The sequence below is a fragment of the Glutamicibacter sp. NPDC087344 genome, from assembly GCF_044744225.1.
Taxonomy (GTDB): Bacteria; Actinomycetota; Actinomycetes; order Actinomycetales; family Micrococcaceae; genus Glutamicibacter.
Map to the genome: position 1 here is coordinate 325,338 of NZ_JBIUXY010000003.1, position 57,671 is coordinate 383,008.

Annotated in this window: 54 protein-coding genes (2 of these 54 cut by a window edge); 35 read left to right on the forward strand and 19 right to left on the reverse strand. The window is 59.0% G+C overall.

Annotated elements, in window-relative coordinates:
- From ACIOWL_RS06820 to ACIOWL_RS06885, 14 genes are all read left to right on the forward strand, one after another.
- Nucleotides 1-679: the 3' portion of an acyl-CoA dehydrogenase family protein gene (locus ACIOWL_RS06820; protein ID WP_400382960.1), read on the forward strand. The gene continues 476 nt to the left of window position 1, outside the view; only the last 679 of its 1,155 coding nucleotides appear in the window; the start codon falls outside the window, past its left edge; its stop codon occupies nt 677-679.
- A gap of 65 nt (nt 680-744) precedes the next feature.
- The gene (gene dxr / locus ACIOWL_RS06825; RefSeq protein ID WP_400382962.1) at nt 745-1,959 is read left to right on the forward strand and encodes a 1-deoxy-D-xylulose-5-phosphate reductoisomerase; all 1,215 of its coding nucleotides are present in this window, start codon (nt 745-747) and stop codon (nt 1,957-1,959) included.
- The gene (locus tag ACIOWL_RS06830) at nt 1,956-3,311 is read left to right on the forward strand and encodes a M50 family metallopeptidase (protein WP_400382964.1); all 1,356 of its coding nucleotides are present in this window, start codon (nt 1,956-1,958) and stop codon (nt 3,309-3,311) included. The genes dxr and ACIOWL_RS06830 overlap by 4 nt, the downstream gene beginning before the upstream one ends.
- A 23-nt stretch (nt 3,312-3,334) precedes the next feature.
- Nucleotides 3,335-3,634, forward strand: a complete 300-nt coding sequence (locus ACIOWL_RS06835) for a YciI family protein (RefSeq protein WP_400382966.1) — start codon at nt 3,335-3,337, stop codon at nt 3,632-3,634.
- An 86-nt stretch (nt 3,635-3,720) separates the two neighbouring features.
- A complete protein-coding gene (arfB, locus tag ACIOWL_RS06840; protein ID WP_400382968.1) occupies nt 3,721-4,143 on the forward strand; it encodes an alternative ribosome rescue aminoacyl-tRNA hydrolase ArfB in 423 nt (140 codons plus the stop codon).
- A 125-nt stretch (nt 4,144-4,268) separates the two neighbouring features.
- A complete protein-coding gene (locus tag ACIOWL_RS06845; protein ID WP_400382969.1) occupies nt 4,269-4,823 on the forward strand; it encodes an NAD(P)H-dependent oxidoreductase in 555 nt (184 codons plus the stop codon).
- Nucleotides 4,824-4,968: 145 nt separating this feature from the next.
- Nucleotides 4,969-6,135, forward strand: a complete 1,167-nt coding sequence (ispG, locus tag ACIOWL_RS06850) for a flavodoxin-dependent (E)-4-hydroxy-3-methylbut-2-enyl-diphosphate synthase (protein WP_400382971.1) — start codon at nt 4,969-4,971, stop codon at nt 6,133-6,135.
- A 115-nt stretch (nt 6,136-6,250) separates the two neighbouring features.
- The gene (locus ACIOWL_RS06855) at nt 6,251-6,985 is read left to right on the forward strand and encodes a GNAT family N-acetyltransferase (RefSeq protein ID WP_400382973.1); all 735 of its coding nucleotides are present in this window, start codon (nt 6,251-6,253) and stop codon (nt 6,983-6,985) included.
- A 135-nt stretch (nt 6,986-7,120) separates the two neighbouring features.
- Nucleotides 7,121-7,768, forward strand: coding sequence for a hypothetical protein (locus tag ACIOWL_RS06860; RefSeq protein ID WP_400382975.1), 648 nt, complete (start codon nt 7,121-7,123; stop codon nt 7,766-7,768).
- A gap of 48 nt (nt 7,769-7,816) precedes the next feature.
- The gene (locus tag ACIOWL_RS06865) at nt 7,817-8,530 is read left to right on the forward strand and encodes a hypothetical protein (protein WP_400382977.1); all 714 of its coding nucleotides are present in this window, start codon (nt 7,817-7,819) and stop codon (nt 8,528-8,530) included.
- A 76-nt stretch (nt 8,531-8,606) separates the two neighbouring features.
- The gene (locus tag ACIOWL_RS06870) at nt 8,607-9,374 is read left to right on the forward strand and encodes a hypothetical protein (protein WP_400382979.1); all 768 of its coding nucleotides are present in this window, start codon (nt 8,607-8,609) and stop codon (nt 9,372-9,374) included.
- A gap of 167 nt (nt 9,375-9,541) precedes the next feature.
- Nucleotides 9,542-11,491 carry an amino acid transporter gene (locus ACIOWL_RS06875; protein WP_400383263.1) on the forward strand — a complete coding sequence of 650 codons (1,950 nt, stop codon included), beginning with the start codon at nt 9,542-9,544 and terminating at the stop codon, nt 11,489-11,491.
- A gap of 171 nt (nt 11,492-11,662) precedes the next feature.
- Nucleotides 11,663-13,450, forward strand: coding sequence for a proline--tRNA ligase (locus ACIOWL_RS06880; RefSeq protein ID WP_400382981.1), 1,788 nt, complete (start codon nt 11,663-11,665; stop codon nt 13,448-13,450).
- A gap of 46 nt (nt 13,451-13,496) precedes the next feature.
- A complete protein-coding gene (locus tag ACIOWL_RS06885) occupies nt 13,497-14,306 on the forward strand; it encodes a TSUP family transporter (RefSeq protein ID WP_400382983.1) in 810 nt (269 codons plus the stop codon).
- 313 nt (nt 14,307-14,619) lie between these two features.
- On the opposite strand, the gene ACIOWL_RS06890 is transcribed toward ACIOWL_RS06885, so the two are convergent.
- Genes ACIOWL_RS06890 through ACIOWL_RS06900 form a run of 3 tightly spaced genes read right to left on the reverse strand, consistent with a single transcriptional unit; the run spans nt 14,620 to nt 16,864 of the window.
- Nucleotides 14,620-15,294, reverse strand: a complete 675-nt coding sequence (locus ACIOWL_RS06890) for a response regulator (RefSeq protein ID WP_400382984.1) — start codon at nt 15,292-15,294, stop codon at nt 14,620-14,622.
- Entirely contained in the window at nt 15,291-16,523 is a 1,233-nt protein-coding gene (locus tag ACIOWL_RS06895) for a sensor histidine kinase (RefSeq protein ID WP_400382986.1), read from the reverse strand. The genes ACIOWL_RS06890 and ACIOWL_RS06895 overlap by 4 nt, the downstream gene beginning before the upstream one ends.
- Nucleotides 16,487-16,864 (reverse strand): hypothetical protein, encoded by a 378-nt coding sequence (locus ACIOWL_RS06900; protein WP_400382988.1) that lies wholly within the window; start codon nt 16,862-16,864, stop codon nt 16,487-16,489. The genes ACIOWL_RS06895 and ACIOWL_RS06900 overlap by 37 nt, the downstream gene beginning before the upstream one ends.
- Nucleotides 16,865-17,122: 258 nt before the next feature.
- Between ACIOWL_RS06900 and ACIOWL_RS06905 the strand changes: the two genes are divergently transcribed.
- The gene (locus ACIOWL_RS06905) at nt 17,123-18,292 is read left to right on the forward strand and encodes a YihY/virulence factor BrkB family protein (RefSeq protein WP_400382990.1); all 1,170 of its coding nucleotides are present in this window, start codon (nt 17,123-17,125) and stop codon (nt 18,290-18,292) included.
- 54 nt (nt 18,293-18,346) lie between these two features.
- Here ACIOWL_RS06905 and ACIOWL_RS06910 read toward each other — a convergent pair whose 3' ends face one another.
- Together ACIOWL_RS06910 and ACIOWL_RS06915 are read right to left on the reverse strand one after the other, a co-directional pair.
- Nucleotides 18,347-18,691 (reverse strand): hypothetical protein, encoded by a 345-nt coding sequence (locus tag ACIOWL_RS06910; protein WP_400382992.1) that lies wholly within the window; start codon nt 18,689-18,691, stop codon nt 18,347-18,349.
- A gap of 583 nt (nt 18,692-19,274) precedes the next feature.
- Nucleotides 19,275-20,354 (reverse strand): hypothetical protein, encoded by a 1,080-nt coding sequence (locus tag ACIOWL_RS06915; protein ID WP_400382993.1) that lies wholly within the window; start codon nt 20,352-20,354, stop codon nt 19,275-19,277.
- A 174-nt stretch (nt 20,355-20,528) separates the two neighbouring features.
- On the opposite strand from ACIOWL_RS06915, the gene rimP reads away from it, so the two are divergent.
- The 6 genes from rimP to ACIOWL_RS06945 all read left to right on the forward strand — a co-directional run bounded on the left by rimP (nt 20,529) and on the right by ACIOWL_RS06945 (nt 26,841).
- Nucleotides 20,529-21,095, forward strand: coding sequence for a ribosome maturation factor RimP (rimP, locus tag ACIOWL_RS06920; RefSeq protein WP_400382995.1), 567 nt, complete (start codon nt 20,529-20,531; stop codon nt 21,093-21,095).
- Between the two features lie 2 nt (nt 21,096-21,097).
- A complete protein-coding gene (gene nusA / locus ACIOWL_RS06925; protein ID WP_400382997.1) occupies nt 21,098-22,081 on the forward strand; it encodes a transcription termination factor NusA in 984 nt (327 codons plus the stop codon).
- 139 nt (nt 22,082-22,220) lie between these two features.
- Nucleotides 22,221-22,541, forward strand: coding sequence for a YlxR family protein (locus tag ACIOWL_RS06930; RefSeq protein ID WP_400382999.1), 321 nt, complete (start codon nt 22,221-22,223; stop codon nt 22,539-22,541).
- A gap of 167 nt (nt 22,542-22,708) precedes the next feature.
- Nucleotides 22,709-25,678 carry a translation initiation factor IF-2 gene (gene infB, locus ACIOWL_RS06935; RefSeq protein ID WP_400383001.1) on the forward strand — a complete coding sequence of 990 codons (2,970 nt, stop codon included), beginning with the start codon at nt 22,709-22,711 and terminating at the stop codon, nt 25,676-25,678.
- Nucleotides 25,679-25,778: 100 nt separating this feature from the next.
- Nucleotides 25,779-26,216: a 30S ribosome-binding factor RbfA gene (gene rbfA, locus ACIOWL_RS06940; protein ID WP_400383003.1), complete on the forward strand. Its 438-nt coding sequence runs from the start codon at nt 25,779-25,781 to the stop codon at nt 26,214-26,216.
- A gap of 178 nt (nt 26,217-26,394) precedes the next feature.
- Nucleotides 26,395-26,841 carry a YdeI/OmpD-associated family protein gene (locus tag ACIOWL_RS06945; RefSeq protein ID WP_400383005.1) on the forward strand — a complete coding sequence of 149 codons (447 nt, stop codon included), beginning with the start codon at nt 26,395-26,397 and terminating at the stop codon, nt 26,839-26,841.
- Nucleotides 26,842-26,861: 20 nt separating this feature from the next.
- Here ACIOWL_RS06945 and ACIOWL_RS06950 read toward each other — a convergent pair whose 3' ends face one another.
- The 5 genes from ACIOWL_RS06950 to ACIOWL_RS06970 all read right to left on the reverse strand — a co-directional run bounded on the left by ACIOWL_RS06950 (nt 26,862) and on the right by ACIOWL_RS06970 (nt 32,223).
- Nucleotides 26,862-28,433 (reverse strand): molybdopterin-dependent oxidoreductase, encoded by a 1,572-nt coding sequence (locus ACIOWL_RS06950; protein ID WP_400383007.1) that lies wholly within the window; start codon nt 28,431-28,433, stop codon nt 26,862-26,864.
- A gap of 122 nt (nt 28,434-28,555) precedes the next feature.
- On the reverse strand, nt 28,556-29,362 hold the full coding sequence (locus tag ACIOWL_RS06955; protein WP_400383009.1) for an anti-sigma factor domain-containing protein: 807 nt from the start codon (nt 29,360-29,362) through the stop codon (nt 28,556-28,558).
- Entirely contained in the window at nt 29,362-29,943 is a 582-nt protein-coding gene (gene sigK, locus ACIOWL_RS06960) for an ECF RNA polymerase sigma factor SigK (RefSeq protein WP_400383011.1), read from the reverse strand. Before sigK ends, ACIOWL_RS06955 begins: the two co-directional genes overlap by 1 nt.
- Nucleotides 29,944-30,119: 176 nt before the next feature.
- The gene (locus ACIOWL_RS06965) at nt 30,120-30,809 is read right to left on the reverse strand and encodes a fasciclin domain-containing protein (RefSeq protein ID WP_400383013.1); all 690 of its coding nucleotides are present in this window, start codon (nt 30,807-30,809) and stop codon (nt 30,120-30,122) included.
- Nucleotides 30,810-31,110: 301 nt separating this feature from the next.
- Complete coding sequence (locus ACIOWL_RS06970) at nt 31,111-32,223, reverse strand: ScyD/ScyE family protein (RefSeq protein ID WP_400383015.1); 1,113 nt, start codon at nt 32,221-32,223, stop codon at nt 31,111-31,113.
- A 444-nt stretch (nt 32,224-32,667) separates the two neighbouring features.
- Between ACIOWL_RS06970 and truB the strand changes: the two genes are divergently transcribed.
- From truB to ACIOWL_RS07005, 7 genes are all read left to right on the forward strand, one after another.
- On the forward strand, nt 32,668-33,591 hold the full coding sequence (gene truB, locus ACIOWL_RS06975; protein ID WP_400383017.1) for a tRNA pseudouridine(55) synthase TruB: 924 nt from the start codon (nt 32,668-32,670) through the stop codon (nt 33,589-33,591).
- Between the two features lie 49 nt (nt 33,592-33,640).
- Complete coding sequence (locus ACIOWL_RS06980; protein WP_400383264.1) at nt 33,641-33,994, forward strand: hypothetical protein; 354 nt, start codon at nt 33,641-33,643, stop codon at nt 33,992-33,994.
- A gap of 10 nt (nt 33,995-34,004) precedes the next feature.
- Nucleotides 34,005-34,472 carry a hypothetical protein gene (locus ACIOWL_RS06985; RefSeq protein ID WP_400383019.1) on the forward strand — a complete coding sequence of 156 codons (468 nt, stop codon included), beginning with the start codon at nt 34,005-34,007 and terminating at the stop codon, nt 34,470-34,472.
- A gap of 66 nt (nt 34,473-34,538) precedes the next feature.
- On the forward strand, nt 34,539-35,492 hold the full coding sequence (locus ACIOWL_RS06990; RefSeq protein WP_400383021.1) for a bifunctional riboflavin kinase/FAD synthetase: 954 nt from the start codon (nt 34,539-34,541) through the stop codon (nt 35,490-35,492).
- A gap of 5 nt (nt 35,493-35,497) precedes the next feature.
- Nucleotides 35,498-36,283: a class I SAM-dependent methyltransferase gene (locus ACIOWL_RS06995; RefSeq protein WP_400383023.1), complete on the forward strand. Its 786-nt coding sequence runs from the start codon at nt 35,498-35,500 to the stop codon at nt 36,281-36,283.
- Between the two features lie 104 nt (nt 36,284-36,387).
- Nucleotides 36,388-36,657 carry a 30S ribosomal protein S15 gene (gene rpsO / locus ACIOWL_RS07000; protein ID WP_400383025.1) on the forward strand — a complete coding sequence of 90 codons (270 nt, stop codon included), beginning with the start codon at nt 36,388-36,390 and terminating at the stop codon, nt 36,655-36,657.
- 983 nt (nt 36,658-37,640) lie between these two features.
- On the forward strand, nt 37,641-38,738 hold the full coding sequence (locus ACIOWL_RS07005; RefSeq protein ID WP_400383027.1) for a pyridoxal-phosphate-dependent aminotransferase family protein: 1,098 nt from the start codon (nt 37,641-37,643) through the stop codon (nt 38,736-38,738).
- 112 nt (nt 38,739-38,850) lie between these two features.
- Here the strand turns inward: ACIOWL_RS07005 and ACIOWL_RS07010 are convergent, their stop codons facing one another.
- A complete protein-coding gene (locus ACIOWL_RS07010) occupies nt 38,851-39,861 on the reverse strand; it encodes a S66 peptidase family protein (protein ID WP_400383029.1) in 1,011 nt (336 codons plus the stop codon).
- A 378-nt stretch (nt 39,862-40,239) separates the two neighbouring features.
- Between ACIOWL_RS07010 and ACIOWL_RS07015 the strand changes: the two genes are divergently transcribed.
- The 6 genes from ACIOWL_RS07015 to ACIOWL_RS07040 all read left to right on the forward strand — a co-directional run bounded on the left by ACIOWL_RS07015 (nt 40,240) and on the right by ACIOWL_RS07040 (nt 45,609).
- Nucleotides 40,240-41,289, forward strand: a complete 1,050-nt coding sequence (locus tag ACIOWL_RS07015) for an ABC transporter substrate-binding protein (RefSeq protein WP_400383031.1) — start codon at nt 40,240-40,242, stop codon at nt 41,287-41,289.
- 5 nt (nt 41,290-41,294) lie between these two features.
- On the forward strand, nt 41,295-42,140 hold the full coding sequence (locus ACIOWL_RS07020; protein ID WP_400383033.1) for an ABC transporter ATP-binding protein: 846 nt from the start codon (nt 41,295-41,297) through the stop codon (nt 42,138-42,140).
- Nucleotides 42,137-43,006, forward strand: a complete 870-nt coding sequence (locus tag ACIOWL_RS07025; RefSeq protein WP_400383035.1) for an ABC transporter permease — start codon at nt 42,137-42,139, stop codon at nt 43,004-43,006. The genes ACIOWL_RS07020 and ACIOWL_RS07025 overlap by 4 nt, the downstream gene beginning before the upstream one ends.
- A 39-nt stretch (nt 43,007-43,045) precedes the next feature.
- Nucleotides 43,046-44,389 (forward strand): LLM class flavin-dependent oxidoreductase, encoded by a 1,344-nt coding sequence (locus ACIOWL_RS07030; protein ID WP_400383037.1) that lies wholly within the window; start codon nt 43,046-43,048, stop codon nt 44,387-44,389.
- 196 nt (nt 44,390-44,585) lie between these two features.
- On the forward strand, nt 44,586-45,008 hold the full coding sequence (locus ACIOWL_RS07035) for a DUF4282 domain-containing protein (protein ID WP_400383038.1): 423 nt from the start codon (nt 44,586-44,588) through the stop codon (nt 45,006-45,008).
- 106 nt (nt 45,009-45,114) lie between these two features.
- Nucleotides 45,115-45,609, forward strand: a complete 495-nt coding sequence (locus ACIOWL_RS07040; protein ID WP_400383040.1) for a hypothetical protein — start codon at nt 45,115-45,117, stop codon at nt 45,607-45,609.
- A 318-nt stretch (nt 45,610-45,927) separates the two neighbouring features.
- Here ACIOWL_RS07040 and ACIOWL_RS07045 read toward each other — a convergent pair whose 3' ends face one another.
- The 8 genes from ACIOWL_RS07045 to ACIOWL_RS07080 form a co-directional block, all read right to left on the reverse strand.
- Nucleotides 45,928-46,953, reverse strand: a complete 1,026-nt coding sequence (locus ACIOWL_RS07045) for an NAD-dependent epimerase/dehydratase family protein (protein ID WP_400383042.1) — start codon at nt 46,951-46,953, stop codon at nt 45,928-45,930.
- Nucleotides 46,950-49,544 (reverse strand): alpha/beta fold hydrolase, encoded by a 2,595-nt coding sequence (locus tag ACIOWL_RS07050; RefSeq protein ID WP_400383265.1) that lies wholly within the window; start codon nt 49,542-49,544, stop codon nt 46,950-46,952. Before ACIOWL_RS07050 ends, ACIOWL_RS07045 begins: the two co-directional genes overlap by 4 nt.
- The gene (locus ACIOWL_RS07055) at nt 49,538-50,563 is read right to left on the reverse strand and encodes a 3-oxoacyl-ACP synthase III (protein WP_400383044.1); all 1,026 of its coding nucleotides are present in this window, start codon (nt 50,561-50,563) and stop codon (nt 49,538-49,540) included. The genes ACIOWL_RS07050 and ACIOWL_RS07055 overlap by 7 nt, the downstream gene beginning before the upstream one ends.
- Before the next feature lie 310 nt (nt 50,564-50,873).
- A complete protein-coding gene (locus ACIOWL_RS07060; protein ID WP_400383046.1) occupies nt 50,874-52,985 on the reverse strand; it encodes an LPXTG cell wall anchor domain-containing protein in 2,112 nt (703 codons plus the stop codon).
- A gap of 570 nt (nt 52,986-53,555) precedes the next feature.
- On the reverse strand, nt 53,556-53,960 hold the full coding sequence (locus ACIOWL_RS07065) for a universal stress protein (protein WP_400383048.1): 405 nt from the start codon (nt 53,958-53,960) through the stop codon (nt 53,556-53,558).
- A complete protein-coding gene (locus ACIOWL_RS07070) occupies nt 53,957-55,612 on the reverse strand; it encodes a tripartite tricarboxylate transporter permease (RefSeq protein WP_400383050.1) in 1,656 nt (551 codons plus the stop codon). Before ACIOWL_RS07070 ends, ACIOWL_RS07065 begins: the two co-directional genes overlap by 4 nt.
- The gene (locus ACIOWL_RS07075) at nt 55,613-56,116 is read right to left on the reverse strand and encodes a tripartite tricarboxylate transporter TctB family protein (RefSeq protein ID WP_400383052.1); all 504 of its coding nucleotides are present in this window, start codon (nt 56,114-56,116) and stop codon (nt 55,613-55,615) included.
- Nucleotides 56,113-57,120 carry a Bug family tripartite tricarboxylate transporter substrate binding protein gene (locus ACIOWL_RS07080; protein ID WP_400383054.1) on the reverse strand — a complete coding sequence of 336 codons (1,008 nt, stop codon included), beginning with the start codon at nt 57,118-57,120 and terminating at the stop codon, nt 56,113-56,115. The genes ACIOWL_RS07075 and ACIOWL_RS07080 overlap by 4 nt, the downstream gene beginning before the upstream one ends.
- Before the next feature lie 231 nt (nt 57,121-57,351).
- Between ACIOWL_RS07080 and ACIOWL_RS07085 the strand changes: the two genes are divergently transcribed.
- Nucleotides 57,352-57,671, forward strand: partial view of an ATP-binding protein gene (locus ACIOWL_RS07085; protein WP_400383056.1) — the 5' end (the start) only. It continues 1,285 nt past the right edge of the window; 320 of the gene's 1,605 nt are visible here — the first part of the coding sequence; its start codon is at nt 57,352-57,354; the stop codon falls past the right edge of the window.

Here is a 57,671-nt window from a genome sequence, read left to right on the forward strand (position 1 = left end):
CAACTCGGGAACCGACATCACCTCACTGGTGACGGTCACCGCGGTGACCGGACTGGATGAAACGACCGGAGAGAAACAAATCTCGGCCATCATCGTTCCCTCCGGAACACCGGGATTTTCCGTCGCGCCGGCCTATGACAAGGTCGGGTGGCGGGCCAGCGATACCCATCCGCTGCACTTTGACGGGGCGCGGGTCCCGCAGGAGAACTTGTTGGGTGAACCGGGGCGGGGTTATTCGTATTTCCTTGAAATCCTTGATGAAGGACGTATCGCCATCGCGGCCCTGGCCACCGGAGCGGCTCAGGGGTGCCTGGATGAAGCGGTCGCCTACGCCAAAACACGAACAACCTTCGGCACGGCCATCGCGGCGAATCAAGCAATTTCCTTTATGTTGGCCCGTATGGCCACCCGGGTTCACCTTGCCCGCCTCGCCTATTACGCCGCCGCGGCAAAAATGCTTGCCGGTAAAAACTTCAAGGTAGAAGCAGCGCACGCAAAACTCGTGGGAAGCGAGGCCGCCATGGACAATGCGCGCGATGCCACACAGATTTTTGGCGGTTACGGATTCATGAACGATTCCCTGGTCGCACGGCACTATCGCGATTCCAAGATCCTGGAAATCGGCGAGGGGACTTCACAGGTGCAGCAGCTGCTGATTGCCCGCAGCCTGGGGTTGTGAGTACTACAGAGGAAGTAGGTGGTGCTCTTTGGGAGCTCACAGTTAGACAAACCATAATGGGTTAGGTGAGCACCAAAGATTTTTCTCCCGAGCTAGGACATCCGCGTCGCGTCACGTTGATCGGATCCACCGGTTCCATTGGCACCCAAGGTCTAGACGTCATCGACAATGCGCCGGGGCAGTTCAGTGTCGCAGCCCTCAGCGGAGGCTACAACCTTGAACTGTTGGCGCGGCAGGCGGTGAAGTATCGTCCGGCCGTGGTGGGCAGCGCCGTCGATTCCGCCGATCTCCTTGCCGACGCGATCTCAATCGCCGCAGAAGAGGCGGGGGTGCGAGATTATGCACCTGAGCTTCTGGCAGGCCCCCAGGCGGCGACGCAGATCGCTGGATACTCCGAAGCTGACGTAGTGCTTAACGGGATCACCGGGGCCATTGGCCTGGAACCGACTATCGCCGCGCTCAAGGCAGGTCACCTGCTGGCACTGGCCAATAAGGAATCGTTGATCATCGGTGGGCAGGTAGTTAAGCAGTTCGCCGCGCCCGGGCAAATCGCTCCGGTGGACTCCGAACATTCGGCGTTGGCTCAGGCCCTGCGCTCGGGTACCCCTGACGAAGTGGCCAAATTGATCGTGACCGCCTCGGGCGGCCCGTTCTTCGGCTACAGCTATGAGCAACTGCGCGACGTCACACCGCAACAGGCCATGGCGCACCCCACGTGGGATATGGGACGTATGGTCACCACCAACTCGGCAACGATGGTCAATAAGGCGCTGGAGGTCATCGAGGCGCATCTGCTTTTTGATGTCCCGTTGGACCGGATCGAACCAGTGGTCCACCGCCAGTCGATTGTTCATTCTATGGTGCAATTCATTGACGGTTCGGTCATTGCCCAGGCATCGCCACCTGACATGCGTCTGCCCATTGCGTTGGGGATCAACTGGCCCCATCGTGTGCCTGGTGCCGCCGTTGCCTGTGATTTCTCCACGGCTTCCACCTGGACTTTCGACCCGCTGGATGAATCGGTGTTTAAGGCAGTGAAACTCGCCAAACTAGCCGCCGCGGCTTCCGGTACCCACATGGCCGTCTACAACGCGGTCAACGAGGTTGCGGTTGAAGCATTCCATGAAGGAAAAATTCAATTCACCGACATCGTAGAAACCATCGAACGGGTGTTGGATGAATATACCCCGGTCAACGCGGAACTCAGCGTGGAAGTAGTGCTGGAAACGGACAAGTGGGCGCGCGCCCACACGGCGCAAATTTTGGGGGTCAGCGCGTGAGCGTCGTGCTTTTTATCCTCGGTGTGATCTTCATGGTGGTGGCCATCGGGGCATCCATTGCCCTGCATGAGATCGGCCACCTGGTTCCCGCAAAACTTTTCGGTTTGCGAGTGCCGCAATACATGATCGGATTCGGCAAGACCCTTCTCTCGTTTAGGCGAGGAGAAACCCAATACGGCATCAAGATGCTGCCGCTAGGCGGCTACATCTCCATGATCGGAATGTATCCTCCACGCCCTGCCGGGCAGGGAGAAACCGGGGCCTCGCAGAAGAAGCCGAATCTTTTTCAGCGGGTATTCGGGCAAATGGTTGATGACGCGCGCTCGCAGGCCAACGAGAACGTCAAACCCGAAGATGAAGGGCGGATGTTCTATCAGCTGCCGATCTATAAACGGATCATCATCATGCTCGGCGGCCCATTCATGAACCTGATTCTCGGTTTTGTGCTGATCGGCATCGTGCTCACCAGCTTCGGTGTCGCCACCACCACAACGACGGTTTCCGAAGTGTACAAGTGCATCTCCACGGCGCAGAACAGCGATCAAACAGAATGTTCTGCCACCGACCCGGTCGCGCCGGCCTATGAAGCAGGCTTGCTGCCCGGAGATACCATCACCACCATCAACGGTGTGTCCGTGGCGCAGGGTGAATGGAATAAACTCACCGACGTGATCCGGGAAAATCCGGGACAATCGGTATCCCTTGACTACACACGGGATGGTGCAAGCTACAGCACTACCTTGACCCCCTACCTGACCGATCGTCCGGTGACGGACGAGAACGGTTATCCGATTAAGGATGCCAACGGCGACTACGAAATGGCCAAGGTCGGGTTTGTCGGGATGAGTTCCACCGTGGAGAACTTGGCGATGCCATTGAGTGAAGTACCTCGTGTTGTCGGAAATCAGTTGGCCACGATCGGCAACGTGATCCTGCATTTGCCGCAACGCATGGGTGATGTTGCTCGGGCCGCCTTTGGCAACGAGGAACGTGACCCTAACGGTCCGGTGTCGATTGTTGGTGTTGGCCGGATTGCCGGTGAAATCAGTGCCGAAGAGTCAATGGCGGTGGGGGACAAGTTCGCGACCCTGCTTTCATTGGCTGGCGGTCTGAACCTGGCGTTGTTCGCCTTCAACCTGATCCCGTTGCTGCCCCTGGACGGCGGGCACGTGGTGGGTGCCCTCTACGACGGATTGAAGCGCACCGTGGCCAAGATCTTCAACATCAAAAACGTGAAACCGGTGGACACCATCAAGATGCTGCCGCTGACCTATGTTGTGGTGGTGGCCATGCTCGCGATGGGAGGCCTCTTAATATATGCAGACATCTTCAAACCAATTCAGCTGTTTTAGTCTCAAAGATCTAGGCTGAAACCATGACTGTTTTTGCTGTTGAATACGTGTACGCGCAGAACTCCACCGAGTTGCGCAACGAAAACCGCCCGGCCCACCGAGAATTCCTCGGCGGGTACATCGGTGAGGGTTCGGTACAGCTGCTGGCTTCCGGCCCAACCCCGGTCAACGACGGGGCGTTGCTGATTCTGGCCGCAGAATCCGAAGCTGCCCTTGTGCAGGTGCTGAATCAGGATCCGTTTAATACTTCCGGCGCCCTGGCTCGCACCATCATCACCGAATGGAATCCGGTGACCGGACTGCTTAAGGAATTTTCCTCCTAAAGCCCACCTCTTTTCTTGGCAGGCACCGCCTTTCGTTGTTTCGAAGGGAGGGTACCTGCCGTGTTTTCACGTGGGAAACTTGGTTTATGGATCTACAGATTTCCCGCTCGCTGGTAATCCCCGCGGCCGAGCTTGTGTGGCATTTCACCCGGTCCTCCGGACCGGGTGGGCAGCATGTGAACACCTCGGACAGCAGGGTTGAGCTCTCGTGGTCTATTGCCGGTTCAAGGGTGCTCTCACCCTGGCAGCGCCAACGGCTGCTGGCTAAACTCTCCACCCGGCTCACCGGCGGCCAAGTGGTTGTCACCTCGGCCCAGGAGCGCTCCCAGTGGCGCAATCGGCAAGACGCTGCGCAAAAGTTGACCGAGTTGGTCCAGGCCACGTTATTGCCTGACCCGCCCCAACGCAGGGCGACCAAACCGACCCAGGGCTCACAGCGTCGCAGGCTGAGCGCCAAGTCCAACCGGGCGGCCACCAAACAGCTGCGACGGCGGCCTGCGCAGGATTAGTGCCCGCGACAAATATCATGGTGAGCCAAATCACCATGTGGCGGGGAATTGATTGGGCCGCGTGGAGGGTTGAATCTAGATGAAGCGTCAGCTTATTGATTTCCCCCGATTTAGGAGTTTCGCCCATGGCAACCAAAGTCCTCACCCTTGTAGGTTCACTGCGTAACGGTTCGACCAACCAGCAGCTGGCCGAGGCCACCGTCATCAACGCCCCTGAAGGTGTTGAAGTTGAACTGTTCGCAGGCCTGGAGACCATCCCGTTCTACAACGAAGACAATGACGTAGCCGGCAGTGTTCCCGCCGCGGCTCAGGCACTTCGCGATGCGGCAGCCGAGGCCGACGCACTGATGCTGGTGACCCCGGAATACAACGGCACCATGCCAGCAGTTCTCAAGAACGCCATTGACTGGCTGTCGCGCCCGTTCGGTGCCGGCGCTGTGGCCGATATGCCATCGGTTGTTGTTGGCACCGCCTTCGGCCAGTACGGTGGCGTTTGGGCTCAGGACGAAGCTCGCAAGGCCCTGAACATTGCTGGCGCCAAGGTGCTGGAAGACGTCAAGCTGGCCATTCCAAACTCGGTGGTGCGCTTCGCAGAGCTGAACCCGAAGGATGACGCCGAGGTTGTTGAGCAGGTTGCCACCGTGCTGAACAGCATCAAGGCAGTTGCAGAAGCCAACTAGGTTTCGCGTTGCGCGCAGAATCCCGCATTAACTAGCAGAAAGGCCACGGTAACCCGTGGCCTTTCTCGCATAGATCACCGCTTTGATCGAGTCGGTGACATACTTGGGTAGAGAGTATTACCCACAATCTATTCGGAGGCATCCATTGACTTCGGTCAGCCTAGGCATGCCGGCAGCCCCACCGCCGGTTCTCGCACCACGTCGTAAGACCCGCCAGATTCAAGTCGGGTCGCTTGGCGTGGGGTCTGACTCGCCAATTTCGGTTCAGTCGATGACAACCACCAAAACCCATGACATCAATGCAACCCTGCAGCAGATAGCTGAGTTGACCGCTTCGGGGTGCGACATTGTTCGTGTTGCCTGTCCCACGGACAAGGACGCGGAAGCGCTGAAGATCATTGCGATGAAGTCGCAGATCCCGGTGATTGCCGATATTCACTTCCAGCCAAAATACGTTTACGCCGCCATTGAAGCAGGGTGTGGCGCCGTGCGTGTGAACCCCGGCAACATTCGCCAGTTCGATGACCAGGTGAAGGAAATTGCTCAGGCGGCCAAGGACCACGGCACCTCGATCCGTATTGGTGTAAATGCCGGTTCGTTGGATCGACGTTTGCTGGCCAAATACGGCAAGGCGACCCCCGAAGCCTTGGTTGAATCGGCCATCTGGGAAGCCTCGTTGTTCGAGGAACATGGATTCCACGACTTCAAGATTTCGGTGAAACACAACGACCCGGTAATTATGGTTCGCGCCTATGAATTGCTGGCCGAAAGCGGCGACTGGCCGCTGCATCTGGGCGTCACCGAAGCCGGTCCTGCGTTCCAGGGAACCATCAAGTCCGCGACGGCATTTGGGGCGTTGCTCTCCAAGGGCATCGGTGACACTATTCGTGTTTCGCTTTCCGCTCCGCCGGTGGAAGAAGTGAAGGTCGGAAACCAAATTCTGGAATCCCTGAACCTGCGCCCACGCAAACTTGAAATTGTTTCTTGCCCTTCGTGCGGACGAGCCCAGGTCGACGTGTACACCTTGGCTGACGAGGTGACCGCGGGTCTGGAAGGCATGACCGTTCCGCTGCGTGTTGCAGTGATGGGCTGTGTGGTTAACGGACCTGGCGAAGCCCGGGACGCTGATCTTGGTGTTGCCTCGGGCAACGGCAAGGGACAGATTTTCGTTAAGGGCGAGATCATCAAGACGGTCCCCGAAAGTCAGATCGTGGAAACTTTGATCGAAGAAGCCAATCGTTTGGCCGAGGAAATGGATTTGGGCGATGACGAGAATCCTGCCGCGGGTTCTCCAGTGGTCTCCGTCAGCTAAACCAGGCCGACGGGTTGACGAGGGACAACCGCGCATCTTAGGCCGCAGGGACACTGCGGCCCTTATTGAGTTGCTCGACCGTGACCCCGTTGCCAATATTTTCACCAGATCTCAGGTGGATCTTCACCGTTCGGCCGTGCCGGATGGCTTCGCCCACGTGTTGGGTGTGGATGGAGAAGAAGGCCTGCTTTCAGCGTGCTGGGTGGGTGCCAACATGGCACCCACCGCCATGCCTGAGGAGCAGGCCCACGAGTATGCGTTGATGGCGCTGGCCACTCGGCAACGCTTCGCTTCCATCTTTGGTCCTGCGGCGACTGTGCTCGCCATGCATGAGGTTCTGGCCGACGGGCCGCAATCAATTTTTGATGTGCGCGAAAATCAGCCACTGATGGAAATGCGCGGCAATCCCGTGGATATCCCGCGCCGTCGGCTGCGTACGGCACAACCTTCCGAGTTCGATAAGGTGCTTCCCGCCAGCGCTGCCATGTTTGAAGAAGAACTTGGCTATTCGCCGCTGGAAAATGGCGGTAGTTTCTACCGCGGGAGGGTGCGGCAGCTGATCCGGCAAGGACACACCCTCATCGACACCGACGACCTGGGTAATATCGTTTTCAAGGCTGATTTGGGCACCGTCACCGAACAAGTCGCCCAGATCCAGGGGGTCTGGATCAACCCCATGTACCGTGGCCATTCCTTGGCCGCTGGTTATATGGCATCCACCGTTGACTATGCACTTGCGCATGCGCCGATCGTCAGCCTCTACGTCAACGACTTCAACGAGGCTGCAATCCGAACCTACAACAAGGTCGGATTCACCCAAGTCGGGACGTTCGCAACGGTCTTGTTCTAAGCGCAGCTCCAAACCATGCGGAAACTTCACATCCCGCAACAGATTAGGTCTATCCCATAGAATCGATTGCAGTCTCTGTAAACGACGGGAAGTAACGTGCGGGCGAAACGAGCAAAAATTTTGATAGCGGCCGGGATGGGCAGCCTGACACTGTTGCTGGCTGCCTGCAGCTCGCCCACGCCGGGCACGACGGACGATTCTTTAGGGCCAGCTATTTCGCGCAATGCCCAAGAACTTGAAGACGCGCTTAACACATTTGCCGGTTCCCACAGCGGTGCGAGCGTTATCAATGATGGGCAGCTCCGTTCAACCATTCCTCAAGCCCAGCAATGGCTTGAAGATGTCGAAGTTAATCCGAGCAAATGCGGGATCACCTTTGCCGCTCCGATCTCCGAGCAGTTGCAGAACTCCGTAATGGGTGCGGTTCAACTGGGAGACCAGCTCATAACGGTAGCGGTATATCCGGATTCGGCGACACTCAAATCCCATTGGGACACCCAGGCCTCGGCAAGCACCGACTGTTCTCGGTACTCGGTGAAAGTTGACGGTGAATCGCGCGCCTACCATCTAGCGAAACAACCCGTGCAAAGCAACGCCAAACTGACCGAGGGGTACGTTGTCACCGAAAGCGATGGGAACAAAACCTCTCAACAGCTGATCGTTCGTGCTGCGACAGCGAATATTCTGTTGGGCATCCAGCAAGAGACCAGCGGTTCCACCACCGCAACACAACTGGCTTCCGCTACGGAAACCGTCAATCAACTAATCGACCAGCTCGATTGAGCTGTCGATTCTCTGCAACTCAGCGAATCGAGCCAAAGGAATTTCTGCATGTCTCATCGGTATTTCTGGACCTTTCCACTTGCCGCCGCACTTATCTTGACAGGGTGCTCTTCTGCCGCGGAACCCGAGTCGGCACCCGTGGCCAGTGAAACCCAAACACCGGATGGAAATCTAGATGCCACACAGGTGGAAACCGTGGTGAAGAACCTGTTAGGAGACGACCCTTCGCTGGCCGTGGTGGGTAACACAACCATGCAACAGCAGCTCGAACTGGCCAAGGGCATGAATTCGGCTTCCGGTATTACTCCGGAAAAATGCGCCGAGCAGATGGAGAAGTACACCGTCAACGACCTGACCGGATCGGTCGCGGCCACCGGGACGGTGGGCGACGAAAACTTGGGCAAGGTGCTCCAAGTTTTCTCAATCACCGATGAGGCAACACAAAAAAAGATTTCTGATGCACTCACCTTGGATAATATCGACGGTTGCGAAACGGTCACCGTGGAACAGAGTGGCGAAAAACTAAGCGCAGACCGGCAAATCCTGCCATTAAAGGTCAACGCAGATCAGTCCCTCACCATGTCCACCCAGATGGACGCAGGGGGAGGTCAGAAGCTGAGTTCGGTGGTAGTCCAGGCCTTGAAGGGCAAGGACTTTGTGATCGTTACGTTCCAGACAGGTTTGAACGAACCGGCAACGCTGGCAACCGAGGCAGTTGAACTGGTCAACAAGGCATTCGATGAAATCTCGTCGCTGAACTAACTCGCACGGGTTTTATTTCTAGTCGGTTGTGAAATAGAGTTGTGTCCATCATCATCAAATGTGAGGACTAAGTATCGTGAAAAAACGTTCACTTCTCTTGTTGCCACTGGCCGCCGCCCTGGCGTTGTCAGGTTGCAGCGGCTCGGACACCGAGCCAAGCACCGAATCCACCGAAACCTCCGCGGGCTCTAGCGACACCGGTGCGTCCCAGGAAGCTGCGGCTCCCCAGGCCAGCGCAGCACTGAGCACCGAACAAGCAAAGAGCATCGTCACCAAGCTGGCTGGCGATTCAAGCACCGTCCAGATCCTAGATGGCGATTCGATCGCAGCCTCGCTGCCGCAAGCCAAAGCGATGATCGAACAGATGGAGATCAAGCCGGAGAAATGCGCTGAATTTGTCACTCAGCAAGACTCGTGGGACATCGACGGCATCAACATGGCCGTAGCCGTGCTGATGGATGAAACCACCATGGCATCCACCAGCTACAGCGTGGCCGGGTACGAAGACAGCTCGAAGCTGGAGCAAATCACCGAGCAGGCCAAGAGCAAAGACCTGCAGGGATGCGATACGTTCAGCATGTCGGTAGCCGGCCAGGAAGTTGAAGCCAGCGCCAAGATTCTCGATGTTACCTCGGACGCTGATGTCACCTACGGCACCGTCAGCACCATGAAGATGAACGGCATGGATGTGCCTGGCACCTATCAAATTCAGGGGTTGGTAGGGAACAATGCCGTCGCAGTTTCCATCAGTGCCAGCGAGGAAGAATCCGAAGCTGACATGCTAAAGGAACTCACTGATGAGCTGAACGCAGCGGTGGCAGAGGTCAAGGCTGCAGCCAAGTAGGCCTCGTCGACACCGCCAAGAACGGGTGCAGGGAACTTAGGGGAAACCCGGTTCCGGCACCCGTTTTTGCATCTGCCAGTGGTGTGAAAAATCTATCTATAATTCTTGCCGAGAAACGGTGACGCGAGAGCAATCTAGGCGTACAGTTCACATCCGTGAATACGAATATTGGGACGCTGAGCGTCCCGCCGGCCTCGGAATCGAGACCGGCTCACCGCCGTTTCCATCGGTGGCTGACCGACCAATCTGTAGGTCATGAAAACTCCGGCGCTGAGAAAAAACACGCTGGAAAATGGTGGCAGGTGATGTGCCTGTCGGGCCTGGACTACTTCTCCACCTTGGGATATCAGCCAGCCATTGCGGCACTGGCCGCCGGAGCACTCGCGCCCTTTGCCACGCTGATCCTCATCGCCGTCACCCTGGGAGCTGCACTGCCCGTCTATCGTCGTGTTGCAACCGAATCCCCGCATGGGCAGGGATCCATCGCCATGCTTGAACGACTGCTGCCGCACTGGAAGGGAAAACTGCTGGTGCTGGTGCTTCTGGGGTTCGCGGCAACGGACTTCATGATCACCGCGACCCTGTCGGCCGCGGATGCTTCGGCGCATTTGATCGAGAACCCGGTGACACCGGCCTGGTTTACCGGCAAAGAAATTCCCCTGACAATAATTCTGTTGCTTCTGCTCGGGGCCTTGTTCATGCGCGGTTTCAACGAAGTCACGTGGATTGCCGTCGTCTTGGTTGGCACCTTTTTGACGTTGAACCTTGTGGTGATCGGTGTGTCGCTAAGCAGCATTGCCGCGAACCCCGTCACGATCAGCAACTGGATGGATTCATTGTTTGCCGCTCATGGGAATCCCGTGATGATCTTATTGGTGTGCCTGATCGTTTTCCCCAAGCTGGCCTTGGGACTATCGGGTTTTGAAACCGGTGTCGCGGTGATGCCTCAGATCAGCATGAAAGCGGGAGAGTCACCGCAGAATCCAGCTAGCCGTATTCGCGGGGCCCATAAACTGCTCACGACCGCGGCACTGATCATGAGCGGTTTTCTGATGCTGTCTTCGATTGTCACCACCCTGTTGATCCCCGCCGCGGAATTCCAAGAAGGTGGTGCCGCCAACGGGCGAGCCCTCTCATGGCTGGCCCACCACCTGATGGGGGACGGATTTGGAAGTATTTACGATGTATCGACGATCCTGATTTTATGGTTCGCTGGCGCTTCAGCGATTGCCGGCCTGCTGAATCTGATTCCGCGTTATCTTCCGCGTTTCGGGATGGCCCCGGAATGGGCCAGGGCCGTTCGACCGCTGGTTGTTGTGGTGATTCTGGTGGCCCTGGGCATCACGTGGCATTTTGAAGCGGATGTTAATGCGCAGGGTGCCGCCTACGCTACCGGTGTCCTGGTGCTGATGAGCTCCGCTGCGATTGCGGTGACCATCTCGGCGCTGCGCCGTCATGAACGCCGTAAAAGCATCATGTATATGGTGGTTTCGTTGGTGTTTTTGTATACGACGGTACTCAACTGCTTTGAACGACCCGAAGGCCTGAAGATTGCGGCATTTTTCATCACCGCGGTGCTGGCAGTTTCCCTGTTTTCCCGCTTCCGTCGCTCGACCGAACTACGTGCAACCTCCGTGCGTTTTGATGCAGCAGCGGAACATCTGATTGCTGAGTCCGCACGACGCGGAACACTCCAACTCATAGCCCACGAACCTGCCAACACTACCAAGTCGAGGTACCGCCGCAAACTGCACCATGCGGCGTTGGCCAGCCATATTTCGCAGAATGCTCCGGTGATTTTCCTTGAGGTGAAAGTTTCCGACTATTCGGATTTTGCCGAAGATATTCAGGTGCACGGCATCGTCCGGCACGGGTTCTGGATTCTGGAAGCCACCGCACCATCGGTCCCCACGTCTATCGCCGCGATTAGCCTGGCCATCAGGGACCAGTACGGGGTGATGCCGCATATCTACTTCCGCTGGACGGAAGGCAATCCGCTGAGCAACCTCGCCCGGTTCCTTTTGCTAGGCCAGGGGGAGATTGCACCATTGACCCGCGAGGTCTTGCGTGAGGCCGAACCGGATTTACAACGCCGGCCCTGGGTTCACGTAGGTTAACCACATAATTCATAAACGGTGTTGGCTCTGAGCCCGGATTTTCCGGGCTCAGAGCCGAACCCGGTAGGATTGGACTTGGCTGTCAGCACGGCAGCCTACTTTAGATTTTGCCTAACACGTCGGCAGCCGCGTCTCTGCGCGCCCGCCGTCATACGGAAAAGGACACCACGCGTGGTTTTGAAGCTTTCCACAACGTTCCTGCGTACCTTGCGCGAAGATCCGGTCGATGCCGAAGTCGCCAGCCATAAGCTGCTGGTTCGCGCTGGCTACATTCGCCGTGCCGCGCCCGGCATCTACACCTGGCTACCGTTGGGTCTACGGGTCTTGGCACGTGTGGAAGCCATCGTTCGTGAAGAGATGAATGCCATTGGCGCTCAGGAAGTTCACTTCCCGGCCTTGCTGCCGCGCGAACCGTACGAACAGACCGGACGCTGGACCGAATACGGTGAAGGCCTGTTCCGGCTTCAGGACCGCAAGGAAGCCGACTACCTCCTGGCCCCAACCCATGAGGAAATGTTCACCTTGCTGGTTAAAGACCTGTACAACTCGTACAAGGATCTGCCGGTCTACCTGTACCAGATCCAGAACAAGTACCGTGATGAAGCTCGCCCACGCGCGGGCCTGCTCCGCGGCCGCGAATTTATCATGAAGGACTCCTACTCCTTCAACATCGATGACGAGGGACTCGACGAGGCCTACATGGCCCACCGCGCGGCCTACCTGAAAATTTTTGAGCGTCTGGGTTTGGAAGTTGTTCCCGTTTTCGCTCAGGCGGGTGCGATGGGTGGTTCGAAGTCCGAGGAGTTCTTGCACCCGACAGCCATTGGTGAAGACACCTTTGTGCGTTCGGCCGGCGGCTACGCCGCCAACGTGGAGGCAGTGACCACCGTGGTTCCTGACTCCATTGATTTCACCGATGCACCAGCTTTTGAAGTCGTCGACACGCCGGATACCCCGACCATCGATTCCCTGGTGGCGGCCGCCAACGAACTTCGCCCCCGCACCGACCGTGCCTGGGAGGCTAAGGACACCTTGAAGAACGTGGTCCTTGCGGTGATCGATCCGGAGGGGACCCGCCACCTGGTGGTCTTGGGTGTTCCAGGCGATCGTCAGGTCGATGAGAAGCGTATGGAAGCGACCATCGGTTCCGCGCTGGGAATCAACGGCGAGGTTCAGGTTGAACAGGCAACCGCCGAAGACCTCAAGAGCCACCCGGAGATCGTAACCGGCTACCTGGGGCCTGCATTGGGCCTTGACCGGCAGCTGCTGGGCAGCGAGACCGAGCACGGTGTCACCTTCTTGGTGGATCCCCGGGTTGTGTCGGGCAGTACCTGGATTACCGGGGCCAACGAAAAGGGCAAACACGTTTTCGGCCTGGTGGCCGGTCGTGACTTCAGCTTTGACGGAACCATCGAAGCGGTCAACGTCTTGGACGGCGATCCAGCTCCGGATGGTTCTGGCCCGCTGCATACCGAACGCGGCATCGAGATGGGTCATATTTTCCAGCTCGGCCGCAAGTACGCCCAGGCGCTGGATCTGAAGGTCCTAGACCAAAACGGCAAGCTTCAGGTTGTCACGATGGGCTCCTACGGTATTGGTGTCACCCGTGCGGTAGCAGCCCTGGCCGAGGCCTACCACGACGAAAACGGTTTGACGTGGCCAAAGCAGATTGCCCCGGCAGACATTCACATTGTGGTCACCGGCAAGGGCGCCGAACTGTTGGAGGCCGGAGATCAGTTGGCCAAGGACTTGGAAGCCGCCGGCAAGGAAGTCATTTTCGATGACCGTCCCAAGGTTTCTGCCGGAGTGAAGTTCTCCGACGCCGAACTGATCGGTGTGCCAACCATTGTTGTGGTGGGCCGAGGGTTGGCCGATGGCGTAGTTGAAGTTAAGGATCGTGCCACCGGCGAACGCCGAGATGTGCAGCTGAGCGACGTGGTGGCTGAACTGACTGTCTAAGTCAGGCATCGGTGAAATCGAAATAACTGAATAGGAAGGTAGCGCGGTGCAAGAAGTTCTAGATTTCCTGTCCGTCAACGGCGAGCCAATTTCATGGTGGCCCCTGCTCCTGCTGCTACTGGCAGGATTCGGGGCAGGATGGATTGACGCGGTAGTTGGCGGTGGGGGACTGATCCAACTGCCCGCGCTACTGCTTTTTCCAGGCATCACCCCGGTCCAGGCACTGGCAACCAACAAGCTCGGGTCCATCTTTGGGACAACCACCAGCGCGGTCACCTACTATCGGCGTACAAGCCCTGATCTGAAAACGGCTATCCCCATGGCGCTGACCGCCATGGTCGGCGCCTTCGGAGGAGCAGCGCTGGCCACCATGCTTCCGGCCGGTGCGATTAAACCGATCATTATCGCTGCCCTGGTTGCCGTGTTGTTGTTTACCATTCTCAAACCCAGCGCGGGAGAACTCTCCCGACTGCGTTACAGCGGGGGACAACACTATTTCCGGGCAATACTCATTGGGTTGGTGATCGGAGGCTACGACGGAATGATTGGCCCGGGAACAGGATCGTTCCTGATTATCGCCATGGTGACGGTGCTCGGTTACAACTTCTTGCAGTCTTCGGCGAAGGCAAAAATCGTTAATCTGTTCACCAATCTTGGCGCCTTGGCACTGTTCATACCCACCGGTCATGTGCTGTGGGGGTTGGGCCTTGCCATGGGTCTGATGAACATGCTGGGCGGCTATTTAGGAGCGCGCATGGCGATTTCTAAAGGCAGTAAGTTCATCAGGATCGTTTTTGTTGTTGTGGTTGCTGCATTGATTCTTAAACTTGGGTCGGATCTGATCTTCGCAGCCTGAGACAAGTCGCTTTGTCGCGCGCGTGAATGAAAAGACAAAGCCCACCTTGTGCCCGGCGAAGACCCGGGAACACGGTGGGCTTGCGGTATTCCTCCCCCAAGGAGCACCACAGTCGATTCCGTTGAGTGACGCATCGTCCGGTACGCCGAACAGAATGCGGTGAAGACCGCTCAATCGATTAGGAATCTCTGTCTCTATAAACCGCGGAGTAGATTCCGCTCTTTTGTAAAATGCTCCCCAGGTGCTCAAAGAATCATTTCACTTCAATCATGGCCCACAACCAGTGGTAAAACGTCATACCAGGGCGGTATGTTCAGTTTGGCAATGGGTCTTCAGGCCGGACAAAACCGGAGCGATATGCCAGAGCCACTGCGGCAGCCCGGTCTCTGGAACCGGTCTTGAACAGGATTCGGGCCACGTGTGTTTTCACTGTCGCTTCACTGAGCACCAAGGAGGTGAGGATCTGTTGATTCGACCGACCCGCAGCAACATGTCGAAGCACCTCTTGCTCCCGGCGCGTGAGGACTTGGCGAATATCCACATGATCGCCGCTGCTTTCGCGAAGTTTTGCTACGAGGCGCGTAGCGGCGGTGGCATCCAGCCACGTATCTCCATTCGCCACCCGGCGCAGCGCATCCGCAATTTCGGTCGGGGATGCATGCTTGAGCAGATATCCGCTGGCCCCCGCCTGCAGGGAAGCGACAACGATATCCTCGTCATCAAAAGTTGTCATGATGATGACCCGCACCAGATGATCCGGATCGTTTCCGTTTTGCTGGATGAGCTCACCGGTTGCGGTGACCCCATCCATACCGGGCATCCTCACGTCCATGAGCACCACATCGGGTACGAGCTCCCGGGCAAGAGCCAAAGCCTCGCTTCCGGAACTGGCCTGGCCAACAACCTCGATGTCGTCTTCGGCTGACAGGATCATGCTGATACCGGATCGCACTTGCTGTTGGTCGTCAACAATCACTACACGAATCATGGCGCATCCTTTGGACCGGGTTGTTGGATACTCTGTTCCGCTGGTTGAACGCTTGAATCCGAAGTATCCACGGGCAACACGACTTTCAGCAGGTAACCACCGGGAGTCTGGCCGTGCTTTAGCGAACCGCCGGAGACACTGATACGTTCTCGCAGTCCCATCAATCCGAAGCCACCGGAGACAGGAGGCCTATTGATCACGCCAGAGATGGTTGTGATCGAAATCGTCAGTTCCGTTTGGGACCAGTGTGTCGCAAGCTCTACCCGGCAACCGTCGCCGCCGTGTTTCATGGCGTTGGACAGTCCCTCTTGAACCGTCCGGTAGGCAGCATGGCTGATGCTGGGATCCAGACTGCGGACCTCGCCGTTCGCAGTCGAGATGACATCGATACCTGATTCGTGAGCAGAGGAAATGAGGGCGCCGATGTCTTGAAACGAGTAGGCCTGGCCAACGTGAGTTTCTTCTTCATTGCGCAGCATTCCAAGAAGTCGATGGAGCTCACGCATGCTCTGCTCGGCAGTAGTCTGAATATCGGCCAGCACCGGGTCGACCTTCTCGAATTCAGCACCCTTTTTCAAGATGGCGCGCACCCCGGCCACCTGAAGTACGACGGCGGTCATCGAGTGCGCGACAGAGTCATGAAGATCGCGGCTGATGCGCAGCCGTTCGCTGGTTCTGGCTTCTTCAAGTGCATCCTTTGCCCACCGACGTTCGGTGTGGAGACGATTTTCAGTTCGTCGCAGGCTGCGGGCCGCGACAAAACAAAGCACTGCAATCAGGCTCCACAACCCGAAATTCCAGGCAAACAAGGAAATTGCATCTTCAGTTTCTTCCCCAAAAGTTGCTGAGTTGTAGGACGCGATAGAGATCGGCAGAATCATCCCCGCTAAGGCTAGAGCGGCTATGCGGGTTGTTGATTGCCGGGCGACGAGGAACAACGACAAGAACGACCCGATAATCCCCACCACACTGATCACCATCAGGCCAAGGAGCGACACGAGGAGGAAGGCTACATATCCCAGCCAAACCCTCGGCTGCGCCAGGAGCAGCAGGTAGGCGACGATCAGAGCTGCGGGAACAACCCAGAAAGATAGCTCAAACCCCTGATGCGTGAGGAGGATTCCCTGCCAGAAAAATAAGTCGACGGCAAAGGCGATGACCCCGAGGATCACACGCACTGCGACCTTGCGCTTTAGCATCCGGGAAACCACGGCAGAATTTTGCACCATGGGGCGGCGCCGAAATCGTCGTCATCATCCTGGCATTCAAGACCTGGTGGAAACGCGTCATGTTTCATCGGTAACGTGTCGGGCTTTAAGATCAGCGCGGTCCACGGCTCCCACCCCTTGAAGGCATCTCCGGCAAACCTTACCGTGAGCGGGGGCACCAAGATTCCGTTGATTTCAACTTTGGCTGTCCTGTCTAAACCGCCAGCCTGAACTAAAACCACATCTGCACGGACAACCCAGCCGACCAATAACACGTTCTTGAAGTGCACAGGTATCGAACGAGCACGGGGCCGCAGGTGGTTTTGATTCCTCGCTGCCCTGTCGTCTGGGGTGTCTGACATGGAGTTCTCCTCAAATGGGTACTGTCAGAAGAATCGTGGCACATTCGGTGCCAACGTGCATCATCCGTGCGTTGTATGTCGGTCTCGGTTGTCTCCAATCCGGAATAGAATCTCACGTTTCTCGACTCGATCTTCACAAAACTGCGAAAGCTGGTTCTGCGCTGGGTATTACAGGCAGCCTGTTGAGCGAATTCCGAAGTCCTGTTTGGATGAATAACAGAACAGCTGCATGAACCGGAAAGAAGACGGGGTGGATAGATGTCTGAAAACAATGAAGGTTATCCACGGCGTGCAGATGCGCAGCCTGCCGAGCGGATCGCTGGGACTGTTGAAACGGACACTGACTTTGAAAACGCAGTGCAATCGCAACTCGAGAAGCCGCAAAGGTTGCGTGCTGAATCCTGGCGCTACGTACTCAAACGCTCACTTCATGAGTTTTCCCGAAACAAGTGCACAGACCTGGCGGCGGCGCTGACCTACTACACGATGCTCTCGCTGTTCCCGGGGCTGTTGGCCGTAGTGTCGCTGCTTGGTGTGGTGGGGCAGGCCGAGACCACGACACGATCCCTGCTGTCGCTACTGGAAGAATTTGCCAGCCCGCAAGTTGTCGAAACTCTTCGGCAGCCAATTGAACAGTTGGCTTCAGCGCCTAGCGCTGGGTTGGCCTTAGCCGCTGGTCTGCTAGGTGCGATCTGGAGCGCCTCGGGATACGTCGGTGCATTTGGCCGTGCGATGAACCAGATTTATGCGGTGGAAGAAGGGCGGCCGTTTTACCAGTTGAAGCCCTTGATGTTGCTGGTGACGCTGTTTCTTCTCGTCGCGGCCGCTTTTATGGGTGCCCTCTTTGTGCTTTCTGGCCCGTTTGCTCAAACGCTTGGCAACTACATAGGGCTTGGGGAATCAGCGTTGCTGCTGTGGAACATCGTTAAATGGCCGGTCATGGCGGCCTTCGCGGTCATGCTGGTTGCCGTGCTTTACTACGGCACCCCCAACGTCAAACATACAAAGTTTCGATTGCTCAGCATCGGGGCTTTTTTCGCACTGGCTATCTTGGCTTTGGCGACCTTTGGATTTTTCAATTATGTCTCGAACTTTGGCAACTATAACAAGACCTACGGAGCCATCGGCGGAGTTATCGTGCTGCTGTTATGGATCTGGATAGCCAATCTGTCCCTGCTCTTCGGAGCCGTGTTGGATGCCGAGATTGAGCGCGGCCGAGAACTCCAAGCAGGATACAAGGCCGAGGATTCGCTGAACTTGCCACCGCGGAATACCGCGGGAGTGCTGAAACAAAAACAGCAAAAGGAGCAAGACGTTCGAGAGGGGAAACAGATCAGGATCGTCAGTGAGATCGCCGCCGTCGATGAGATCGAGCAACAGGCGAAAAGCATCGAGCGCGAAGAGAGCAAACCGCACGAGCTGGGGTGAAGTATCCTAGCGCTGGATACCTACCGGGGATCGTGGAATCATCGCGATTTTTACTTAGCGCCCACCCTCGGTGTGATCAACAGCAAGTGCCGGATATCTTGCTCCGGTCGCCTTGTGCAGTGGTGGAAGCGCGTGTGCGATTGCGCTGTGTAGCAATGGGGCAACCCTGAAGGTGATGCATGGGCGCAACCGCGACTCACGGTATAGATCGATGATTGAGTCGTCCGTGCCGCGCACGGCTACAATTTCAAGGTCGCTGCACCCGATCGCGACATAGGTAAAACAGATGTTTTCGGACTCGGGGTCGAGTGTGGCGACGAGCACTGGCGGTTTATGAGCTGCGGCCAATGCCATCACATCACCGAGTTTTTCGTCGTGTTGAGCGACGATGATCGGCATTCCTTCACTCCAGCCATGTTCTCGCAGGATCTCGCGGCATTGACGCGATCCGATGGCTTCTGAGGCTAGTGCAGCGATTTTTGACCGGACAATTTGTCCTGGCATTATTGTTTTCCTCTATCTTTAGGGATCGAATCGAGTGATAGCCTCGGAAGTTCGAAATCTGATCCGGAAAAATATGTTCCGGAAAATGCTGTGATTGACGCATCATAATTTTCAAATTTAAAATACTCGACAATCTGACCATAACCCTAATCGCAGAAAATAGCGAGATCGGAAGGGGATGCTAACCAGCCTTGAGTCTGGAATGTCTGAACATGAGATTTCGCGAGATCTGCCACACGCAATGCTGAAACGGTTCGTTGCTGCATGGGGAAGGTATGCCTGAATCACAGAAATAAAGTCGTTGGCCGAGCCGCCCCGCGGTATCTGGCATGCACGAAGGCAGTGTTTTGCTAATCCTAAAACTTGCTACGTAAATGCCAGATTTATTTTTTTGTTTTCGAAATGAAACAAAACGACATTTTCTGACGTTTCGCAGGTGCGCGATCGGAACGAAAATGTTTGGATGGCGATCGGAAAGCTATTCGCTCGCGGTAATTAACAAAGGGTGTGCATCCAAAGCTTTTTGTTGATCGATCAAAACCTCAGTGGCGATACTGGCCACCGAAGCCTGCCGCTCTCCGGCAAGATTTCCTGCGGCGGTAACCAGCGCATCCGCGTAATCCTGGGCAGCGTGGGAAGCGGCCTCGTCCAGGGCCTCAAGACCATTTTCTGGCAAATCATAGGCAGCTGAACGCAGGTCGGCGCAGCCATCCGGTAGTGCCGAGCGCAGGGTCCGTAACTGGGTGTTGAGCTCAATGCGCTGTTGTTCTAACGCTTTTGCTGAAGACTTGCTACTTCGTGCCGCGTTGAGCTGCAAGGTGTAGTCCAACGCGTAACCGCGATCCAGAGCCCGTGCAAACGCTACGGATTCAACGAGTGCTGGATCCTCTGGCGCGTTTGTGCCTTCCAGCAGCTGATGGTCGGTGAGGCAGGCGACACTCGGAGGTTCAACGGAGCCCTGATCGCTGGTGCCGCCGCCTGCGCTGAGGGCGTTGGGCAAGGACGCCGCTTGCTCCTCATCGCCCAGGCTTAACGCGTTGCGAGCGTCGGAGTTGATCTGAAAGGCGATTCGAGCCAGCGTCTCACCGCGTGGCATGTCGGGTTCTTCAAACGAAGGAATGCTGGAACTGAGCGCAGCCACCGCGCTGGTTAATGTTTCCAGGGCCTCGGGGGAGTAGCTTTCCGCTAGCGCTACAGCGCCTTGATCCTCGAAACGCAATTCACCCAAAAGCGCGGCACCCTGAGACAGTGAAGTACTCAGGTCGGTCAGGGCGGCGGAGATTTCAGGGGTTTCGGCCAAGGTCGCAAGACCGGCTGCCTGATGTCCCAGATCCGCCAGCTGCGACCCGTAGACCCATTGTGCTTGTTGGTCTTGCGTGGCATCGGCGACAACTTCCGGCAGGCCCCTGTCCACCAGGGCGCCACGAAATACCGTTACACCGATACCCCACGTAACGGCCACAGCGAGCGAAGCAACAAGTGCAGGGGCGAGCCAGCCCGGGGCTCGTTTGGCTGGAGGCTGCTGCGATGGTGCTGGATGTGGCGATGGTTCAGTCATAGCGAATCGATCATCCCATGAAGTCGTCCGGTCCCGCGGGGTTTCGCGGCTTGATCGTGGCGTGGTGCACGGGTTGGGCGTGAGTTCCTTCACCTGAACCGGTCAACGAGTTCTCAATCGAGGTTTGGGGATATAGGCTTAAAGGACAACATCGAATAGCGTGGGAGGATATCCATGACCGGTAAGCCGGCCGATACCGAACAGGAAGCGCAGCGTTTGAGTACTGCGTTGAAAACGGAAGTAGAATCCCACGGATTAATTCTTGAAGAGGTTTCGCTTCGCCCTTCGGGCAAGCAGATGATCATTCAGGTTATCGTCGACAAAGCAGATGGCCGCGAGTCGGTGAATCTCGACGAACTGGGTGAAGTCACCACCACCGTTTCAAATGCTTTGGATAAAGACGTCATTTATGCCGCAGCATCCCCCTACGAGCTTGAAGTTAGCTCCCCGGGTCTCTCCCGACCACTCACCGCGCAACGCCACTGGGTGCGCGCCCTGAACCGCATGGTCAAGCTGACGCTGACCGACGGCACCAAGCTTCGCGGACGTATCACCGAGGTATCTGACAACGAGGTTGTCATTGCCGAACACCGCGAGCCTGCCAAAAAGGGTATGAAAACCAAGATCCTAGATCCGGTGACTCACTCTTTTGAAAACATCCGTAAGGCAGTTGTTGATCCGGAGCTGAACTTCGACGACGAGCTGCTTGACATTATCGACACTGAAGATTTGGAGGGCTAGGCGTGGACATTGATCTCGACGCACTACGCATTCTGGAAAAAGACCGCGACATTCCCATGGATGTCCTGATCCCAACCATCGAGTCCGCGCTGTTGCTTGCCTACAACAAGACCGAAGGCGCCATGCCAGGTGCACGCGCTCATATTGAGCGCAGCAACGGCCACGTTTCGATCCTTGTTGAAGATCGCGACGCGGCCGGTGTGCTGCTGGGTGAATTCGACGATACCCCGCACGGTTTCGGCCGCATCGCGGCATCCACCGCGCGCCAGGTCATCATGCAGCGTTTGCGAGAAGCCGAGGATGCCCAGGTTGTTGGCGAATACGCAGCCCGCGTGGGAACCCTGATCTCGGGAGTCATCCAGCAGGGTTATTCCTCGCATATGGTGCAGGTGAACATCGGCGACGTCGAAGCGTTGCTGCCTCCCGTCGAGCAGGTCCCGGGCGAGAAGTATCAGCACGGCAACCGCCTGCGCGCCTACGTGGTCTCCGCCGAGCGCGGCAACAAGGGCCCAGCGGTTACCCTTTCGCGTTCACACCCGAACATGGTTCGCCTGATGTTCGAAATGGAAGTTCCGGAGATCGCTGACGGAACCGTTGTGGTTGAGGCGCTGGCCCGCGAGGCCGGGCACCGCACCAAGATCGCCGTGCGCGCCACCAAACCAGGGGTCAACGCCAAGGGTGCCTGCATCGGTGAAATGGGAACTCGTGTGCGTGCAGTCATGAATGAACTGAGTGACGAGAAGATCGACATCGTCGACTACAACGAGGACCCGGCCAAGTTCATCGCCGCGGCGCTTTCCCCTTCCAAGGTGGTCTCCGTGGAGATCCTGGATGAGGCGGAGCGACGCGCCCGTGTGGTGGTTCCGGATTCGCAGCTGTCGCTGGCTATCGGCAAGGAAGGGCAGAACGCCCGCTTGGCCGCCAAGCTCACCGGCTGGCGAATTGATATCCTAGCGGCTTCCGGCGGCAAGGAACCTCAGTACTAAAACTGGGAAGCAGAAGTTTCTGGTCAGTTGCAATTGCGCCCTGGGTGCGTGTGATACCAAGCTCACGCGCACACCGGGGCGTAAACGCGCTAGACTAGTAGCTGGTTCATTTTAATAGGAAGGTGGCGACGGCGCTCGCATGAAGCTGCATCAGCAACGCACGTGCATTGGCTGTCGGACCTCTACCTCCCGAAATGAGCTAATTCGTTGGGTTCTCACCGAGCAGGCACCGCTTGACGCGGTGCTTCTTGATGTGGGCGCTTCCGCTTTCGGGCGGGGTGCCTGGACCCACGAGAATGAAAAGTGTGTGCGGCAAGCAGTGCAACGCCGAGCGTTCTCCCGGGCTTTCAAGTCCGCAGTCAACGCCGAAACGGTGCTCGAGCAATTCACCGCATACGAAGATCGTCCGGCCTTTGGCCGGCCATCTGGCAAACATGATGAAAGCGGGTCAGAAATCTGATGGCAACCCGATGAGTCCGCAATGTTGAGCGCACACCGATGAACAATCAGTTCTGCGTGTTCCACCGTGCGGCGGAAGAATTTCACGAATTACACAGCTGATCTGCCAGAACACCTAAGTCATTATGGACTCGGGGTTTATGCAGATCACATCAACACAGGAGAGATGTGGCTAAACCCCGCGTTCACGAGCTCGCCAAAGAGCTCGGAATCACTTCGAAAGAAGCACTAACCAAATTGCAGGACATGGGCGAGTTCGTTCGCTCCGCGTCCTCCACTGTCGAGCCCCCGGTAGCACGCAAATTGCGCGACGCATTCCCGGGCTCGAATGCCGGCGCTGCCAAGCCAGCTCCGGCCCGTCCGGCGGCAACCCCGGGTGCAGGCCGTCCGGCCGCTCCGAAGCCTGCCGCCGCCACCCCGGGCCCGCGCCCGGCCGCCAAGCCAGCCGCCGCTGCGCCGGCTGAGCCAAAGGCCGCGCCGGCTGCCGCCCCTGCGGCTCCAGCCGCCCCGGCAGCACCGAAGGCCCAGGCAACCCCGGGTGCCTCGGTTCCGGGTGCACCTAAGCCAGGCGCACGCCCGGCTCCCAAGCCAGGTACCCCGCGTCCGGGCAACAACCCATTCAGCTCCCAGCAGGGTATGCGCACCAACGAGCCAACCGAACGCCGCGGTGGCGGTCGTGACGGCTCGCGCGCTCCTCGTCCGGGGGCACCACGTCCAGGCGGTCCGCGTCCGGGCAACAACCCGTTCAGCTCGCAGCAGGGTATGCGCTCCGAGGGCGGATCTGCCGGTCCTCGTCCGCCACGCGACGGCCAGCGCGGTCCGCGTCCGGCTGGTGCCGGTGCAGGCCAGGGCGGTCCTCGCCCGCCACGCGACGGCCAGCGCGGTCCGCGTCCGGCAGGTGCCGGTGCAGGCCAGGGCGGTCCACGCCCGCCACGCGACGGCCAGCGTCCAGCCGGTCAGGGCGGTCCACGCCCAGCCGGTGCCGGTGGCCCGCGCCCAGCAGGCGCAGGCGCACCGCGCCCGGGTGGCACCACCGCCACCCCGCGCATGATGCCTAACCGCACCGATCGTCCGGCTCCGGCCGGCGGCGGTCGCCCAGGCGCCGGTGCCGGTGGTCGCGGCCGCCCAGGCGGCGGTGGCGGAGCAGGTGCTGGCGGCGGTACCGGTGGCGGTTTCCGTCCGGGTGCCCCGCGCGGTCGCGGCGGCGTCGGCGGTGCCTTCGGCAAGGGAGGCGCCGGTCGCGGCAAGCAGCGCAAGTCCAAGCGCGCCAAGCGCCAGGAATTGGAGCAGATGAGCGCTCCGTCGTTGGGCGGCGTGAATGTTCCACGCGGCACCGGCGACACCGAGATCCGTCTGCGCCGTGGCGCATCGATCACCGACTTCGCTGACAAGATCGGTGCAAACCCGGCAGCCCTGGTGACCGTGCTGTTCCACCTCGGTGAAATGGCTACCGCCACCCAGTCGCTGGACGAGGCAACCTTCGAGGTCCTCGGCGAAGAGCTGGGTTACAAGGTATCGGTTGTCTCCCCGGAGGATGAGGACCGCGAGCTGCTTGAAGGCTTCGGCCTTGACCTGGAAGCCGAACTCGAGGCTGAGGGCGAGGACGAGCTTGAAGAGCGCGCCCCGGTCATCACCATCATGGGCCACGTCGACCACGGTAAGACCCGACTGCTGGATGCAATCCGCAAGTCGAACGTGATCGAGGGCGAGCACGGCGGCATCACCCAGCACATCGGTGCCTACCAGATCACCCACGAGCACGAGGGTCGCGAACGCGCCATGACCTTCATCGATACCCCGGGCCACGAGGCGTTCACCGCCATGCGTGCCCGTGGTGCCGAGGTCACCGACGTTGCCGTGCTGGTTGTCGCAGCGGATGACGGCGTCATGCCGCAGACCGTTGAGGCGCTGAACCACGCGCAGGCGGCCGGTGTGCCGATCATCGTGGCGGTCAACAAGGTTGATAAGCCGGATGCGAACCCTGACAAGGTCATGGGTCAGCTCACCGAGTACGGCCTGGTTCCCGAAGAATACGGTGGAGACACCATGTTCGTGAAGGTCTCGGCGCTGCAGAAGCTGGGCATCGAGGATCTGCTGGACGCTGTCCTGCTGACCAGCGATGTCATGGAACTGCAGGCAAACCCTGACAAGTCCGCTCGCGGTGTGGCAATCGAAGCCAACCTGGATAAGGGCCGCGGTTCCGTGGTCACCGTCCTGGTCCAGTCCGGTACCCTCGCGGTGGGCGACACCATGGTGGTGGGCACCGCCCACGGCCGTGTGCGTGCAATGTTCAACGAGAACGGCGAGAACCTGGATATCGCTCTGCCTTCGCGTCCGGTGCAGGTCCTTGGCCTGTCCTCCGTGCCGCGTGCAGGCGACAGCTTCCTGGTCACCGACGACGAGCGCACCGCCCGTCAGATCGCTGACAAGCGTGAGACCGCGGAACGCAACGCCATGCTGGCCAAGCGTCGCAAGCGCATCACCCTGGAAGACTTCGACAAGGCTGTGGCCGAGGGCAAGATCGATACCCTGAACCTGATCCTCAAGGGCGACGCCTCCGGTGCTGTTGAAGCACTGGAAGACTCGCTGATGAAGATCGACGTGGGAGACGACGTGCAGCTGCGCGTGATCCACCGCGGTGTGGGTGCGATCACCCAGAACGACGTCAACCTGGCGACCGTGGACAACGCGATCATCATTGGCTTCAACGTCCGCCCAGCCGAGCGTGTTGCCGAACTGGCCGACAAAGAAGGCGTGGACATGCGCTTCTACTCGGTCATCTACGCGGCGATCGATGACATCGAAGCAGCGCTCAAGGGTATGCTCAAGCCGGAGTTCGAAGAAGTGGAGCTGGGCACCGCCGAGATCCGCATGGTCTTCCGATCCTCGAAGTTCGGCAACATTGCCGGTTCGATCATCCGCTCGGGCACCATCAAGCGCAACACCAAGGCCCGCTTGGTGCGCGACGGCAACGTGGTTGCAGACAACCTGTCGATCGACTCGCTGCGCCGCGAGAAGGACGACGTCACCGAGGTCCGCGAGGGCTTCGAATGCGGTATCGGCCTTGGCTCGTTCAACGACATCAAGGAAGGCGACATCATCGAGACCTTCGAGATGCGCGAGAAGCCACGCGCCTAACAGCCTTGCGCCGTTAGCTTCGTGACTTAGCAATTTGTGGGCGTTTGACCGCTAGTATGTGGTCAGGCGCCCACAAATTTTGAACCATAAGGAGAAAACCATGGCTGATTCAGCCCGTGCCGCACGCCTTGCCAAGCGCGTGCAGGTCCTCATGGCCCAGTCCCTGCGCACCGTCATCAAAGACGAACGCATCGACAACGTGACGGTGACTGACGCACGCGTCACCAACGACCTGCAGCACGCCACCGTGTACTACACGGTGTTCGGCGACGACGACCTGAAAAAGGATGTCGCCTCCATGCTTGAAAAGCGCCAGGGGGCCCTGCGCAAGGAGCTGGGCCGCAACCTGACCATTCGGCTGACCCCGACCTTGAGCTTTGTGGCCGACGAAATCCCCGAAGGCGCTTCGCACCTGGAGGAACTGCTGGCCAAGGCCCGTGAAAAGGACGCCGAAGTGGCGGCCCTGCGTGAAGGCAAACATTTTGCCGGCGACGAGGACCCCTACAAGAAGGATGACCAGGAGCAGGACGAAGCCTAGGCTTTAACCCGCAACCGAGTTTCACCCGTCGAACTAATGCCCCAGGCGGCGCACAGTACGCTGCGCCGCCTGGGGTACTGGTGTATAAATTGCCTTGCAATAACGCAACGGTTCTAGTCAGCATCGACTTTTTGGGCTAACGTGTTGTCAACTAGCGATGCGAGTTCAGGAGCAGCACATGCCGAAATTTACGACGACACTGATTGCCACCGGCGGCAACAACGTGGGGATTGTTGTTCCCGATGACATTGTGCGCGGATTCGCACACGGCAAACGGGTGCCGGTGGTGGTGACGATTGACGGGGAATACAGCTATCGGAACACCGTCGCGTCGATGGGCGGCCAGTTCCTGATCTCATTTAATGCCGAAACCCGCACGGCCACGGGCCGCGGTGCCGGCGACGAGATCAGCGTGAGCCTGGAACTTGATGAGGAACCCCGCACGGTGGAGGTCCCGGAAGACCTTTTGGTGCTGCTCTCTGCCGAACCGGCGTTGGCGGATGCCTGGAACGCCCTGTCCTACAGCAAGCAGCGTGCCCAGGTGGACCCCATTAATGCGGCCCGAGGCGAGGACACCCGGGCACGGCGGGTAGCGAAAACCATCAAACTCCTGAGTGAGGGCTGAAACCTGCCAAGGGTGGAGTTTCATTCGACGGTGAACTGCACCCGGTGCCAGCCCGAAGCCCCGTCGGGCACCGGGTTCGCACGCTGCTCGATTTGCAGCTCGCCATGCTGGTCATAGGCCCGCACGCTGACCGCATGGGTGCCCGGTGTTGCCTCTTGCCACAGATAACGCCACTGGCGCCAGGTATCTCGTCCCATCTGGTCTCCCAGCGTCGCCTCATTCCACGAGCCGTCATCGATCCTGACCTCGACCCGGGAAATACCGCGGGTCTGCGCCCACGCGCTGCCGCCGATGGCCAGCGGTCCCGAAGCGACCTTGGCAAAGGATTGCGGGGTATCCACCCGGGAAGACATCTTGATCGGCCCGCGGGCCGACCAGCCCCGGGTAGTCCAATAGGCCGCCTTGTCCGCAAAACGTGTCACCTCAAGGTCCACCACCCATTTGGTCGCTGAAACATACCCGTAGAGTCCGGGAACCACCATCCGCACCGGGAAGCCGTGCTCCAGCGGCAACGGCTCGCCGTTCATGCCGATGGCCAGCAGCGCCATCCGGTCATCGGTCAGGGCCTCCAAGGGGGTGGAAGCGCTGAACCCGTCGATCGAGGTGGACAGCACCATATCGGCCTGACCGGTCGGTTTGGCGCGGGCCAGCAGCTCACGCAGCGGATAGCCCAGCCATTTGGCGTTGCCCACCAAATCGCCGCCTACCGGGTTGGAGACGCAGGTCAAGGTCAGGTAGTGTTCCACCAGATCCGCTGCGAGCAGCTCTTCGAAGCTCAGGGTGAATTCATGTTCCACCATCCCGTGCACCCGCAGCGACCACTGCGCCGGATCTATCCCGGGTACCGACAGAGCGGTATCAATCCGGTAAAAGTCCTGGTTGGGGGTCACGAACTGCGGCATCCCTGCCAGATCCAGTTGCGCGCCGGGTGGGACTGCGGGAGCTTTCGTGCGGGCCGCCGGGAGCCGCAAGACCTTGCGTGCGGCCTCGGCGGTGTTGCGGGCCACGGAGAGCGAGGATGCTAGATAGGACGCGGCCAGTGCAAGGACCACCGATCCGGCCGCGCCAAGCATAAAATTACGTCGCCCCGTCCCGTCTTCTGGGCCGCCGCCTGGTTCGTCGGCCACCGGTGCTTGAGGAATCCGGGCGGCAAGGGTGCACAACGCACGCAGGCAGACCAGCGCGGCGAGGGTTCCCGCACCTACCGGAACCAGATCCATGACCCCGGTCTGCGACCTGGTGAGCACGGCGGCGCCAATTATGCCGGCCAACACCAAGATGACGGCGCTGGCTGCGCCGAAGCTGCGCCGGGCCAATATCCCAAGAGATAAGGAAACCACGCAGATGACCACGGCCATTGACACAAACAACGCAAGTTTGTCATTGGTCCCGAACAACGCGATGGCCAGGTCCTTGAGCCACGCGGGGGTGAAATCAATAAAGGTTGAGCCCAGGGCCACCAACGGCGCGGACGATCGCGCAAAAAATACCGCGACGAACTGGGCCACGCCGAATAACGCCGCCGCGGCACAGAACCCCGCCACCGCGTAGCGGGCCTCGACGCTTCGTTTGCCTGCTATTGCTTTTTCCATCACACTTCACCTCGAACAGAGCGACACCGGGGACGAGGCTGCACGTCACGGCCACCGGCACAGGGCGAATTCCCTTGGTGCAGATTCGAAGCGAGGCCCGCCGCGGATTGGAGACCTCGGTCCTAGAGTTCTTGAACCATGAGTGGTTCGGTGGTCGGGGCGGGAGAACCCGCCGCCGGCTCAACGGTAATACCGAAGTGGGAGATGCCGTCCATGGGACCGGAAAGCAGCTGCAGGCCGTTGGCCTCGGCCCCGTGCAGCATTCCTGCCGGTTGGGCGCCCTGGGCCGAAATCAGCCAGAACTCGTACCCCTGGTCTTCAGGCAGCTGCGCCATTCCGGTGGTGGTCACAGCCATCAGGCCGGTGGACACCGAATAGGACAGGGTCACCGTGGCGCCGTCGGGCATACTTTGAGTTTTGTTTTGGACATCCGCGGCACCCAGCAACTGCGTGAGTTCAAGCTGCCGGTTGTTGAGTGTGGTGACTTGGGCCTGCAACTCACGCTGTTCGGCGTTTTGCACCAGCACGACGGTGCCAAGCCCCGCGGAGGCCAAAAGCAGGATGGCTGCCGCGAGTGCGAAAAACTTCTTCGTAGACCGCGGTGAGCTGGCAGCTTCTGGCACTGCGCCAGTTTGCACCGCCTGGGGTGTGCCTGCCTGATCCGTGGCAACAGGGGTTGGCGGAACCAGATCCTCACGTGGAAGCTGCGGGGTACGGGAAATCTCGTCCATGATGCGTGACTTCAGCCGTGCCGGTGGCACCACAGCTGAGCTGTTCAGCGCCAGCATGGCCGCTGTTTCATCCATCGAGTCCAACTCGGCGCGCAACGTGGGGGAGTGCTTGGCTTGCTCCAGCAGGCGCTCACGTTCTTCATCGCCCAGCGCATGCAGGGCGTAGCTACTTGTCAGTTCGTGCTCATCACGTTCCATTACGCCACCCCCATCAGGTCTCGTAGTTTAATCATGCCATCGCGAATGCGAGTCTTGGCGGTGCCTACCGGGATTTCCAGCAGGTGCGCCACCTCTTGGTGGGTGTGGCCGCCGAAGTAGGCAAGTTCGATGGCCGCTCGTTGCGCCTGGCTTAAGCTCTTGAGCGCCACAATAATTCTTCGGTTTTCGTCATGCAGCACCGCGTTTTCTTCAACGTCGTTGTAATCGGTTCCGATGTCCTGCACTCCGATACGCAGCTCACGCTGCCTGCTTGCCTGGCTGGAACGGATACGGTCGACCGAGCGCCGGTGGGCCAAGGTGAACAACCAGTTCGCGGCGCTGCCTCGCCCCGCATCAAAACGGGTGGCCTGCTGCCAGGCTTCAACAAAAACTTCCTGCAGGACTTCCTCGCTTTGGGCTTCGTCTCGCAGCAAACGTCGGATCAGCCCGAAAACACGCGCGGCAAAAAGGTCGTAGAACACCTCGAAGGCTCGCTCGTCCCCGGAAGCGATACGCCGCATGAGTTCTTCAGGCTCGGGCTGCACCCGGTCGGGGGTGTCGTCTGTGGTCTCTGAACTCATAGACCCAAGAGTCTCACGCACGGTTTGATCTTTCTCATGGCTCACATCCATCATTCAGGTTCAACGGCCTGCCGTGCTCGCGCCACCGGTCCACGAGGCAGGAAAGGCAGCTGTTTCCGGTGAAGGATCAGGTGCACTGTCCGCCGCGCAGACCGGTGGCCGAACACGGGGTGAAACTATTTGTCTGCCGGCGGCATCAAGACGCTGTCAACCAGGTAGACCACCGCGTTGGCAGTTTGCACACCACCGCAAATCACCTCGGCATCATTCACCTTCAGATTTTCGCCGCTGCCGGTGACTTCCAAATCCTGCCCCTCAACGGTGGTGTGGGTTCCGGGCAGGTCAGCAGGCTGGATCTGGCCGGCAACAACGTGATAGGTCAGGACCTTGGAGAGCATGTCTGAATCCTTGACCACCGCATTCAGGTCTTTCTCCGGCAGGGCCTTGAATGCTTCATCAACCGGTGCGAAAACGGTGAATTCGGAGCCGTTGAGGGTATCGACAAGATCAACGTCCGGATTCAACTCTCCGGAGACTGCCTTGGTCAAGGTGGTCAGCAGCGGGTTGTTCGAGGCCGCGACCGCGACCGGATCTTGCGCCATTCCGGCCACCGAGCCATCGCCGCTTGGAACCGCCTCGGCGTACGCGGCGCAACCAGAGCCAACAAGACTCATCGTTGGATCCATGCTGCCGCCACTGCTGTCTGCACCGCTGCTTTCCTCCGCAGATGTTGAACTGGAAGCTTCCGGCGCCATTGAGGTTGAGGCCTCCGGAGCCGTGGTATCCGAGGAACATGCGCTCAGTCCCAGGGCGGACACCGCGATCAGGCCCAGTGCCGGGATGAACGTCCGTTGAGTGAGTTTCATTTCGTTCTCCTTATCCGGCGACGGCCGTGGCCGTCGTTTTCTCCCGACCCGGTGGGGCGGGCTTTCACCGAGTATTCGAGGCCCAGCACTTGACGGATTGGAAAGGAGACGGAAATTTTTTTGAAGATTCTGACAGAGGGCAAATGATCTAGGCCAGAGCCAGTTGGATTCAGCGGTGTTCCAGATGCGTCAGGGTGTTGGTCTTCATGAAACTGAAGATGCGTGGGAACGGACTCTGGGGCAGAAAAAATCCGTGTAGGTCCCCCAGGGCCCTACACGGATCGATATCACCTTTCAGAAGTTAGCGCCGGCCATATTTCAGCGTGCCAGTGACCACCTCTCCGGAGGGTGCCAAGGCGTTGGTGCTCACCGCCAGCTTGTTTCCACTGATGTCGACGTCGGATGCCAGTGCTGCGGGCAGGACATTCACCGCTTTGCCCTTAACAATCTTGGAGACGCCGTTGCCGAAGAGTTCGGTGACAAAAACCGTGCCGCGATCATCCAACGCGATGCCTGTCGGAGCGCTCAATCCGCTCGCCACCACATAACTCTTTTTGCTGTTCAGGTTCAGCTTGTAGACCTTGCCCTTGGCGAAATTCTCACCAGGAGCACCAGGCAGGACAGAGTAGTACAACCAGTCGCCCCGAACTTCAAGATCCGTAGGTACCGGTTGAACCCAGTAGGTCCGTCCCAACATGCACTCCGGAACATCAAGCCCGGCCTCGGCGGCCCAAGCAACAATTGCCTGATCAATAACTACTGGTTCCGCGGGGAGTACCTTCAGGACGCTGGCCTTTCCACGCGAATCCACCTTCCATAGGGTGTTGCCGCCGGCATCTGCCACGTAGATCTTGTTGCGGGCTACCGCAGTTGCGTAGGGATGCGAGTACACCTCACCGCTGGACTGCATCCATGGAGCCTGATCCAAACAACTTTGCGGAGCCTTGCGCACCCCGTAAACGGTTTTGCCGTCGGGATTCAGCTTGACCTCCCACTTGGTCAGATCGGTGAGCGTGCGGGTTTTGCCCTTTTTATCGATGGTCTTCAACAGCGCCGGGGCAAGGGCCGTAGGGTCCTCGGCCGGGGCCGCCAAGTTTTCGAAGTAGTACGTGGTGCCGCCTGTATAGGACACGGCGGCCAGTTCATTGCCGGGAGAGGAGGCAAAAACCTTTTTGGTCCCGTTGGGACTCACCGACGACAGCAACCCGGCAAATGATTCTGCGACCAGAATATTGCCACCGGGTCCATGTGCAACCCGCAACGGTCCGGTGAGACCGTCAATGAGTGTTGCAACGTTTTTGACTGTTGCCGTTGAATCATGGGAGGAGCTACCGCCAGCCTGTGCCGGTACGACGTTCAGCGTCGTTGCCAATAGCGCTCCCGCAGCAACGGCTGCGAATGCACGGAATTTCATGGGGTGTTCCTTGCCTTGCGGGTGACTCGCGGCCACCATGGTGACCGCGCGAAGTAGACCAAAACCCGCAAGCTTCAAGTGAGTCGTTGCATGGTGAGACAACCTGATGGCGCACGTCCGGAACAGGGTGAGATATGAAGACCCCAAAAAAATTACGAGTGATGGAAGCCGTGCGAGGCGGCTCGTGGAGAAGCGCCCCAGCCACTTCGTACCCAACAGACCGAGCGTGATAATTCACGCAAGTGTCTAGATTCTAGAGTTGTTGATGCCATGGGTCAATGGGACATGATTTCGCGAGCATATTGATTTATGGTGTGAACCCCTGAATGTCTTGGGCAACGGCTCGGGTTTTTTGATCCTTGAGACATCAAGGTAGGCCATGGGATCGACCACATTGGAGTTTGAATCAGGCTAATGATCAGGGCAACGCCTATACTTTAATCCGTGAGTAAAGCCGGGCAGAACACTGAAGAGCAGGCCTCTGGTCTCGTACTAGTCGACAAAGAACAGGGAATGACCTCCCATGACGTGGTGGGTCGCATCCGCCGACTGGCAGGGACCCGCAAGGTGGGCCATGCCGGGACTCTGGACCCCATGGCCACCGGTGTGCTGGTGATCGGTGTGAACAAAGCGACCCGTCTGCTCACCTATATCGTCGGACACGACAAAACTTATACCGCCACCATTCGTCTGGGCCAGAGCACCGTCACCGATGACGCCGAAGGCGATCTTGTCTCAGAGCGTATTGCAGCTGCCGTCACCGATGAGGAGATCGAGGCAGAAGTTGCAAAACTTCGCGGCGAGATCCAACAGGTGCCCAGCCAGGTCTCGGCCATCAAGGTCGACGGTAAGCGGTCGTATGCACGGGTTAGGGCCGGTGAACAGGTTGAACTGAAGTCCCGGCCGGTGACCATCAAACGTTTTGAGATCCATGAGATTCGTCGCGAAAATGGTGGCAAGATCCTTGATGTGGACGTCACCGTTTCCTGTACTTCTGGCACCTACATCCGTGCGCTGGCCCGCGACTTAGGTGAAGCGCTCAACGTAGGCGGGCACTTGACCGCGTTGCGGCGCACCGAGGTCGGCCCGTACAAGATCGAGTTGACTAAGACTCTGGAAAAACTGGCGCAGGAGTTTGAGATTCTGCCGCTCGAAAAGGCCGCAGCGGCGATTTTCCCCAGCCGTACGGTCAGCGTTAACGAGGCTGTTGAGCTGTCGTTTGGACGTGCCATCAGCGCATCCTCGCTAACCATGGATGTCCCAGCGGGCCAGCCAGTAGCCGCCTTCGCACCCAATGGCGTGCTGGTGGCCCTGCTTGAAGACAAAGGCGACAAGGCCCGGACAACCCTAGTTTTCACGGCCAAATAATCACCGCGATCTGCTCGTAATCCAGAGAGGATTGTCCCTTTTGTTTGTTATGAACGGCTTTTTTGTCGCTGGCGCGATCATCTGTGCGGTAGCGCTGCTCATTGCGGTCATCGCCACGATAATCCGCAAATATCCAGATGACTGGGCGCTGGTTGGGACAATCGCCACCGAGGTGTATCTGGTTGTTTACGGCATTGCCGCAGCAATCCGCCAACTCGGGGGAGAAACCGTGGTGGGGGACCCGGTGGAATTCTGGGGATATTTCATCACGGCGTTGATCATGCCCCCGGTTGCTTTCTTCTGGGCAGTGAGTGAAAAAAGTCGCTGGTCCAACGCCGTGTTATCAGCCTCGGCATTGGTCACTTTCGTAATGTTGTTCCGCATGGAACAGATCTGGCAATAGGAGCCTTCACATGAGTCAGAAGCCACGCAATTCGCGTATCCTGCAGGCAGCCGAAGCGAAGAAAGCCGGTGATGCGCCAAAACCCAGCCGCGCCACGGGCCTGGGACGGGTCATCATCGCGGTGTACGGCATCCTTGCCCTGGCCGCGACGGTCCGTGGGGTCTACCAGATCACGAGCAAGTTCGACGAAGCACCGGTTGCCTACAGCCTGTCGCTGATCTCAGGCCTGATCTATGCGGTTGCCACCTTCTCGCTGTCCTCGTCCAAACCCCGCGCCTGGCTGGTGTCGCTGTGGGCGGTCAGCATCGAGCTGGTTGGTGTGCTGGTTGTCGGGATTTTGTCCCTGACCCACCCGGAGATTTTCGCCCACCCGTCGGTGTGGAGCGGTTTCGGCGAGGGCTACGGATATATTCCGCTGGTGCTTCCGCTGGTGGGATTGTGGTGGCTGTACCGTAATCGTAGTGAGCGTCACGGCTAAACCCATGTAAGAATTACTTTGGCGGGTATTTTGATCTGCTGAAGAAAGTACCCCTAAAGGAGCAAAGTGCACTATTGGAAGGGTCTGGACGCGGTCCCCACAGACGTGGCTCCCACTGTTGTAACCATTGGCAATTTCGACGGGGTCCATTTGGGACACTGTGAAGTTCTGGATGCCGTCGTTTCGCAGGCCAAACAGCGTGCAGCGAAGTCGGTGGTTATCACCTTTGAACCGCACCCGGCTTTGGTGCACCGTCCGGACAGTGCTCCGGAGCTGATTATGGGCCTCGCCGATCGGGTGGACACCCTAGCCAATGTTGGTTTGGACGCCGTGCTGATGATCCACTACACCCTTGATTTTGCTGATCAGAGCGCCGAAGAGTTCGTGAAGTCGATCATCGTGGACAAGCTGCATGCCGTGGCTGTTGTGGTGGGCCATGATGTGCGTTTTGGCCGCAACAACTCTGGCGACTTCCCCTACATGAAGCAGCTAGGGCAGAAGTACGGTTTCGAAGTCATCGGCGTTCAGGACGTCGGAGACAAACGAAGGTTGTCTTCCACCTGGGTGCGCGAAGAATTAGCCGCCGGAAATGTCGAAGCAGCCGCGGCGATTCTTGGACGCGCACACCGTATGCGCGGCGAAGTGGTTCACGGAGCCGCCCGCGGACGTGAACTGGGATTCCCTACGGCCAACCTGTCTGCCGATGCCTCCGGCATCATTCCTGCCGATGGGGTATACGCCGGTTGGTTGGTCGACGAAGCCGATATCCGTTGGCCCGCAGCGATTTCCGTGGGGTCAAACCCGACCTTTGAAGGTATCTCCCGGGTGGTTGAGGCACACGTGATGGACCGGCCGGATGAAGGTGTGGAGGACTTTGACCTTTACGGCCAGCAGGTTGTCATCGAGTTTGTCTCTCACTTGCGTCCAATGGTCGCCTACCGCGGGATCGAAGCGCTGATCGACCAAATGGCCGAAGACGTTCAGCAGGCCCGTGCGGTACTGGCCTTGGAGCAGCACTAGGCCCAATGGCTGAGATTCCTTCCCTGCCGCAACGCGCCTTCACGGTGGACGCTGTGCGGCGAGCCGAGCTGGCCGCCGCGTTTCAAACCGAGGCGGATAGTTACGACAAGATACGCCCTGCCTATCCGGCGGCGGCGCTGGACTTCACCTTGCAGTCGCAACCGCGTACCGCGGTAGATATCGGTTGCGGGTCCGGTATTTTCACCGCTCAGCTGGTGGCCCGCGGGCTGGACGTCAGCGCGGTGGATCCGTCGGCTGACATGCTCCGGGTATTGTCCGAACGCCTGCCTCAGGTGCCAAGCACTTGCGCTGCAGGGGAGGACACCGGTCTGCCGGGGAACGAATTCGATGTGGTCACGTACGCGCAAGCCTGGCATTGGGTGGATCATCCCAAGGCCAGCGCGGAAGCAGCACGGTTGCTACGCAGCGGCGGCTGGTTGACACTGCTGTGGAATCAGCTGGACGTCAGCGTTGGCTGGGTACATCGGCTGGCTCGCATCATGCATGCAGGTGATGTGCACCGCCCAGAGCTGGAACCACCGCTGGGCAAAGAATTCAGCAAACCCGAACACGGGATCTGGCACTGGTCTATGGAACTGGATTTTGCAGAGATCATTGAACTGACCAAGTCCCGCAGCTATTACCGCAGAGCGAGCGAAAGCACTCGATCCAAGGTGGAGGCGAACCTTTCCTGGTATTGGATGGAACATCTGGGTCATGCACCCGAAGCGAAGGTGCAGGTGCCCTATCTCACGCATGCTTGGAGGGCGCGTCGGGGCACCCGTCGATGATATGATTGTTGACGGCTTTCGCTGCAGTCCGCGGTTGCGAATGGCCACCGTGAGTGTTTGACACTTGCATTGAATGAAACGCGGTCCAACTCTAGGAGTTTGTTATGGCATTGGATGCCGCAATCAAGAATGACATCATCAAGGCTTACGCCACCCACGAGGGTGACACCGGTTCGCCTGAGGTTCAGATCGCTGTTATGTCCCGTCGTATTCTGGACCTGACCGAGCACCTGAAGCAGCACAAGCACGATCACCACACCCGCCGCGGCCTGATGGCTCTGGTTGGTCGTCGTCGTCGTATGCTCGGCTACCTCAAGAACACCGACATCGAGCGTTACCGCTCGCTGATCGAGCGTCTGGGCCTGCGCAAGTAGTCTCCGGCTGTTCAGCTAAAACCCCTGATTCCTTACGGAGTCGGGGGTTTTGTGTTTTCAGGGAACGATTGAACTGGCTGTTCGGGGATTCGGTCAGTTGGGTCGGATGCTGTTGACCTTGGTGCGACCGTTTGTGGCCACCTCTGGAGAGGTAGAGCGGGGCGAAGACGCGCGGATAGTTGGCTCTCAACATGCGGCAAACGTTTGTGGCCGTGGCACGCTGCCTGATGAAAAAATCTGCGGAGATCATGATGTTTGCCGCGGCGCTTCGGGTGTGATGGACGGAGTGGAGCCGGCACATATTTCTGAACAAAAAATTTGATCAGAAACGAGTCGCGTGGGTGGGTTCCATGGCACGACAAGACTGACGTAGATTTGATCAGTTTTTTGATCAACGTTTCTTCACGCCCCCACGAAGTATTCTGCCGCGCTCGTCATTGGATGGACTGCCAGACATCTTGTTGTTGGGCGCGGCCAGATTTGACCAGAAATTTCGATCAAATAATGCTCGCGGCACCGAAATCTGAGCATGGATGACTGAATCTCGAAGTGATCCCACCCCAAGCGGACAGGACGAATGTACAACCTGCTCAGGACTCTGAGGAAGGGATGCCGCAAAGGTTGATTAACTTTCCATAGGCGCCGTCTTGACGCCGGGCGAACGTCGCACTCATCGTATTCGGGAGGCGCCACTTAGAAGGTCACCTAAGTCCAATGGCATTGATTGAGTTTATCGAGGCTGATTCAGCCTGATTTTTGCATTCTTCTCACTGGCGCGCAGCGTGCCCCGAAGTTTCCGGCCACAAAAATGGCGAGTTTGACCGAAGTGGTCGCCCTACGTGCAGTGAGGCAGATCCGTGTGATTTCACCAATCCGGTTCACTCGTACTTCTGTCATACGGAAGTTAACTTTCGTTCAAGTCCGAGGTGGCGACTAGGCTTGAACTACGTTCGAGCTTCATTGTGTCAAGAAAGTGAGCAGTCATGACTCAGCCAGTTCTTCATCGCCATCTTTTCGGCCCCGGCCCCAGCAACCCGTATCCTGAAGCGACTTCGGCACTGGGGCTTCCGCTGCTTGGCCATTTGGATCCAGCATTTATCGCGAGAATGGACCGGGTCTGCGACTCCCTGCGCACCCTCTGGGGAACAACGAACGCCCGCACCCTGCCATTGAGTGCGACCGGATCTGCCGGAATGGAGGCAGCCTTCGTCAACACCCTGAACCCGGGCGACGTTGCAGTTATTGCTATCAACGGCCTTTTCGGCGAGCGCATGTGCGAGGTCGCATCTCGTGTTGGAGCCACGGTTGTTCGTGTGGAACATGACTACGGGACACCGATTGACGCGCAGCGTGTGGCAGACGCTCACCCGAATCCAACCGTGATTGCCGCCGTGCATGCCGAGACAAGCACCGGTGTGCTCTCAGACATTGCGGCACTCGGGGCCATCAAAGGTGACGCGCTGTTGATCACCGATGCGGTGACCTCCATTGGCGGTATGCCGGTTTTGGCTGATGAATGGGGCATCGATGTGGGTTATGCCGGCACTCAGAAATGTATCGGTGTTGCACCAGGGCTGGCCCCGTTCACCATTTCAGACCGCGCGTTTGAACGCCGAGTGCAGAAACCTCAATCCTGGTATTTGGACCTTGGCCTGCTTGGCGGATACACCACCGGTGGCACCGGCGGGGGACGCACCTACCACCACACCGCACCGGTTGCCATGGTTGCGTCCTTGGAAGCCGGGCTGGACCGAATTCTGAGTGAAGGATTGGAATCGGTCACCGCACGCCACCAGGCCGCCGGAACCGCCTTGCAGGACGGACTGCAGGAGATGGGGCTGGAGCTTTTTGCAACAGAGGGTTACCGACTGCCCCAACTGACCACCGTCAAGGTGCCAGAGGCCGTCGACTCGGCCAAGGTCCGCGGATACCTGTTGGAGCGGTTCAACATTGAAATTGGCGGCGGCGTAGGACAGTACGCCAATAGTGTGTGGCGTATTGGGCTGATGGGGCCCAACGCGAACCCGACCTCGGTGGCGTTGCTTTTGACCACCTTGAAGGAAGCCATCGACAAGGCCTAAACCTAGGATTCTACGGTCTGCGGAAACTTCACCATGAACTAAAGGGCTGACGCTCGCCATCTAGGCAAACGTCAGCCCTTTATTTTTTGGTGCCGCGCTATCCCTTAGCGGATCAACTGGCGCTCTGATGGGCAAAGTCCAGTCGCACCTTGCCGTCGGTTGTATCCAGCTGGGCCCAGCCTCCGATGGGGAGGGTGAACATGGGACTGGTGTGCCCGAAATCCAGGTTGGCGACCACAGGGATCCCGGCGAGGACCGGATGTTTGGCAACGATAAGTTCCAGCAGGCTGCGGCTGATTTGTGAGGCGAATTGGAATCTTCCGATAGCCAGTCCTCGGATCCTTTCTGCCCCCGGCATGTGCAGGAGTGAAGCGAGGCTGCGCGCGAATTCGTCGATGTTCGTGGCGCTATCGTCCTCAAGAAAGAGAAATGCCCCCGCTAACTCAGGCATGAACTCACCGCCCTGTAGCAGACGCAACGTACCGAGGTTTCCCCCGATCACACGACCCGAGGATTTGCCCGGATTAAGTATCCACGGCCCTTGAGTGGGGTGGACTTCTCGTTGATCTTGATCCATAAACCATAAATCGTCGGTGAACTCATGATGGTGTTCAACGGACCACGAGAGTTCATGGGTCGCCTGGCGAAACCACTGCCCGGTCGGTTCAAAATGATCGCGCATGCCAAAACTTGACCAGTGGGCACCGACATAGGTGATCAGTCCGGCTTTCGAATAGATCGCGTTGGCCAGGACGGTGATGTCCGAGTAGCCGCAGAACACTTTGGGATTGGCAGCGATCAGTTCCCAATTCAGATAGGGCAACAGCTCGTTGGCATTAAATCCGCCGATAACACTCATGATCCCGTTGACTTCCGGATCTGCGAATGCTGCGTGGAGGTCCTCTAGCCGCGAGTCGATCGAGGAGCTGTCAACCTCGTCGCGCTCATCAACGTGATCGCCAAACTGTACACGCAGCCCCAACGCGTCGAAACGTTCGTTGATCCACCGGGTGTTGTCATGCTCCATCACAAAGGATCGTGAACAGGAAGGGGCGATAACTCGCAGGGTGTCTCCCGGGGCCAAGCGCCGGGGGACAAACGAAGTGGGTGAAGTTCCGGGCATGATCTCATCCTAAGGGAGCCCGAAGCGGATACTGGGCGTCACGTAGTCAGCGAGATTAAAAATCTTTCAAATTTTCTGAGCTTTGGATGACGTGGGCTCGCAAATGATTGCAACGTCGCCGAGGCCTAAACAACGAATATGGCGGCGAGAATCCACCGGGAGATGTCACAAACGTCATGTACCGCGCCTGATGTTGCCTGCACACCGGACCGTGCGTCCGCGGCCGCCACTGGTGCACATCGGGCGTCATTTGGCGGAACCAAAAGCCATAGTTTCGTTGTATTTCCCGCAATGACACGACCCTAGTCGAGGCTTGGCGCCCCTGTTTGGATGGTTCTCACGACCTCATCACGGAACCCACCGCCAAGGAGCAGAACAATGACCCCGCCGCATCACCACGTACCTCATCGGAAAAGCACACAACGTTTTGTTGGTGCCACCTTGTTGCTGACAGCCTCTGCATTGCTGGCATCATGCGCAGCCAGTGGCCAAGCCTCGGAACCCGACGCCGATGGCACATTGAATGTGCGTTATGAGGGGGCGGCTAATTCGGTGACCTTGCCGGAGCTGGCCGAAGATCTGGGATACCTGGACGGTATTGCCCTGGAATGGGTTGGCAACAACACCAGTGGACCCTCCCAAATTCAAAACACTGCGACCAACTCGACGGATATCGCCAGCGCGTTTACTGGGGCTGTCGTCAAACTGCAGGAAGCCGGCGCCGGGATCACAGGAGTGGTTTCTTCCTATGGTTCCAACGCCGAAAGCAATATTGGTTTCTACGCGCTTGAAGGCAGCGACATCAAGGAACCGCGCGACTTCATTGGGAAAACCGTCGCGGTGAATACCCTCGGTGCCCACGCTGAGGCGCTGATCGGCACCTACCTGCGTGAAGCAGGACTGACCGAGGACGAAATCAGCCAGGTGCAGCTGGTGGTCCTGCCACCGAGCGACACCGAGCAGGCGATCCGCACCGGGCAAGTCGATGCAGGCCAACTCAGCAGCCTCTTCCAAGCGGTGGCCGAGGCAAACGGCGGACTGACGAAGATCTTCAACGATGTCGAATACTTCGGAGAATTCGACGCGGGCCAGTATGTGTTGCGTGACGACTTCATTGACGAATATCCCGAGCAGACCAGGACCCTGGTGACCGGAATAGGCAAGGCTGCGGACTGGGCCAGCTCACATACCAGGGAAGAAGTTATCGAACGGCTCAGCAGCATCATCGAGGGCCGGGACCGTGGCGAGAATACCGACGCCCTGAAGTACTACAAAAGCTACGCGGTTGGAGAGCACGGGTTGATCGAAGACTCGGACTTCACCCAATGGCAGGCGTGGTTTAACGACACCGGTGTACATAGCGGAGACATCAACCCCAGCGACTACTACACCAACGAATTCAACGATCTCGCGACCGAAGGGAAATAACGTTTATGTCTACCATCGAAATTATCGACGTTGGCAAGGTTTTCACCCGTCGCAATGGCGCCCAAGCCCAGCGGGTGACGGCACTTGAACACCTTGATCTCAAGGTGGAGCATGGTGAGTTCGTGACCTTGGTGGGGCCAAGCGGTTGCGGCAAGAGCACCTTGCTGGACATTCTGGCCGGGCTGAGCACACCAGATCTGGGACAGGTGCTGGTCGACGGAGAACGGATTGAAGGACCCGGGCTGCAGCGCTCGGTGGTATTCCAACAATATGCGCTGTTCCCGTGGCGTACCGCGGCGGCCAACGTCGAGGTAGGTTTGGAAAGCCAAGCCCGTGGGCGGGGCGGCGCCTCGCGGGCCGAACGCCGGGCCAGGGCGGTCGAATACTTGGGCCTTGTGGGATTGCAGGGTTTTGAGGATCGATATCCCAGCGAATTATCCGGTGGGATGCGCCAGCGTGTAGCGATTGCCAGGGCGCTGGCCCATGAACCGCAGGTGCTGCTGATGGACGAACCATTTGCGGCGCTCGATGCCCAAACCCGTGAACAGCTTCAAGACCTGCTTCTTCAAATTTGGGCTCGGACCGGGACGACCATCATTTTTATTACCCACGGAATTGAAGAGGCCGTGTACCTCGGGCAACGCGTAGCGGTGATGTCTGGTCGCCCTGGAACCATCAAAGAAATCATCGATATTGATCTTCCGGAGCGTTCGGTGGTTGATGACATCCGTTCCACCGCTCGATTTGGCGAGTACCGCCACCGGATTTGGCAGCTGCTACATGCACCGCACAGTCCCCTTGCCGCAGGGGCGACGAGTGAAGCGCCGGTGCCGGCAGGAGCAGCGGCATGAGCGGCGACCTGAAGGTGACCCAGGGCAGCAGCACGTCGGTCTCAACGGCCGAACCTCTGCCGGTGCGACTTGTTCCGCAGGGAATCAACCCCCTGGGGCCGGCTGGTGCATGGCTGGGAAAGTCGTTGTATCGCTCCGGCGCGATCGTGTTGTTTCTGGCGCTGTGGGAGTTGCTTCCGCTATTTGTGCTGGCCCCCTCGGCCAAAGTGTTTCTCCCTCCACTGCATGAGGTGCTTCAAGCGTTGTGGCAGCTGGCGATCAGCGGCGATTTATGGACCCACATCGTGGCCAGCCTCTCTCGATCCGCTGCCGGATTCACCTTGGCCATTGCCATTGGTATCCCGGCAGGGTTGATTATTGCCTGGTATCCGAAGATCCGACAGTTCCTGAACCCCTTGCTGGAAGTATTCCGCAACACTGCGGCGCTAGCGCTGCTCCCGGTTTTCACGTTGATTCTGGGTATTGGGGAGACCTCGAAGATTGCAATCGTTGTTTATGCGGCGTTCTTCCCGGTCCTGCTGAACACGATCTTGGGTGCACGCAACGTGGATCCGCTGCTGATCCGGGCCGCACGAACCCTGGGCCTGACCAACGTGGAGATTTTTTCCAAGGTCATCCTCCCCTCAGCGGTTCCCACCATTTTCACTGGCATCAGGATGGCCGGAACCGCATCGGTGCTGGTTCTGATTGCCGCGGAAATGATCGGGGCCAAGGCCGGGTTGGGTTACCTCATCACCAACTCCCAGGCCAGTTTCCTGATCCCGCAGATGTACGCAGCCATCTTGACTGTTTCCGTACTCGGATATGTGGTGAACGCACTGCTCGTGGCATTGGAACGCCACTTCTCACGCTGGGACCAAAACTAACCACTCTTTAACACTCCCTAGACACCGAAGGAAAATGACATGTCTCGTTCACTAATTCTCAATGCGTTCCTGATGTCTACCGGACACCACGAGTCTTCGTGGCGGCTTCCGGAAAGTGATATTCACGCAGGAACCGACGTACGCCACTACCAGCACCTGGCCCAACTGGCTGAACAGGCCAAGTTCGATGCGGTGTTTTTCGCCGACAGCCCCGTGGTGCAGGCACCGGCAGCCCAACGGCCCATCGGAGCCCTCGACCCGGTCCTGCTGCTCACCGCCATCGCAACGGTTACCGAAAAGATCGGGTTGATCGCTACAGCTTCCACCAGCTACAACGAACCGTTCAACCTTGCTCGAAATTTCGCCACCCTTGATACCATCAGCAACGGCCGTGCCGGCTGGAACGTGGTCACCACCGCGGGAGATGCGGCGGCCAGGAATTTTTCCGCCGCGGGCCAGGCCGACAGCTCCGGACGGTATGCCCGGGCCGATGAATTTTTGCAGGCAGCGGTCAGGCTCTGGGACTCATGGGAGGATGATGCGGTACTAGGGGATAAAACCAACGGCATCTGGGCTGACCCCGCCAAGGTTCACCCCGCGGGGTTCAAGGGTGAACATCTGCAGGTGGAAGGACCATTGAATGTTCCCCGCTCGCCGCAGGGCCGTCCGGTGATCATCCAAGCAGGGGCCTCCGAAGCAGGCAAGGATTTCGCGGCTCGCTGGGCTGAAGCGATTTTCGCCGTTCACCAGTCGCTTCCGTTGGCTCAGGCGTTTTATGCGGAGACCAAGGCCCGGGTAGCCAGCTTGGGGCGAAACCCCGAGGCGGTAAAAATCCTGCCAGGCATCGTTCCGATCATCGGGTCTACCGAATCGGAAGCACTGGCGCTCGCCGACGAGCTGGATGAGCTCATTCTGCCTGAATATTCATTGGCGAACCTGTCCCATGTGTTGCACGCTGATCCAGCTGATTTGCATCTTGACCGCAAACTTCCGGCAGGGCTTGAACAACTTGCCACCTCGGAAAAGAGCACGTCTCGAAGGGATGTTGTGCTTAACCTTGGGTACGGCAGGGACCTAACGGTCCGCGAGATCATCCGGGAGCTCGGTTCCGGGCGGGGACACCACACCTTGGTCGGAACTCCAGAGCAGATTGCTGACCATCTTGAAGAATCCTTTACACAAGGCGCCGCTGACGGTTTCAACGTCATGGCACCGGTACTTCCCTCCGGCCTGGAATCCTTCATCTCTCACGTGACGCCACTGTTGCGCCAGCGCGGTCTGTTCCGTGAAGAATACGAGAGCGACACCCTCCGTGGACACTACGGCTTGGAACGACCAACGAGTATTTTCGCGGACGCAGAAGAACAACGATTGGCTTCCTAGCCAGTTGCTCTCCGGCGAGCCGTATCGGATAGTGGCCCGGCGCCCCGTGCAGGTCACCGGGCACCTGCCCTCCACGTTCCCGGAAGCGCGTCGTGAACAATCGATGAATCGTTGCCCGTTTGCACTTATCAACTGACAAATTATTCGGTAGTCTCGGCAATATCATCTTCATCGCATCGAGAAAGTTGGTACTTCTGTGAAAGCGTTATTCGATTTCGACTTCAGGAAATTTGTCACCCCGTCGATCATCAAGATCGTGTACATCTTGATCATGGTTTTGCTAGCTGTCAGCTACCTTGCGATTGTTATCGGGAGTTTCCGCGCCAACGTAGGGCTCGGATTTTTGGTACTGATCGTCCTGGGGCCGCTCTTCTGCCTGATCTATCTGGTTCTTGCCCGTGCCGGGCTGGAATCGTTGATCGCTCAGATTCGAACCGCAGAGAACACCGCTGAACTGGTCAGGCTGGCTGGCGGGACACCACCAAGCGATCAAGGATCGTTCCAGATCAACCCGGTCACGCCTGCGGGTCCGACAAACCCGGCGCAACAACCCCAGCCATCAACCGATCCAAATGCAGGAAACGGGAGACCTGGTCCGGAGAATCCATACAAGCAGTAATGAATCAACACACTGAACCACCCCGGATCCCAGCCGATCCGGGGTGGTTCTTTGACCCGGTGGGATTATGGCCATTGTGTCGGTGTCGCATTTTAGGATCTGTCGCATGAGCGAAAAAACAGCAACCGTGGGCCACCTGGACCTGGATAATTTGCGGGAGTGGTATTCCGCCGAGGAATTGAACCTATTGCTTCAGGATCCAGAACCGGTCGAAGAACTTTTCTGGAACACAACATCCACGCGATCGTGGGAAGAACTCGAGTCGATCCCTCAGATTGCCGATATCTTGCTGCTGGTTACAGAGCCGGGGCATACCTTTCAACTGGAGGGTGAGGAGCCAATCACCCGGTATGCGCAGGGTGCGCGGCTGGAGGATGGCAACTTCATGCTGGAGCTGGCCGTCCTGGACGGGCGGGCCTACAACATGCGGATCGCCTACGGCCCCAACGCTGAGCAAACTTCCAGCGGCCCGGATGACGATGTGGAAGCACACGGTCCACAGTCTCTGACGCTGGCGCAGGTCTACGAGGTGCTTGCCCGGTGGGCTACCGGTCAGGGGCTGCCGGCCGGTTACGGCGGGAGCATTCACGTTTATGGTTAAACCTGTCATGGTTAAACCTTGAAGCGCAGTTCTTGGCACAAGTAGTTGAGCGTTGCTTGCCTCATGAACTTCAGGGTTACAGTTACAGCGTGGTTTCGCCAGTTCACCGTGATGGTTCCGCGAAGGGCCTTGCATGTCGTGGAATGAAACATCCAGCTCAAGGGCCTGTGGGTGATCGATTGCAGCCGCCAGAGATGGCTACCGCTGCAACCCGCTTTGCTTCAGCTGCTCACCTAGCTTAGCCGGCAGCCGCATCCCGTGAGGGATCAGAAAATCGCAACAGATGCGACCCGATCACGGCGGGTAGGGTAGCGGCGGTCAACTTTGCAGCGGGGGCCGCCCACCATAGTGGCGCGCAAGTTCAGCCAGCCCCTGATCGATGGTGACCTGTGGTTTCCAGTCGAGGATCCGTTGAGTTTCACGCTGGTCAAACCAGTGAGCGGTGGACAGCTGCTCGGCAAGGAAACGGGTCATCGGCGGTTCGTCGTGGACCAGGTTGCGTGAACCGGCGGCAAGCCAGATTCGTTCAATCACCGATCCGGCGCCCCTAGCCAGCCAGCCGGGCACACTGAACTTCGGGGCGGGGGCTGCTCCGGCGGCGCAGATACCGGCGATCAGTTCCCCGACCGGCCGCGGTTCACCATTGGTGACCACCAAGGCCCGGCCCTGAGTCTGTTCAATACGCTCCAGCGTGCGCACAATCGCGGCGGCGGCATTATCGATGTAGGTGGTGTCGATCAGGGCGGCGCCCTGATCCAGCAACGGCAACCGGCCACTGGCGGCACGCTGGATGACCCGTTCAACCAACTGGGTATCTCCGGGACCCCACACCACGTGGGGGCGGATCGCAGCGACGCGGAAGCGCGAACTATTGCGTGCCAGCGCATCGAGCTCGGCCGCGGCTTTGGACCGGGCGTAAAAACCGCGAGCCTTGCCCGGATCCGCGGTGCCCGCCGGGGCCCCGGCCAGCGGCTGCCCAAAATGCGCGACCGAAGGCGAAGATACAAACACCACGTCTGCTGCCCCGGCGGCCTGGGCGGCATCCAGCAGGAGTTGTGTTCCCCGGATGTTGGTTGAGACGAAGTCTTCCCAGGCCCCGGTGAATGACACCTTGGCCGCCAGATGGATCACCGCATCCATGGAGTCAACGGCCCGGGCGACATCCGCCGGGGAATCAATCGAGCCCAGCACCTCGTCGGTGGCGCCGGATGAGGCCCGACGCTGGAAGGTGCGGACCTGGTGGCCCTTGGCGCGCAGCAGCTGGGCGACGGCACCGCCGAGCATGCCGCTGGCACCGGTCACCAGAATGCGTTGCGGCGGCAGCGGCGAAATTGCGGAACTCATGGTGTGCGGATCTTTCCCCCGGCGAGGGTGTCGGTGGCCCATCGGGCCAAATGCGCTCGGTCGATTTTTGAATTGTGGCGGATATCGGTGGGCAGTTCGGGAACCACCAGGACGGCCGACACCTCGATGCCGGCGGCGGCAACTGCCCGGCGCACCTGATGCGAAAGCTCAGCCGATGCTGGGCCGGGTTTGGCGGACCTTGGTACGGTTTCCATCACGATCACCGGGCTCTGCGTCCCGGCAGGTCCCACCGGAACCAGCGCGGTGCGCCCGACCCCGGGGACCGCTTGGGCCAGATGCTCGGCATGTACCGGGGTGATCGGCCCCTGGGCGGTGCGCAGCACATGGGCCAGGCGTCCTTCAACCCAAAGCCGGCCCTGGGTATCGAGATGCCCTACATCCCCGGTGCGGTGCCAGCCCGGGATCGAGGTACTGAGGCTCTCGGTGATCCACAAGCGGTCGTACCGGTCCTTGACGTGCGGTGCGCGGACCAGGATTTCACCGGTGAGTCCAGCGTCGGAGGTCAGTTCGTCAGACGGTTCGCCGTCGGCATCCAGCACGGCGATGGCCACGCTGGCGCCGGCTACCGGGGTGCCGACACAGACCCCGTTCCCGTTGCCGGCCGCCTTGATCCCGGCCAGGTCGATGTCCGTGACCGGCAGGGCTTCGGTCATTCCATACGGGGTGTGCAGCGCCGCGTGGGGGGTCAGCTGCTGCAGCTGTTCCAGCAGCGGCTCCGGGATGGGAGCCCCGGCAGAGAGCAGCAGCGACACATTGCCCAGGGCCTGATGCTGCGCCTCGGTCAGTTCCTGGCGGGTTGCCAAGACGTTGCTCAACGCTGCCGGGGAGGCGAAAACCACGGTGGCGTCCACCGCCGCGGCTGCCTCGGCGAGCGCCGCGGCGGTCAGGGTCTTGGGGGAGGTGACGTCCATATCCGGGGTCACCGAGGTGGCGCCCAGGGCAGGTCCGAGCAAGGCGAATGGGGCGAATCCGGCCACCAGTGCCGAGCCGGCCTTCAGCTGGTAGGTCGTGGCCAGGGTATCGCGCATGGCCGCGAGCTGCCGGTGGGTGTACACGACGCCCTTGGCCGGTCCGGTGGAGCCCGAGGTGAAGAGCACCGCCGCGTCGGCGTCAGCGTCGGCAGGATCGAAATCGGCGGCCGCGGGATGGTGCGCCGCGCCCTGGGAGATGAGTTCGGGTACCGAGTGCGTCACGCCCAACAGCTTGGACAGGGCGGGGTGCAGCGGTTCCACCGCGATCCGTGTTCCGGGCCAGCCCAGCGACTTGGCACCGATCAGCGCACGCTGGATGCCGATCAGGAATTGCGGGCCGGAACCCTTGATCGCCCGGCCGAGTCCCTTGGTGCCCAGCCCGGCGTCGGCCACCACGATGACCGCGCCCAGGCGCAGGCATGCGTAGATCAAGGTAGTCAGTTCAATCCCCGGCGGGACCAACAGATTAACTCGTGATCCCGCGCTGACTCCGAGGTTTTTCAGGCCGTGGGCCAGGTAGTTGACCCGGTCACCGAGCTGCGCCCAGGATAGTGAGCGCGGCGGATTAACATCCACCACGGCCCGGCTGTGATCCTCGGTGCGGGCGTCGAGTTCGGCGAGCATCGGGCGGTAGTTTTGGATGCTGTCGGCTCGCTGGGAACCGGCACCGGCCTGCCGCGTTGTGTCCAGCCAGTCGAAGATCGGGGTGGCGATGTCGCGGTCTTCGGCCAGCAGGTGCCCGGCACCCTCAAAACGGTGGACCTGGGCCTGCGGCAGGCGGCCCATCAAATCGCGCAGGTAGCGGTCGGAGAACACGGGGTCTTTGGGACCCCAGAGCAGCAACGCCGGTACGGTCAGTTCGCTGACCGCGGCGGAAATCGAATTCAGCGCCGGGCGGCTTGGATGGTCATCGGCAAAGGGGATGTCGGCCACGAAGTTGCCGACCCCGGCGCGCTGCGCGGTGCTGGTGTAAGGCGCCATGTAGGTTTTGCGAACCTCGGGAGTGAGCGCCGGGTTCGCCAGGGAATGCGTGACACGCAAGAACGTATCGGTGGTGGTGGTTCCCCAGCCGTGCACCGCCGGGTGGGAGGCTAGTTGCAGGGCCGGGGGCAAGGTGAAGCCGGCCGGATGCACCGCGGTGTTGGTCAGCACCACCTGGGCTAGCTGCTCCGGGTGGGCAACCGCCCACCCGAGGGAGATCAGGCCTCCCCAATCGTGCCCTACCGTGGTCACCGGGCCGGCGAGGTTCAGGGTATTGGTCAGGTCGCTGAGGTCATTAACCCTGTCGGCCAAGCGGCGGAAGAGCCCGGTGCGTTCGGAGAATCCCATATCCAACTGGTCTACCGCAATGATTCGCCAGGGCAACGCATGTTCTGAGACGTGGGCGAACAGGGAACGCCACAAATAGGACCAGGTGGGATTGCCGTGCACACACAGCAAGGTCCCGCGCGGGGTAATTCCCCGGTCTTCGAGCTCGGCGAGATTATCCAGCAGGTGCCAGCGGTGGCTGGTACCGGGGGTGTCGATATAGGACGTGGAGGGGACCTTGAGGTATCGCGAGTATTCGGCACGGACTCCGGGGAAAACCTCGTTCACCAGGCGATCTCCAACATTGCGGTGTTCAGGCCGGAACCCACGCCCATGCACAGCACGCGGTCCCCGGATTTCAGGCTTCCAGCTTCTTGGGAGAGGGTCATCGGCAGGGATGCAGGGCCAACATTTCCCCATTTGGAGAACGTGATCGGCACCCGGTCGCGGGTCAACCCCACGGCCTTGATGATGGCGTTGGTGTAGGACTTGGAAACCTGGTGGGTGACGTAGCGATCCATTGACTTCCAGTTCCACCCGGAATCATGGGCCTCGTTCCAAGCATCGACCACAAGCTCCAGGCCGTTGTCCAGCAGTCCCTTGGTGTCCGTGTACATTCCCGTTGGACCACCCACGCACAACTCGTGGTGTTGGGTTCCGGCACGGGAGACACCGCCGAGTACTCGGTGGGCCCCGGGATGTTCGTCGGCCGGACCGATGACAGCGGCAGCCGCACCGGAGCCGAGTGTCAGGGTCGCGAATTCGCGCATGTAGTCTTCACGGGTGGAGGACTCTGCATTCAACCGTCTGAACGTGGTTTCTTGGGTGGGTTTCGCATCCTCGCCGGCCACGATCAGAGCGTACTTAATCTGCCCGGAGTCAATCATGTTGGCGGCCAAGCTCATCCCGTTGACAAATCCGAGGCAGGCATTGGCTACGTCGAAATTCATGGCGTAGGAGGACAACCCCAGCCCGTTATGGATTTTGGAAGCCACCGATGGCTCCAGATTGCGACGGGTCACGGAGGTATTGATGAGCAAACCGATTTGTCCGGGTTCAATTCCGGCCTGGGCCAGGGCTTTTTTGCCCGCTTCAATTGCGGCGTCGTCGAAGCCGACACCTTCCGGCCACCACCGACGTTCCTTCACACCCGACACACGTTCGAGCAGTTTGCGCGACAGTTTAAGTCGCTTCAGGCTCGGTGCCAGACGTTCGTCGAATTCTGCCGAGCTAACCACCTCCGGCGCCTCTACGCTGTTGACCGCTAAGAGGGCAACATTGTGATGTCTAAAGGTGGCGTTTCCGTTCAAGTTGGTGCCTTCGTCTCTGTGCAGACACTCCACGTTCGGAGTGACGGAATGTGGTCGGTGGGCTCGTCACCAAATGACAACGAAAATACCCTAATACTACGTTAGGCCTATTTCCTTTGAACTTAGTGAGCCATGCGGGTTTTTCAGCCCGTAGCGGTATGAGTTTGTTGCGCTTTAGCCGAAAATCAATGATGTGCGGGTTGTCAGACGGGCGCAAAAAGGCGGCCATCACCTTGAAGGAAGGGATGGCCGCCACTGCGGTCTCAGGCCGTGACCAGAAAATGGACTAGGCCTAGCCGATTTGAGTTCTTTATCCGTGACGTCCGCGGCGCCGTGTCATGACAGCAGCCAAGCCGGCAAGAACCAAAACGAGTCCAAGTCCTGCCGTGATCCACAGGCCGGTGTTGGCGCCGGTCTGCGCCAACTCATCCGACTCTGAGGGCTCCGTGCTGGATGTCTCTTCCGAGGAAGATGGCGCATCAGTGGTAGATGCACTCGGCGCCGAAGATTCATCCTCCGGGGTGGACTGTGAAGGATCTGGATCCTCGGTTGGCACGTTGTCGGTTGGTGATGGTGCCGTTGGGGTTGGTTCGGTGTCAAGAGCGTACACACCGAACCATGAGGAGACGCTACCTGGCACAACCGCAGCGGCAGGCTGGGCCGCCGAATCTGCATTCGTTGAAGCTACGGCTGGCACCCCGTAGAGGTAGAAAAGCCCGGACGTCACCGCGGCAACACGTTCATCCGTAATCACCAGTTCCTCACCGTCGACGATGTACGTGAGGTTGCTGAGAACTGCTGGCGTTCCATCTTCGTTCGAGTAGCGGACCTCGAAGCTGAAATCGTCCCCGACAAGGTCAGGGAAGTTTTCCGGGATGCTGAAACGCCATTGATCTGCGCCGGCTTCAGCCAAGGGAACACCTAGCTGGTCATCAACAACGGTGGAGATCAGGGCAAGGGTGTTCGCACCGGAAACCACTGTGGACAGTTTTTTGTTGTCCTCACCCACGATGGTTACCAAAACCTGGGTATGTTCGCTGATGCTTTGCGCGAATTCTTCATCTGCTTGGATGACCAATTTGCCGTCAACCACGGTGCCTTGCAGGGTTTGCGGCTGTGCATCAGGGCTGGTCCGGTAGGTGACCGTCGTCGGTCCATCCTCCAGTTTGGACTTGGTGGTGAAAACGTACTTGCCCTCTTGCGGTGCCGACGCATCCTTGTCATAGGTCAACTGCTGATCTTCAGGTGCGACCGGGTTGCCGGTGTCCGGATTCTCAGGTTGCGCGGTTGGCTGCGTTGACTCGGTTGGCTGAGTCGGTTCCGTTGGCTGGGTTGGCTCGGTTGGTTCCGTTGGCTGGGTCGGCTCTGTTGGTTCTGTTGGCTGGGTCGGCTCTGTTGGTTCTGTTGGCTGGGTTGGCTCGGTTGGCTCGGTTGGCTCGGTTGGTTCCGTTGGCTGGGTCGGCTCTGTTGGCTCTGTTGGCTCGGTTGGCTCGGTTGGTTCCGTTGGCTCGGTTGGCTGGGTCGGTTCCGTTGGCTCAGCGGTTGGTTCTTCGTCTTCGCCGTCGTAGAGGCCTACATAAACAGTCGCGTGCTCCTTTTCGCCCGGTCCGCGGATCGAGAGGAAGTAGGAACTGCCGGCGCTAAGCTCGGCAAGGACGGAGTCGGAAATGGTCATGACACCGTCGGAAATGCTGATATCAGTCAGCTCGTACTCAATTGTTTCGCCTTCGCCTTCAAAACCACCACCGGTGTCACCCCAGTACGAGACGGTGACTTTGGCGTCGGATACGTCAAACAAGGTGTCGGGCAAGGCGAGGTTCCACTCGGTGCTGCCGGTCTCCAAGAGCGGAACGCCACTGAATTCATCAACCGTCGAAGTAACTAGGCTCGCCGCACCGGATGGAACGTAGACCACACCGGCGAACGTCGTACCTGGAGACATTCCGGGATCTTCGGGATTATCAGGGTAGTAAAAGTACGTTGAAGTTTGCAACGAGACCTGAGAGTCGTCGGTAGGCTCACTGTTCTCAGGACCTTCAAAAATCATTCCGTCTTTGACCGAAACTTCGTAGGTCCAACCGGAGTTGGGGTACCAAGAGCTGCTGGCGCCGAGCCGTTGGCCGTCTTCGACTAGTCCAGGGCGGACATTGTAGTAGGTTTCGCTTTTGGTGCGGTCGGTTAGTTCCTTGTTGACCTGAACTAGTTCCTGCCCCTTAGCTACCGGGACAATGTCGCGGAAGACCTTGATTGGCGGTACTTCAGCAGCGGTTGTAGCCGCAGGGACACTCACACTGGAAGCAGCCATGGCAGGGGCGACAACAGTCGCTGCGCCGGTGAAGCCGCCAAGGGCTAGGGTACCGGCGGTAACAACCGCCAAGGACAAGCGGGTTCGATGGCGTTTGGTCATGTGGGAGTGCTGCATCGGAGTCCAAACCTTCGGTGTACGGAGATGATTTAATCGACCAACCTGCAATTCCATTAGGTTGATCAACGCTCACTAGATCACGAATGCATAACGGACGCAAGCGGGGAAAGTGGCGAATCTTGGAGATTTGTAACTTGAGTAGTCGTTTTATGATTCCTGCCTTTGTTGTTCATAAATAACCGGATTGAGGTTCCGCAAGAGTGTCAAAAGGGAGTCGCAGGATGAAGCTCAACTACAGGTTTTGGGAACCGTTGTCGCAGTGAACCGTTCGCTAAATAAGTGCTCGGTCGGAGCGGATGGTGCTACCGGCGCGGAATCTGGAGATGCAGAAATGTGGGCCGGTGTGTGCTGTGTGGAGCACATGCGCGATTGCCCTGGTCCGCAAAACCAACGGGATGATCGGGTCGGCTACTCCTCTAGTTTTCCGAGGTTTTCGAGTTGGTGAGCTTTGGAATGATGCGCCTTGAGTTGAGCTGCGGGGCCCAGAACTGATGTGTAGGCGATGAACGCAACCATCCCCGCGACCCGGTGGTGTACCGTGTCGCGGGGATGGGGTGCGCGAGGCTGTCAGGACCAGTCGTCCGGTGCCTTCAGGCTCAGTACCGGGCAGGTGGCTTGGAGCAGAATACGTTGGGCGGTGCTGCCCATGAGGAACTTGCCCATGGCGCTGCGTTTGCGCAACCCGATGACGATCAGCTCAGCCTTGCGTGCCTCGGCCACCCGCAGCACCTCGGCGGCCGCATCCCGGCCCTGGGAGAGGCGCTCGATCCAGAAGTCGATACCCTCGTGAGAAAGCCGGGCTTCCAGTTCATTGAACTGCCGGGCATCGATCAGCCGGTCATCGATCGGAGTATCACCCTTGGAGGAATTCACTACAACCAGCGTCGAGCCTGAGCGTTTGGCTTCCAGAATCGCCCGATCCAGTGCCGCCTTGCCGGCCGGAGAGGGGATATATCCCACGACGACACTCATGACTGGTCCTTTCGTTGGCCCTCGTGGTGCTGCGTCGAAGGTGGCACGGAGTGCACGGTGCGTTCGAGATTGTTGTCCGCAACGGTATTCAGGTCCTCGATATCGGCAAGATCATCGTTGCCGCCAACGGGTCCGTTAGCCGTCACAGCTTGGGCGCCATTTGAGCCGCCGCGCAGGCGGCGAGCCAACTTCAGAATCAGTGGGAAGAGCAACACCAGCGCGATGATCACGTAGATCGCTACGGCCAGTGGTTCGCTGAACAGCCCCGAGGCCTCGCCGCTGGAGAGCTGCAGCGTCTGGCGCAGCTGTTTTTCTGCACGCGGCCCAATGATCACACCCAAAATCAGTGGCAGTACCGGCAACCCGAAGCGGCGCATCGCGAATCCCAACGCGCCGATGACCAAAAGCAGGACCAAATCGGTGACCTGCAGGTTGACTGCAAAGGCCCCAAGCGTGGCGAAAAATAGGATCCCCGAATACAGGTAGGGGCGCGGAATTTTCAGAAGCTTGGCCCACATGGGTGCCAGCGGCAGGTTGATCAGCAGCAGCAGCGCATTGCCTATGAACAGGCTGGCGATCATGGTCCACAGCAGGTCCGGCTCGTTGTCGAACAAGAATGGGCCGGGCTGGATACCCTTCTGCACCAGGAATGCCAGCATCACCGCTGCGGTGGCGTTGGTGGGCAACCCCAAAGTCAGCATGGGCGTCAGCGTTCCGGCGGCCGAGGCATTGTTTGCAGCTTCCGGTCCGGCGACACCCTCGATGGCGCCGTGGCCAAATTCCTCCGGGTGCTTGCTCAGCTTTTTCTCGGTGACATAGGACAGGAATGTGGGCACTTCCGCGCCGCCCGCGGGCAGGGCACCGAAGGGGAAACCGTAAGCGGTTCCGCGCAGCCATGGTTTCCAGGAACGTTTCCAGTCCTGTTTGCCCATCCACGGGGTTCCTACCGGGATGGTTTTCACCGGGGTGCGGCGCAGGTGTGCGGCGATCCACAGTGCCTCACCGATGGCGAAAATCGCCACGGCAACCACCACAATATCCAGTCCGTCGGCCAATGGTGCGAAACCAAAAACCAATCGATTCTGGCCAGAGACCGGGTCCATGCCCACCAGCCCGATGGCCAATCCGATTCCAAGCGAGGCAAACCCGCGGATCTTCGAGGTCCCGAGCACCGCGGTGACGGTGATCAGCGCCAGCAGCATGATCGCCATATAGCTTGGGGCGCCCATGTTCACCGCGAAGTCGGCCACCAGTGGGGCAAAGGCCACCAGTAAGGCGGTTCCAATGGTTCCGGCAATAAACGAACCAATGGCGGCGGTGGCCAGTGCCTGGGCGGCACGGCCTGCCTTGGCCATCTTGTGTCCCTCGATGGCGGTAATGACCGTGGCTGATTCGCCGGGGGTGTTGAGCAGGATTGAGGTGGTTGATCCGCCATACATGCCTCCGTAGTAGATGCCGGCGAACATGATCAATGCGGCATCGGTTTCCATGCCGTAGGTGGCAGGCAGCAGCAGGGCGATTGCCATGGCCGGTCCGATACCAGGCAAAACACCCACCGCGGTTCCCAGCAGCACACCTAGGAAGGCGAATAGCAGGTTGACCGGGGTTAGCGCGGAGGCGAATCCCTCCATCAGCAGATTGAGTGTATCCACCTACAGCACCCCCTCTAGGATCCCGGCCGGGAGCTTGATGCCCAGGCCTAGGTAGAAGCCGTAGAACGATCCCACGGCGAGCGCAAGCGAAATGAGGAAGGTCAGCACATAGCGCCGACCGCCCAAAGCAATCACGGAACCGAAAAAGAGAAGAGTCCCGGAGATCACCCAGCCTGCCCAGTTGATCAGCAGGATGTTCAGCACAAACACACCCACCAGCGGCAGCAGGGTTTTCCAGTCAGTGGGCTGGCTCAGGTCAACATCTTCGCCCTCATCGCCTTCGGCAAGATTCCCGCGCAGCACCGTGACGCTCAACGCGATCGAGGTGACTACCAGAATCCCGGCAACCAAGTAGGGGACCGTTTTGGGGCCCACCGGGTCAGCCTGGGAATACGTCACGTGAATCTGCGACGCATCAACAAACACCAAAACGCCAAGGAAAAACAGAAACGCGGCGAACAGCAGCTCGACGCGTTTCTTGGATGGCGTAGCTACCTGGCTCACGCCAGACCCAGGGCTTTCAGGACATCGGCAACACGCTGATCCTGCTCGGTGAGGAAGGCGGAGAACTCTTCGCCGGTGGCAAACGCATCGGTCCAGCCATTGGTTTCAAGCGCCTGCTTCCAGGCCTCGGATTCGTGCATCTTGGTCAGCGCATCAATCCACTTGGTTTTGTCGGCCTCGGAAATCTCTGGCGGGGCAACCACACCTCGCCAGTTCGTGAAGTTCAGGTCGATGCCCGACTCGATGAAGGTCGGAGCGTCAACGTTTTCCAGGCGCTCTTCGCCACTGGTGGCCAGCACCCGGATCTCGCCCTTTTCGATCTGCTGCATGTATTCGCCTGCACCGGAAGCCGCCACATCCACCTTGTTGCCCAGGATGGCCGGGAGCAAGTCGCCTCCACCGTCATAAGACACAAAGTTCACCTTGGTGGGGTCAACACCCACCGTTTGGGCAAGCTGCATGGGAAGCAGATGGTCCGGTCCGCCGGGGGAGGAGCCGCCCCCGACGCTAATGCTCGCCGGATCCTGTTTCCAGGCCTCGATAAGATCATCGATGGTTTTGAACTCCGAATCCTTGGAGACCATGATCGCTCCCGGCTCCTCGATGAGCTTGGCAATCGGGGTGGTATCGGTCAGTTTTGCGTCGGTGTTATTGGTGTAGCTGGCACCGACCACACCCAGGCCCATCAGCATCGACAAGTCGCCGTTGCCAGCTTCATTGACAATACGAGCCAACCCGACGGTACCGCCTGCGCCGGCAAGGTTGAAGACCTCCGGATTGGCGGCGATATCGGTTTCCTCCATCACCTTGGCGGCCACACGCGCGGTGGTGTCATATCCACCACCGGGGGTGTTCGGTACCAAGATCCGAAGGCCTTCGATGGGACCTGATCCACCGGTGGTTTCGCTGGGATCGGTGCTTGAGCTGGTGACGCCGCAGCCGGTGGCAGCGAGTGCTAGACCGGCGGCAACGGCGGCCAAGCGCAGGGATTTGAATGATCGCATGTTGATTCCTCATCGAATCGGTGGGTGAGTGGAATTCCTCCACGTTATGCCTACAAGTGACACGCATCACGTTTGCGTACACAAAGTAGATATTGTTCATTGTGTAACCGGATAGGGGGCTGTGATTTGCCTCATGAACGTGATGGGGTTATCTGGTCACAAAAAATCTACCTCACACCCTTGGGCCGCAATGCCGGTTGGAGCGGTGGGGTACATGTCGAGGGAGTGCAGATGGCAGTCGGTACCTCCGCCTCCGCGCGGCCGAGGTTCAAATTTAGCCTTGCCGCTCAGTACCTGGTCTTGCAGTTGTTGCTCATCTGCGTGGTTTTGGTCGGAGTGGTGGTCCTGACCGTCGGGCAGGCGATTGCGAGCTTCGAGGAATCTGAAGGGCGGCGCAGCCTCTCTGCGGCCGAATCCCTCGCGGCCAACCCGCTTTTACGCACCTTGCTCCCGGATGCGCAGCCACGACAGGGAGCCGCCTTGCCGGCCATGGCCGAGACCGTACGCAGCGTCTCGGGGCTGCGTTTTGTCAGCATCTCCACCAGCGACGC

Coding starts and splice junctions, on each gene's coding strand:
- ACIOWL_RS06835 (WP_400382966.1), top strand. CDS start 3,335: ATGACTGTTTTTGCTGTTGAATACGTGTACGCGCAGAACTCCACCGAG.
- arfB (WP_400382968.1), top strand. CDS start 3,721: ATGGATCTACAGATTTCCCGCTCGCTGGTAATCCCCGCGGCCGAGCTT.
- ACIOWL_RS06845 (WP_400382969.1), top strand. CDS start 4,269: ATGGCAACCAAAGTCCTCACCCTTGTAGGTTCACTGCGTAACGGTTCG.
- ACIOWL_RS06860 (WP_400382975.1), top strand. CDS start 7,121: ATGGGCAGCCTGACACTGTTGCTGGCTGCCTGCAGCTCGCCCACGCCG.
- ACIOWL_RS06865 (WP_400382977.1), top strand. CDS start 7,817: ATGTCTCATCGGTATTTCTGGACCTTTCCACTTGCCGCCGCACTTATC.
- ACIOWL_RS06890 (WP_400382984.1), bottom strand. CDS start 15,294: ATGATTCGTGTAGTGATTGTTGACGACCAACAGCAAGTGCGATCCGGT.
- ACIOWL_RS06895 (WP_400382986.1), bottom strand. CDS start 16,523: ATGGTGCAAAATTCTGCCGTGGTTTCCCGGATGCTAAAGCGCAAGGTC.
- ACIOWL_RS06900 (WP_400382988.1), bottom strand. CDS start 16,864: ATGTCAGACACCCCAGACGACAGGGCAGCGAGGAATCAAAACCACCTG.
- ACIOWL_RS06905 (WP_400382990.1), top strand. CDS start 17,123: ATGTCTGAAAACAATGAAGGTTATCCACGGCGTGCAGATGCGCAGCCT.
- ACIOWL_RS06910 (WP_400382992.1), bottom strand. CDS start 18,691: ATGCCGATCATCGTCGCTCAACACGACGAAAAACTCGGTGATGTGATG.
- ACIOWL_RS06915 (WP_400382993.1), bottom strand. CDS start 20,354: ATGACTGAACCATCGCCACATCCAGCACCATCGCAGCAGCCTCCAGCC.
- rimP (WP_400382995.1), top strand. CDS start 20,529: ATGACCGGTAAGCCGGCCGATACCGAACAGGAAGCGCAGCGTTTGAGT.
- ACIOWL_RS06930 (WP_400382999.1), top strand. CDS start 22,221: ATGAAGCTGCATCAGCAACGCACGTGCATTGGCTGTCGGACCTCTACC.
- rbfA (WP_400383003.1), top strand. CDS start 25,779: ATGGCTGATTCAGCCCGTGCCGCACGCCTTGCCAAGCGCGTGCAGGTC.
- ACIOWL_RS06945 (WP_400383005.1), top strand. CDS start 26,395: ATGCCGAAATTTACGACGACACTGATTGCCACCGGCGGCAACAACGTG.
- ACIOWL_RS06950 (WP_400383007.1), bottom strand. CDS start 28,433: ATGGAAAAAGCAATAGCAGGCAAACGAAGCGTCGAGGCCCGCTACGCG.
- ACIOWL_RS06955 (WP_400383009.1), bottom strand. CDS start 29,362: ATGGAACGTGATGAGCACGAACTGACAAGTAGCTACGCCCTGCATGCG.
- sigK (WP_400383011.1), bottom strand. CDS start 29,943: ATGAGTTCAGAGACCACAGACGACACCCCCGACCGGGTGCAGCCCGAG.
- ACIOWL_RS06965 (WP_400383013.1), bottom strand. CDS start 30,809: ATGAAACTCACTCAACGGACGTTCATCCCGGCACTGGGCCTGATCGCG.
- ACIOWL_RS06970 (WP_400383015.1), bottom strand. CDS start 32,223: ATGAAATTCCGTGCATTCGCAGCCGTTGCTGCGGGAGCGCTATTGGCA.
- ACIOWL_RS06980 (WP_400383264.1), top strand. CDS start 33,641: ATGAACGGCTTTTTTGTCGCTGGCGCGATCATCTGTGCGGTAGCGCTG.
- ACIOWL_RS06985 (WP_400383019.1), top strand. CDS start 34,005: ATGAGTCAGAAGCCACGCAATTCGCGTATCCTGCAGGCAGCCGAAGCG.
- ACIOWL_RS06995 (WP_400383023.1), top strand. CDS start 35,498: ATGGCTGAGATTCCTTCCCTGCCGCAACGCGCCTTCACGGTGGACGCT.
- rpsO (WP_400383025.1), top strand. CDS start 36,388: ATGGCATTGGATGCCGCAATCAAGAATGACATCATCAAGGCTTACGCC.
- ACIOWL_RS07005 (WP_400383027.1), top strand. CDS start 37,641: ATGACTCAGCCAGTTCTTCATCGCCATCTTTTCGGCCCCGGCCCCAGC.
- ACIOWL_RS07010 (WP_400383029.1), bottom strand. CDS start 39,861: ATGCCCGGAACTTCACCCACTTCGTTTGTCCCCCGGCGCTTGGCCCCG.
- ACIOWL_RS07015 (WP_400383031.1), top strand. CDS start 40,240: ATGACCCCGCCGCATCACCACGTACCTCATCGGAAAAGCACACAACGT.
- ACIOWL_RS07020 (WP_400383033.1), top strand. CDS start 41,295: ATGTCTACCATCGAAATTATCGACGTTGGCAAGGTTTTCACCCGTCGC.
- ACIOWL_RS07025 (WP_400383035.1), top strand. CDS start 42,137: ATGAGCGGCGACCTGAAGGTGACCCAGGGCAGCAGCACGTCGGTCTCA.
- ACIOWL_RS07030 (WP_400383037.1), top strand. CDS start 43,046: ATGTCTCGTTCACTAATTCTCAATGCGTTCCTGATGTCTACCGGACAC.
- ACIOWL_RS07040 (WP_400383040.1), top strand. CDS start 45,115: ATGAGCGAAAAAACAGCAACCGTGGGCCACCTGGACCTGGATAATTTG.
- ACIOWL_RS07045 (WP_400383042.1), bottom strand. CDS start 46,953: ATGAGTTCCGCAATTTCGCCGCTGCCGCCGCAACGCATTCTGGTGACC.
- ACIOWL_RS07060 (WP_400383046.1), bottom strand. CDS start 52,985: ATGCAGCACTCCCACATGACCAAACGCCATCGAACCCGCTTGTCCTTG.
- ACIOWL_RS07065 (WP_400383048.1), bottom strand. CDS start 53,960: ATGAGTGTCGTCGTGGGATATATCCCCTCTCCGGCCGGCAAGGCGGCA.
- ACIOWL_RS07080 (WP_400383054.1), bottom strand. CDS start 57,120: ATGCGATCATTCAAATCCCTGCGCTTGGCCGCCGTTGCCGCCGGTCTA.